The organism is Evansella sp. AB-rgal1 (assembly GCF_041820985.1).
Classification (GTDB): Bacteria; Bacillota; Bacilli; order Bacillales; family Salisediminibacteriaceae; genus Evansella.
The window spans coordinates 1-57,671 of sequence record NZ_JBGUAU010000007.1; the positions used below are offsets into that span (position 1 = coordinate 1).

At 35.6% G+C, this 57,671-nt stretch carries 47 protein-coding genes and 1 pseudogene (1 of these 48 running past the window's edge); 10 read left to right on the forward strand and 38 right to left on the reverse strand.

The features are described from left to right. Positions 1-409: 409 nt before the first annotated feature. The 3 genes from ACERII_RS07140 to ACERII_RS07150 all read right to left on the reverse strand — a co-directional run bounded on the left by ACERII_RS07140 (position 410) and on the right by ACERII_RS07150 (position 4,379). Positions 410-1,183 carry a ZIP family metal transporter gene (locus ACERII_RS07140; RefSeq protein WP_373641141.1) on the reverse strand — a complete coding sequence of 258 codons (774 nt, stop codon included), beginning with the start codon at positions 1,181-1,183 and terminating at the stop codon, positions 410-412. Positions 1,184-1,542: 359 nt separating this feature from the next. Beyond that, the gene (locus tag ACERII_RS07145) at positions 1,543-2,274 is read right to left on the reverse strand and encodes a thioredoxin domain-containing protein (protein WP_373641143.1); all 732 of its coding nucleotides are present in this window, start codon (positions 2,272-2,274) and stop codon (positions 1,543-1,545) included. A 158-nt stretch (positions 2,275-2,432) separates the two neighbouring features. Further along, a complete protein-coding gene (locus ACERII_RS07150; protein WP_373641144.1) occupies positions 2,433-4,379 on the reverse strand; it encodes an oxidoreductase in 1,947 nt (648 codons plus the stop codon). Between the two features lie 197 nt (positions 4,380-4,576). Between ACERII_RS07150 and ACERII_RS07155 the strand changes: the two genes are divergently transcribed. Beyond that, complete coding sequence (locus tag ACERII_RS07155) at positions 4,577-6,079, forward strand: PucR family transcriptional regulator (protein ID WP_373641145.1); 1,503 nt, start codon at positions 4,577-4,579, stop codon at positions 6,077-6,079. Positions 6,080-6,153: 74 nt separating this feature from the next. Here the strand turns inward: ACERII_RS07155 and tkt are convergent, their stop codons facing one another. The 4 genes from tkt to xylA form a co-directional block, all read right to left on the reverse strand. Further along, positions 6,154-8,172 (reverse strand): transketolase, encoded by a 2,019-nt coding sequence (gene tkt, locus ACERII_RS07160; RefSeq protein ID WP_373641147.1) that lies wholly within the window; start codon positions 8,170-8,172, stop codon positions 6,154-6,156. A gap of 87 nt (positions 8,173-8,259) precedes the next feature. Continuing rightward, positions 8,260-8,904 (reverse strand): fructose-6-phosphate aldolase, encoded by a 645-nt coding sequence (gene fsa, locus ACERII_RS07165; RefSeq protein ID WP_373641148.1) that lies wholly within the window; start codon positions 8,902-8,904, stop codon positions 8,260-8,262. A gap of 492 nt (positions 8,905-9,396) precedes the next feature. After that, positions 9,397-10,899, reverse strand: coding sequence for a xylulokinase (gene xylB, locus ACERII_RS07170; RefSeq protein WP_373641150.1), 1,503 nt, complete (start codon positions 10,897-10,899; stop codon positions 9,397-9,399). An 86-nt stretch (positions 10,900-10,985) separates the two neighbouring features. Further along, the gene (xylA, locus tag ACERII_RS07175; RefSeq protein WP_373641151.1) at positions 10,986-12,311 is read right to left on the reverse strand and encodes a xylose isomerase; all 1,326 of its coding nucleotides are present in this window, start codon (positions 12,309-12,311) and stop codon (positions 10,986-10,988) included. A gap of 613 nt (positions 12,312-12,924) precedes the next feature. Here xylA and ACERII_RS07180 point away from each other — a divergent pair. Continuing rightward, on the forward strand, positions 12,925-14,100 hold the full coding sequence (locus ACERII_RS07180) for an ROK family transcriptional regulator (protein ID WP_373641152.1): 1,176 nt from the start codon (positions 12,925-12,927) through the stop codon (positions 14,098-14,100). Between the two features lie 111 nt (positions 14,101-14,211). On the opposite strand, the gene ACERII_RS07185 is transcribed toward ACERII_RS07180, so the two are convergent. From ACERII_RS07185 to ACERII_RS07250, 14 genes are all read right to left on the reverse strand, one after another. Beyond that, the gene (locus ACERII_RS07185) at positions 14,212-15,780 is read right to left on the reverse strand and encodes a glycoside hydrolase family 43 protein (RefSeq protein ID WP_373641154.1); all 1,569 of its coding nucleotides are present in this window, start codon (positions 15,778-15,780) and stop codon (positions 14,212-14,214) included. A 115-nt stretch (positions 15,781-15,895) separates the two neighbouring features. Further along, complete coding sequence (locus tag ACERII_RS07190) at positions 15,896-17,275, reverse strand: MATE family efflux transporter (protein WP_373641155.1); 1,380 nt, start codon at positions 17,273-17,275, stop codon at positions 15,896-15,898. 68 nt (positions 17,276-17,343) lie between these two features. Then, a complete protein-coding gene (locus ACERII_RS07195; RefSeq protein ID WP_373641157.1) occupies positions 17,344-18,192 on the reverse strand; it encodes an SDR family oxidoreductase in 849 nt (282 codons plus the stop codon). Beyond that, positions 18,189-19,268, reverse strand: coding sequence for a mannonate dehydratase (uxuA, locus tag ACERII_RS07200; RefSeq protein WP_373641159.1), 1,080 nt, complete (start codon positions 19,266-19,268; stop codon positions 18,189-18,191). The genes ACERII_RS07195 and uxuA overlap by 4 nt, the downstream gene beginning before the upstream one ends. Positions 19,269-19,450: 182 nt before the next feature. Beyond that, positions 19,451-21,499 (reverse strand): alpha-glucuronidase family glycosyl hydrolase, encoded by a 2,049-nt coding sequence (locus ACERII_RS07205; protein ID WP_373641160.1) that lies wholly within the window; start codon positions 21,497-21,499, stop codon positions 19,451-19,453. Positions 21,500-21,573: 74 nt separating this feature from the next. After that, positions 21,574-22,581: an endo-1,4-beta-xylanase gene (locus ACERII_RS07210; protein WP_373641162.1), complete on the reverse strand. Its 1,008-nt coding sequence runs from the start codon at positions 22,579-22,581 to the stop codon at positions 21,574-21,576. A 16-nt stretch (positions 22,582-22,597) separates the two neighbouring features. Then, a complete protein-coding gene (locus ACERII_RS07215) occupies positions 22,598-24,712 on the reverse strand; it encodes a glycoside hydrolase family 52 protein (RefSeq protein WP_373641163.1) in 2,115 nt (704 codons plus the stop codon). Between the two features lie 122 nt (positions 24,713-24,834). Then, positions 24,835-25,764, reverse strand: coding sequence for a carbohydrate ABC transporter permease (locus ACERII_RS07220; protein WP_373641165.1), 930 nt, complete (start codon positions 25,762-25,764; stop codon positions 24,835-24,837). A gap of 12 nt (positions 25,765-25,776) precedes the next feature. Next, complete coding sequence (locus ACERII_RS07225; protein ID WP_373641422.1) at positions 25,777-26,730, reverse strand: ABC transporter permease; 954 nt, start codon at positions 26,728-26,730, stop codon at positions 25,777-25,779. 120 nt (positions 26,731-26,850) lie between these two features. Beyond that, a complete protein-coding gene (locus ACERII_RS07230; RefSeq protein ID WP_373641166.1) occupies positions 26,851-28,518 on the reverse strand; it encodes an ABC transporter substrate-binding protein in 1,668 nt (555 codons plus the stop codon). Positions 28,519-28,739: 221 nt separating this feature from the next. Next, the gene (locus ACERII_RS07235) at positions 28,740-30,494 is read right to left on the reverse strand and encodes a sensor histidine kinase (protein WP_373641167.1); all 1,755 of its coding nucleotides are present in this window, start codon (positions 30,492-30,494) and stop codon (positions 28,740-28,742) included. Positions 30,495-30,621: 127 nt separating this feature from the next. Then, complete coding sequence (locus ACERII_RS07240; protein WP_373641169.1) at positions 30,622-32,184, reverse strand: response regulator; 1,563 nt, start codon at positions 32,182-32,184, stop codon at positions 30,622-30,624. A 257-nt stretch (positions 32,185-32,441) separates the two neighbouring features. Further along, positions 32,442-33,074, reverse strand: a complete 633-nt coding sequence (locus ACERII_RS07245; protein ID WP_373641170.1) for a YesL family protein — start codon at positions 33,072-33,074, stop codon at positions 32,442-32,444. A gap of 38 nt (positions 33,075-33,112) precedes the next feature. Further along, complete coding sequence (locus ACERII_RS07250; RefSeq protein WP_373641172.1) at positions 33,113-33,670, reverse strand: hypothetical protein; 558 nt, start codon at positions 33,668-33,670, stop codon at positions 33,113-33,115. Between the two features lie 286 nt (positions 33,671-33,956). Between ACERII_RS07250 and ACERII_RS07255 the strand changes: the two genes are divergently transcribed. Together ACERII_RS07255 and ACERII_RS07260 are read left to right on the forward strand one after the other, a co-directional pair. Beyond that, positions 33,957-35,477 (forward strand): GH39 family glycosyl hydrolase, encoded by a 1,521-nt coding sequence (locus ACERII_RS07255; protein ID WP_373641173.1) that lies wholly within the window; start codon positions 33,957-33,959, stop codon positions 35,475-35,477. 427 nt (positions 35,478-35,904) lie between these two features. Then, the gene (locus ACERII_RS07260; protein WP_373641174.1) at positions 35,905-37,050 is read left to right on the forward strand and encodes a family 8 glycosyl hydrolase; all 1,146 of its coding nucleotides are present in this window, start codon (positions 35,905-35,907) and stop codon (positions 37,048-37,050) included. Positions 37,051-37,099: 49 nt separating this feature from the next. Here ACERII_RS07260 and ACERII_RS07265 read toward each other — a convergent pair whose 3' ends face one another. The 3 genes from ACERII_RS07265 to ACERII_RS07275 form a co-directional block, all read right to left on the reverse strand. Beyond that, positions 37,100-37,513 (reverse strand): SecDF P1 head subdomain-containing protein, encoded by a 414-nt coding sequence (locus ACERII_RS07265; protein ID WP_373641176.1) that lies wholly within the window; start codon positions 37,511-37,513, stop codon positions 37,100-37,102. Between the two features lie 291 nt (positions 37,514-37,804). Continuing rightward, positions 37,805-38,056, reverse strand: coding sequence for a hypothetical protein (locus ACERII_RS07270; RefSeq protein WP_373641177.1), 252 nt, complete (start codon positions 38,054-38,056; stop codon positions 37,805-37,807). Positions 38,057-38,258: 202 nt separating this feature from the next. Continuing rightward, the gene (locus ACERII_RS07275) at positions 38,259-40,550 is read right to left on the reverse strand and encodes an ATP-dependent DNA helicase (RefSeq protein WP_373641179.1); all 2,292 of its coding nucleotides are present in this window, start codon (positions 40,548-40,550) and stop codon (positions 38,259-38,261) included. 226 nt (positions 40,551-40,776) lie between these two features. Between ACERII_RS07275 and ACERII_RS07280 the strand changes: the two genes are divergently transcribed. Then, positions 40,777-41,997, forward strand: coding sequence for a hemolysin family protein (locus ACERII_RS07280; RefSeq protein ID WP_373641423.1), 1,221 nt, complete (start codon positions 40,777-40,779; stop codon positions 41,995-41,997). A gap of 197 nt (positions 41,998-42,194) precedes the next feature. Here the strand turns inward: ACERII_RS07280 and ACERII_RS07285 are convergent, their stop codons facing one another. The 3 genes from ACERII_RS07285 to ACERII_RS07295 form a co-directional block, all read right to left on the reverse strand. Beyond that, positions 42,195-42,998: an HAD family hydrolase gene (locus ACERII_RS07285; protein WP_373641180.1), complete on the reverse strand. Its 804-nt coding sequence runs from the start codon at positions 42,996-42,998 to the stop codon at positions 42,195-42,197. Between the two features lie 128 nt (positions 42,999-43,126). Continuing rightward, entirely contained in the window at positions 43,127-44,326 is a 1,200-nt protein-coding gene (locus tag ACERII_RS07290) for a site-2 protease family protein (RefSeq protein WP_373641181.1), read from the reverse strand. Positions 44,327-44,328: 2 nt separating this feature from the next. Beyond that, a complete protein-coding gene (locus tag ACERII_RS07295) occupies positions 44,329-44,988 on the reverse strand; it encodes an HAD-IA family hydrolase (protein ID WP_373641183.1) in 660 nt (219 codons plus the stop codon). 411 nt (positions 44,989-45,399) lie between these two features. On the opposite strand from ACERII_RS07295, the pseudogene ACERII_RS07300 reads away from it, so the two are divergent. The 3 genes and pseudogenes from ACERII_RS07300 to ACERII_RS07310 form a co-directional block, all read left to right on the forward strand. After that, positions 45,400-45,644, forward strand: a pseudogene (locus ACERII_RS07300) (IS200/IS605 family element RNA-guided endonuclease TnpB); the annotation flags it as partial. 108 nt (positions 45,645-45,752) lie between these two features. Continuing rightward, positions 45,753-46,787 carry a YecA family protein gene (locus ACERII_RS07305; protein ID WP_373641185.1) on the forward strand — a complete coding sequence of 345 codons (1,035 nt, stop codon included), beginning with the start codon at positions 45,753-45,755 and terminating at the stop codon, positions 46,785-46,787. A gap of 70 nt (positions 46,788-46,857) precedes the next feature. Continuing rightward, positions 46,858-47,730, forward strand: a complete 873-nt coding sequence (locus ACERII_RS07310) for a DUF6671 family protein (protein ID WP_373641187.1) — start codon at positions 46,858-46,860, stop codon at positions 47,728-47,730. A gap of 43 nt (positions 47,731-47,773) precedes the next feature. On the opposite strand, the gene ACERII_RS07315 is transcribed toward ACERII_RS07310, so the two are convergent. Further along, on the reverse strand, positions 47,774-48,274 hold the full coding sequence (locus ACERII_RS07315; RefSeq protein ID WP_373641189.1) for a GNAT family N-acetyltransferase: 501 nt from the start codon (positions 48,272-48,274) through the stop codon (positions 47,774-47,776). 1 nt (position 48,275) lies between these two features. Beyond that, on the reverse strand, positions 48,276-49,328 hold the full coding sequence (locus tag ACERII_RS07320; RefSeq protein ID WP_373641191.1) for a glutathione S-transferase family protein: 1,053 nt from the start codon (positions 49,326-49,328) through the stop codon (positions 48,276-48,278). A 204-nt stretch (positions 49,329-49,532) separates the two neighbouring features. Between ACERII_RS07320 and ACERII_RS07325 the strand changes: the two genes are divergently transcribed. Next, positions 49,533-49,988, forward strand: coding sequence for a DinB family protein (locus ACERII_RS07325; RefSeq protein WP_373641193.1), 456 nt, complete (start codon positions 49,533-49,535; stop codon positions 49,986-49,988). Positions 49,989-50,110: 122 nt separating this feature from the next. On the opposite strand, the gene ACERII_RS07330 is transcribed toward ACERII_RS07325, so the two are convergent. From ACERII_RS07330 to ACERII_RS07350, 5 genes are all read right to left on the reverse strand, one after another. Beyond that, positions 50,111-50,710, reverse strand: a complete 600-nt coding sequence (locus ACERII_RS07330; RefSeq protein ID WP_373641194.1) for a response regulator — start codon at positions 50,708-50,710, stop codon at positions 50,111-50,113. Next, positions 50,707-51,840, reverse strand: a complete 1,134-nt coding sequence (locus ACERII_RS07335; protein ID WP_373641196.1) for a histidine kinase — start codon at positions 51,838-51,840, stop codon at positions 50,707-50,709. The genes ACERII_RS07330 and ACERII_RS07335 overlap by 4 nt, the downstream gene beginning before the upstream one ends. A gap of 72 nt (positions 51,841-51,912) precedes the next feature. Continuing rightward, positions 51,913-52,047, reverse strand: a complete 135-nt coding sequence (locus tag ACERII_RS07340) for a hypothetical protein (RefSeq protein WP_373641197.1) — start codon at positions 52,045-52,047, stop codon at positions 51,913-51,915. A 127-nt stretch (positions 52,048-52,174) separates the two neighbouring features. Further along, a complete protein-coding gene (gene desA, locus ACERII_RS07345) occupies positions 52,175-53,224 on the reverse strand; it encodes a Delta(5) desaturase DesA (protein ID WP_373641198.1) in 1,050 nt (349 codons plus the stop codon). Between the two features lie 199 nt (positions 53,225-53,423). After that, positions 53,424-54,248 carry a S1 family peptidase gene (locus ACERII_RS07350; RefSeq protein ID WP_373641200.1) on the reverse strand — a complete coding sequence of 275 codons (825 nt, stop codon included), beginning with the start codon at positions 54,246-54,248 and terminating at the stop codon, positions 53,424-53,426. 199 nt (positions 54,249-54,447) lie between these two features. Between ACERII_RS07350 and ACERII_RS07355 the strand changes: the two genes are divergently transcribed. Continuing rightward, positions 54,448-54,903 carry a hypothetical protein gene (locus tag ACERII_RS07355; RefSeq protein ID WP_373641202.1) on the forward strand — a complete coding sequence of 152 codons (456 nt, stop codon included), beginning with the start codon at positions 54,448-54,450 and terminating at the stop codon, positions 54,901-54,903. A 196-nt stretch (positions 54,904-55,099) separates the two neighbouring features. On the opposite strand, the gene ACERII_RS07360 is transcribed toward ACERII_RS07355, so the two are convergent. From ACERII_RS07360 to ACERII_RS07375, 4 genes are all read right to left on the reverse strand, one after another. Then, positions 55,100-55,876 carry a hypothetical protein gene (locus ACERII_RS07360; protein WP_373641203.1) on the reverse strand — a complete coding sequence of 259 codons (777 nt, stop codon included), beginning with the start codon at positions 55,874-55,876 and terminating at the stop codon, positions 55,100-55,102. Between the two features lie 205 nt (positions 55,877-56,081). Next, positions 56,082-56,552: a putative signal transducing protein gene (locus tag ACERII_RS07365; RefSeq protein WP_373641205.1), complete on the reverse strand. Its 471-nt coding sequence runs from the start codon at positions 56,550-56,552 to the stop codon at positions 56,082-56,084. A gap of 105 nt (positions 56,553-56,657) precedes the next feature. Then, positions 56,658-57,161, reverse strand: a complete 504-nt coding sequence (locus tag ACERII_RS07370) for an LURP-one-related family protein (RefSeq protein WP_373641207.1) — start codon at positions 57,159-57,161, stop codon at positions 56,658-56,660. A 107-nt stretch (positions 57,162-57,268) separates the two neighbouring features. After that, positions 57,269-57,671, reverse strand: partial view of a DUF4179 domain-containing protein gene (locus tag ACERII_RS07375; RefSeq protein ID WP_373641209.1) — the final stretch only. It continues 881 nt past the right edge of the window; only the last 403 of its 1,284 coding nucleotides appear in the window; its start codon lies beyond the right edge, outside the window — the gene reads right to left on this strand; its stop codon occupies positions 57,269-57,271.

The window sequence follows — 57,671 nt, forward strand, 5'->3', positions numbered from 1 at the left end:
ATATTCATTGACGGGATATAAGAATATATCCCACTTCGTCTTTGGCTTTTTGTTTAGTTTTCAAAGGTCAGTATTTACACCGTTGTTTTCACAGCGACTTTTCTATTATACCAATATAATATTTAGGTGTCAACAACTTTAGTGTCGCATTTTCCCATAAGTTTTTCGTCGTCTTCCTCATTATATTACGAAACCTTATTCCGTGCACTTTTTATTTGTTTAACGAATATTAAATACTTTATCGCTCTTCAACGGTAAGAATAATACTAACATATACAAACTTTCATTTCAATATATTAAGAAGTGGTTAATTTTGGTAGATACTGATTCCTACAGAAATACTAAATAGATTCTACGCAATGCAATACAATACAAAAGATCACATCTTGTTTTCTAACCAACTAATAATTTATAAATAATGTAACCACAAAGATATAAAGACGCCTATAGAAGTAATGAAGCCGACAATTGGGCCACCCTCCTTAAACGCTTCAGGCATCATAGTCGATGCAATCATTGCAATGATTGCACCCCCAGCAAAGCAACTAACAATTGCTTTTATACTATCAGACGCATTATCCAGCAAAGTAGCCCCTGCTAAAGAACTGAGAGCAGAAAAAAATACAACTAATACCCACATGAATATAATTTTCTTTTTAGTAAAGCCACTTTTCAACAACCCCGCAGTACTAGAAAGTCCTTCTGGGATATTACTAATAAATATAGAAACAACAAGAGCCATACTAACGGCTTGTCCACCAATGAGACTCATTCCAATCATCGCAGATTCAGGTAATGTATCCATCACAGAACCAATGAATATTCCCATTCCAGAAGTTGCAGATCCTTTAGAGCTCCCACCTGATGAGTTGAATAAAGAAGCATTGTTTTCATCTACTCGATCAGAATGCTTTCGTTTTTGTCCACCTTTATGAGAGATGTAATAATCTAATATAGTAAAAATCAATGCTCCACCTAAAAATCCAATTGCCACTTCTTTTATACTACTGATTTCTAAAGATTCTTCTAATAATTCATATGTAGTTGCACCAATTAAAGCCCCAGTTCCTAAGGCCATAATAGATCCAATAATTTTTTTCGGGATAGTAAACTTTAAAACAACAAGTGCTCCTAATAACGTGGCTGATGCTGCAATCGTTCCCCATAGTATGGCGTTCCACATATAGTCATAGCCCCCTAAACATTGTACTCCATGTTCTAATCTCTTCAATTACTATTAAAATATACGAGATATCACTAAAGCATAGTTTTTTTATGGTTAAACTAATTCTTTAGCAGAATACTTTAAAAGAAATTCTTTATTGTAGATACAGAGGAGATATAACACGGAATTTACTTTGTTCAAGATATATATAGAAGAAACTCAACTAAAAATTCCATATTGAGATGTTCAATGTACCTCTTACACAAGAGAGATACGAGATTAAACTCTTTCCTTTAGCAATTACACATAAAAATAGTAAAAAGGTGACTCATGTTAGGAATTGAAGAATCCTTTTGAGTCACCTTTCATTAATTCAGTTAACAATCACCCGCATCTCTTTCACAAACTTCTCCTGATGCTGCCGAGTTCATATTTCTCGTACTTTTTATTAAGTTAGAAATTTCTTCGTAATCCATCCTATCATTTACTTTTCTCCCATTCACATATACGGTAGGAACTACCTCCACTTCCAACCCCCTTGTAACTTGCCGTGTTCTTCGAATAACATCATAATCTAATTCTACTTCTTCCCAACCTTCAAGACCAAATGCTTCATCAAGATCTCGTATATATTCGTCCGTACCCCAGTGTTCTAGTTCATGATCGGTGAATATTCGTTCTAGTAAATCAAAATATAGTTCTGGATATACCTCTTCCACCTTTTGCGTAAATTCTGTTAAAGCTAATGTTTTTTTACTTAAATAAACTTGTGGAAAAGAATAAAATTTAGCCTCACCATTATCTATGAATTCCTCTTTTAATGGAATAAAAATATCCTCTATCCATTCTTTACAAAAAGGACACATATAATCTAAAACTAGAATTACCTCATTTGGTGCATCTTCGTTCCCTAAAAAGACTCTTCCTTCTATAAATTCAGATGTGTCAAATATATTCGAGCGTTCACTTTCATTCTCACTTTCATTTAATACAGTCTTGTTTGATTCCTTCCCTAAACTATCATAAGAAGTAAGAAGAAACAGACCCGACATTACTATTAATGCAGTGATACAAAAGATTCTTAACGAAACTATCAATTTCCCCTTCATATTCAACACTCCAGTCTCCACTTCATTCTTATATCTATATTATAAGAATACAAAATAATAGAAGAAATGACTTACACGAATGTTACAATCTAGTGTCGGAAAACAAAGAGAGTGTAGATAAAGGAATAATCCTTATCAAACACTCTCCTATCTATATGTTATTCAATTGTACTTCCAGCAAAGAACCCTGATCGAACTGCATTTCCCACTTTCCCTATACTTACACCATCTCCAACATGTCGTGTTTTTGTATGGAATTTTTCACTTATTGCATTACCCACTTTTGAATTTTGCCGCATTCCAAAAGCAGTAATGATAGTATCAGCTTCTAAAAACAATGTTTCATTTTCTTTATTTTTGACATGTAGTCCATTATTTTCAAAAGACAAGACTTCATGACCAGTTAATTGTCTTACATTATATTTTTCTAACAACGGCATTAACGATGCTGCATTGATGAAAAATACATCAGGAGCCATTTTATCTTGCATTTCCACGATCGTAACTTTTTTCCCTTCCATTGCTAATTCTAATGCAAGGTCACAACCAGTTAAGCCCCCGCCAGTAATAACAATGTTTTCACCTACCACAAGATCTCTTTGCAAATGAGCCTCGATAGCTCCAATCACATTAGGACTATCAATTCCTGGAATATTCGGTACAACTGGAACAGCACCAGATCCTACAATAATTTGATCTGCTTCTTCTAAGACAGGATTATCCACTTCTAACTTTGTATTCATATGCACGGTAACACCCAATTTTTCTAGTTGGATTGCATACCAAGAAATTAATTCACGTAATTTATTTTTAAATGGAGGTGTCGCAGCACTTGCAAGCTGACCTCCTAGGATGTTTTCCTTTTCAAAAAGTGTAACAATATGCCCTTTTAATGCAGCAACTCTCGCAGCTTCCAATCCTGCTGGACCGCCACCAACAACGACTACTTGTTTCGGAGAGCCTGTTTTTTCTATAGCAAATCTCTTTTCATTACAAGCTTGTATGTTAACAGAGCAGCTTAGTTTCGTTAAGCGACCTGCAATTCTGCCAATACAATCTTCATTACAACGAATACATGGTCGTATATCTTCACGTCGATTTTGTAATAACTTATTTGGTAATTCAGGATCCGCAATTAACGGTCTTCCGAACATTGCGAAGTCTGCATTCCCTGATTGAATTAATTCGACAGCAGTCTCTGGTGTATGATTACCTGAATTAAGAATAGGGATAGTCACCGCTTCTCTCGCCGGTCCACAGACGTACGCCATACAGGCATCGCCTAAATAGGAAGGAGGAAAAATATAATCAATTGTCTCATAAGAACCCGAATCAATATCCACTGCATCTACACCAGCTTTTTCTAAAACCTTAAGAAGTTCCATGCTCTCTTCTATTGTTCTTCCTCCATTAAATCGATGATCAACAGATATTCTAAACAAGATTGGCATGTCCAGGCCAACAGCACCTCGAATGGATTTAACTATATCCACAGCAAATTTCATTCGCTTTTCAGGTGTACCACCATATTCATCCTCTCGCTTATTCCAAATCGGTGACATAAACTGATCAATAAGATATCCTGCATGTCCATGAATTTCTATTCCATCTATCCCGGCTGCTTTTACACGACGAGCTGAATCTGCAAATTGCTTTAATATTGCTTCTATTTCTTCCACTGTTAATGGATGACATAATATATCAGGGTTAAATGTTGAAGGTATAGCTGACGCGGATACAGGTGGGTCTCCATACATATTTGGGAAGGCGTTTCGTCCTGTACCACAACTCAATTGAGCGATGATTTTAGCACCATATCGTTGTACCGCTTCACTTACTTCCGTTAGTCTTGGAATAACATAATCGTTCTCCAATACCCCTTCTTGTGATCCTTGTGCTAATTCATGAGTCAAAAACTGACAACCCATAATAATCATCCCAACTCCACCACGGGCACGAGTCTCGTAATATGTAATTTCATCCTCAGAAACTCTACCATCTTTGTCCGCAGAATTCGTACCCATTGGTGATAAAACAATTCGATTTTTCACTTCCATTTTTCCAATTTTGAACGGTGTAAACAACTTCTCATAAGTTTGTGACATATTGATCAATCTCCTCTCAGATTTGTACACCCTTGGCACATGTTACGAAGGGTGTTGAATACCTAGAGTATATGTGTTTGTTCAGTTATTCACAATGTTAAAGGTGTACATGTACTCACTTCACCGTTGTTCAAATTGCACAAGTGAGTTACACTAGTTGTGATATATCAATATTTTCTCTACCATGGAGGACTATCATGAAAATATTACAGCTTTATGAACATTTGGAACACTTTCATGTATCGAAAGAACTCTCGCATCCAGCACGAGAAATTTCAAATATAGAAATACTAACCGCTAATAGAGATACATACGATATAAACACAATCTACATATGGAACTCAAATGTTGAGCTTGTTCATGCTGCACATAGTAATTTCGTAGTTGAGGAAAGTGAGGTCACAGTGAACCACGATAACAGTAACTTCCTTTTTGTACAAAAAGAAAAACTGGATGATATTGGCCTTTTCATCATAGAAGTTATAAATCAGGAGAAGGTCGTCAAAAAAGCAGAAGCACGTTTGTTTTATGAAATGCTAAAGGGGGAGGAATTAACAATTTCCTCCCTTCTTCAAACTGCATCCGAACTACTCGGCAATCCCGTCACACTCACCGGATCCACGTTTCGTCTAATCGAAATGTATCCTAATCAGATATTACATGACCCAGTATGGGATGCACTTCATAGCCAAGGTTTTTTAGAACAAGATTATATTATGTTATTCGAAGCAGACACAACAAGAAGGAAGACGTTAGAGAGTAATAAACCGATATTACTAAATTGGAGTTGGGCAGAAAAACACCCAAGGATATCTGGTATCGTGATTGATGGGAAACGCGTATATGGTTACTTAGGAGTTATGGAATATTACCGTAAGTTTACTAGTGCAGATTATGAAATTACACATCTACTCTGCAAAGTGTTCCGAACTCTTTTAAAACGAAAGTCAACACCAAGTAACGATACCATGATACTACAACAAACTTTTCTAGCAAACCTTCTAGATGGAGGTGTTTCCTCAGTAGAATCATTAGAATTAGCTCGTCAAAGTTCAGACATACACTTTGAAGCTCCATTTTGTATTTTTGTTATTCCTCTAACTATGGATAATAGTCAAAATATGATACTAAATCAAATGTATGATCAACTCTATTTAAAAATTGGGAATATGTACACAATCAATCATAGTAGTAATCTTGTTTTATTTCTTTTTGGAAAAAACATAGCTAGATCTATTAACTTAGTTTCTGATCTCCTAACCAATAGCAAGATAATTTTCAGCATTAGTGAGCAGTACGACAAATTAATACAGACTCAGATTTACTATCGGCGAGGGATAGCAGCATATGAACTTGGATTGAAATCCACTCCAGATAAAGCTATTTTTCACTACTCCAATTATGTTTATAAGCACGTCATAGATTCAGCGGTTTCAAAGGAAGGGGAAGAAATTTTTCTACTAGCCGGGGTACAAGAATTGATAAAGTATGATGAAATGAATCATACTCAGTATGCAAGAACACTCCAAGCTTATTTACATCAGTACAAAAACGCTACAGAAACAGCAAAATTACTAGATGTTCATCGGAATACCCTAAATTACCGCCTTAAAAAATGCGAAGAAATTGCGGATATAAATTATGATGATAATAATCTTTGTAGGCATATTCAAATCTCGTTAGATGTGTTGCTTAAATAAATTATTTAGTTAATGGTGAGCCACCACAAGCAAGAAGAGGGCTAACAACAAAGCGTCAGCCCTCACTCCATTCTCTATTTCACTTTTGCAGCTAGTAAACTTTGTACATTCCCTACTACATTTTCAACTGTAAATCCATATTCTGCTACTACTTTGTCTCCTGTACCAGACGCACCAAATGTAGAGATACCGATTACTTTTCCACAATCACCTACATATTTTTCCCATCCAAGTGGATATGCCATTTCAATTCCCACTCGAGTTTTCACAGAAGAAGGTAATACAAACTCCTTGTATTCATCTGATTGCTGTTCGAACAATTCCCAGCTCGGCATACTAACCACACGAACTGCTACACCTTGCTTCGTTAACTCTTCTTTTGCAGCAACTGCTAGACTCACTTCAGAACCAGTCGCAAGTAAGATAACTTCTGCTTCTCCTTCAGAATCAGAAAGCACATAAGCACCTTTTCTCACACCTTCTCTTGCAAGCTCAGCTGAACCCTCTAGTACCGGAAGACCCTGACGAGTAAGTACCATTGCTACCGGAGCCTCTGTTTGTTCAAACGCAAATCGATAAGCTTCCGACGTTTCATTTCCATCTGCAGGACGAATTACTGTTAATCCTGGAATAACACGTAATGATGGAAGCTGCTCCACTGGCTCATGTGTAGGTCCATCTTCACCAACAGCAATACTATCATGTGTTAGAACGTATACTACTGGTTGTTTCATCATTGCGGCCATACGAATCGACGGACGAAGATAGTCCGAGAATACGAAGAACGTTCCTCCATACGGACGTACTCCTCCGTGAAGGGATAATCCGTTTAACGCAGCACCCATTGCATGTTCACGTACACCGAACCAAACGTTTCTACCAGCATAGTTTTCTCTATTAAAAATTGGTAGCCCTTTTAAAGTTGTATTATTAGAACCAGCTAAGTCAGCAGATCCACCAAAGATAGTTGGTACATTTTGTGCAATTGCATTTAAAGCATTTCCTGATGATTGGCGTGTAGCCATTTTCGCAGAACCTACTTCATAAACAGGAAGGTCCTTATCCCAGCCTTCAGGTAACTTATTGTTAATTGCTTGTTCAAACTGCTGTGCCAATTCAGGAAATACTGCTTTATATTCAACAAATTTAGTTGTCCACACATCTTCTGCTTGTTGTCCTTTTTCTTTCACTCCACCAAAATGAGTTTTCACTTCTGCTGGAATAGTGAATGGCTCATGATCCCATCCGTATGCTTCCTTCGTTAACGCAACCTCATCTGATCCAAGCGGAGAACCATGTGAAGCAGATTTGCCGGATTTATTTGGACTACCAAATCCAATAACAGTACGAACTTCAATTAATGTAGGATGATCAGTTACTGATTTCGCCTCTTCAATTGCTTTTCCAATTGCGTCAATATCCGTACCATCTTCTACTTTAATATAATGCCATTTGTATGCTTTAAAGCGTTCTTCTACACTCTCTGTAAATGACATATGCAAATCGCCATCTAGAGAGATATCATTTGAATCATAAAGGACAACTAGTTTTCCAAGACCCATATGTCCTGCCATGGAAGCAGCCTCAGAAGCGATTCCTTCCATTAAATCTCCATCACCACAAATCGTATACGTAAAATGGTTTACGATATCCAAATTGTCACGATTGTAAGTAGCAGCTAAATGAGCTTCCGCCATCGCCATACCAACTGCAGTGGAAATCCCTTGTCCAAGCGGCCCAGTTGTAGCTTCTACACCTACTGTATGACCAAACTCAGGATGTCCTGGTGTTTGGCTTCCCCATTGTCTAAAGTTCTTTAATTCTTCTAATGGTAAATCATAACCTGTTAAGTGCAATAAACTATATAATAATGCTGAACCATGTCCTGCAGATAATACAAAACGATCACGGTCAAAGAAATTAGGATTTGCTGGATTATGTTTCATACGGTTCGCCCATAACTCATAAGCCATTGGTGCAGCACCCATCGGCATACCCGGGTGACCTGAATTTGCTTTCTCTACCATATCTATTGATAATGTACGAATACTATTAATAGCTAATTGTTCTATTGTTGTGCCTACTTTACTCATTCTATTATTTCCTCCTCAAAGGCTATTAATCTATTATTAAAAAAGAGATCGCCGCAACGCAATTCGCGACGACCCTATACATACTTATTATTTCGGTACACTTTCCCAATCAGCTAAAAATTGCTCAATACCTTTATCTGTTAACGGATGCTTCCATAACTTCGGTAGAAGTGATCCTGGAATTGTTGCTATATCAGCGCCAGCGATTGCTGTTTTTTCCACATGTTCGATGTTACGAATACTTGCAGCAATGATCTCCGTTTCAAACCCGTAGTTTGTAAGTATTGTTTTTAAATCTCTTACTAATGCCATACCTTCTGTTCCAATATCGTCCAGTCTTCCCACAAATGGGCTAATGTAGGTTGCACCTGCTTTTGCAGCCATTAATCCTTGTGCTGCTGAGAAAACAAGCGTTACATTTGTTTTGATTCCTTGCTGAGTTAAACGATATGTTGCTTCTAAACCAGCTTCTGTCATTGGAAGTTTGATTACTACGTTAGGTGCCCAAGCTGCTAATACGGATGCTTCTTGTACCATTTCTTCTACCGTTAATCCAATAACCTCAGCACTAACTGGTCCATCTACAACTTCACAAATTTCTTTGATGATTTCTTCGAATGGACGTCCTTCTTTTGCGATTAAGGTTGGGTTCGTAGTTACTCCGTCGACTAATCCTAATTTTGCTACTCGTTTGATTTCTTCAAGGTTTCCTGTATCTAAGAAAAATTTCATGTTTATTTTTTCTCCTCTCCAATTTAGTCAAACTTATCTAGTATGACCAACTTTGTTGGTTTATATTCCATTCGCTACAGTCCACTCCTTTCCGTGGGGAGTTGCCGAGCCACCTCACGACTCCGTCGCTACGGTGTCTCGCCTTTACTCTACTTCCCACAGGAGTTCGTGGACTTGCACTCATTCCATAGAAGAATGAATGGTACTAAAATACTTCATAACGTATTTTCATTCTCCATGGTGCAAATTTCTAACTTGCATGGAAGTCTACCCTGAAAATACGCGTATCAGAATAATATGGAATATTAACTTTTTTGGTTGTATTCCATTCGCTTCAGTCCTCGCCTTTGCTCTTCTTCCCACTAGAGTTCGTGGACTTGCGTTCATTACATAGAAAGAGAAAAGTACTAACTATACTCATAACGTATTTTCCCCCATGGTGAAAATTTCCACTTTCATGGTGGTCTACCTTGCAATGTCTCTATTTTATGTTTAGTTTTTACGGAAGCTTTTTAAACCTTCGTTAAGCTCTTTTGTTTGTACGTAAACTTGTTTATATAAATTGAATAGTTCTTTGTATTTCTCTACGTTTTCTGGAATTGGTTCGTAGGATACATCTTCTGCAGTAAATACTTCTGCACATTCTTGTAATGAGTTGAACCAGCCAGATCCGTATGCAGCTAACATTGCAGCTCCTACAGCTGGACCTTGTTCACTAGATAGCTTTACAATTCTTGCATTGAAAACGTCTGCTTGAATTTGTAGCCAAGTTTCATTTTTTGCTCCACCACCGATAGAAATAATCGTATCGATCGTTTTTCCACTTTCTCTAAAAATCTCGATGGACTCATTTAATGAGAATGTGATTCCTTCAATAACCGCACGAGCAAAGTCAATACGTTTGTGTGATGCATCCATACCTACAAAGCTTGCGCGAATCGTTGCATCAGCATAAGGTGTTCTTTCCCCAACTAAGTAAGGAGTGAACAAAAGTCCATTTGCTCCTACAGGTACTTCTTCAAGACCTTCTAACAACGTTTCAAACGCCTCTTCCTTCGCAAATGTATCTTTAAACCAGCTTAAGCTGTATCCAGCAGCTAATGTAACACCCATTGTATAAAACGCATCTTCTTGACCGTGGTTAAAGTAGTGGACTTTCCCATCAAAATCACGATCTTTTGTTGCTTCATAAGAAAGAACTACACCAGATGTACCAATACTACATAACGTTTTTCCATCTATTAAGATTGCGGAACCAATTGCTCCACACGCGTTATCTGCTCCACCTGCGAAAACTTTAGTTGTTGAAGCTAGTCCTGTTTCTGCTGCAAAACTATCTGTAATTGTACCTACTAGGTCATGAGACTCTAATAATGGCGGACAAAGTTTTACGTCTACATCTAGAAGTTCGCAAAGCTCTTCGCTCCATGTTTTTTCCGCTACATTTAAAAGAAGTGTACCCGCTGCATCGGAATATTCCATATGAATTTGCTCTGTCATCTTTAAACGAAGGTAGTCTTTTGGAAGCATGAAAACAGATGCTTTTTCTAAAATTTCAGGCTCATATTGCTTCACCCAAAGAATTTTCGGTAACGTAAATCCTTCTAATGCAGGGTTTTTCGTTATGTCTAAAAGCTTTTTCTCTCCAACAACATCGTAAATTTGATGACATTGCTCTGTTGTTCTTGTATCGTTCCAAAGTATTGCATTACGTAATACTCCGTTGTTTTCATCTAATAAAACGAGGCCGTGCATTTGACCTGAAAAGCTGATGCCTTCAATGTCAGACACGTCACCATCAAATTGTGCAACTAAATCTTTTAATGCAGCTGTTGTTTTATCTACCCATTCATTTGGGTCTTGTTCACTATAACCTGATTTTTCTTGAATAAGGGGATATGATTTTGAAACTTCGTTACAAACTTTCCCTTCTTGGTTCATTAGCAGAACTTTGACTGCACTGGTACCTAAATCTACACCAACAACGTATTTCATCTATTTTTCACCCTTTCTCACATCAATTTTATAAAATATGCTGGAAAACGTGTGTAATCCAGCATAATTTGATCTATTTACTTCGATTACCCTTGAGTAGCTTCAAGAAGGTATTTGTTTAAGATTGCTTTCAAGTTTTCTTGACGTCCTGATTTGTTGTTTTTGATTGCCCCTAGCTCTAATGCATGCGCAGAAAGCTTATGGAAATCTGTGTTTCCTGCAACGATGTCTTTCCCAATTCCTTCCGTGTAACTCTTATAACGATCAGCAACAAAATCTTCAAGTACTCTATCTTCAAGTAGACGTTGAGCAACTTTTGTTCCAATTGCAAATGCATCCATACCAGCAATGTGTGCGTGGAATAGGTCATCTGTATCGAATGATCCACGACGTACTTTTGCGTCGAAGTTTAATCCACCAGTTCCAAGACCTTTGTTTTTGATGATCTCATACATAGCTAACGTTGTAGAATATAGGTCAGTTGGGAATTCATCCGTATCCCATCCTAATAATGTGTCACCTTGGTTTGCATCAACGGAACCTAACATTCCGTTAATACGAGCTAAGTGCAACTCATGCTCAAATGTGTGACCTGCTAAAGTAGCATGGTTAGCTTCAATGTTAAATTTAAATACATCTTGTAATCCATACTGATGTAAGAAAGCTAACCCAGTAGCTACATCAAAGTCATATTGGTGTTTTGTTGGCTCTTTTGGTTTTGGTTCAATTAAGAATTGAGCGTCAAAACCGATTTCTCTCGCATAATCTTTCGCCATATGGAAGAAACGCGCTAAGTTATCAAGTTCAAGCTTCATGTCTGTGTTAAGTAATGTTTCGTACCCTTCACGTCCACCCCAGAATACGTAGTTTTCAGAACCAAGTTCTTTACCAATTTCTAAACCTTTTTTTACTTTTGCAGCTGCATAAGCAAATACATCTGCATTAGGAGCAGTTGCTGCACCAAATACCCATCGTGGGTGTGTGAACATGTTAGCCGTATTCCATAGAAGTTTCGTTTTGCTTGTTTTCATGTACTCTTTAATCATCGCTACGATCTCATCTAAGTTCTTAAATGTTTCATTTAAGTCGTCACCTTCTGGAGCAACGTCAAAGTCATGGAAACAGAAGAATGGAACATCTAATTTTTCAAAAAACTCAAAAGACGCTTCTACACGCGCTTTTGCTAAATCCATTCCTGATAAGTTGTTATACGGACGAACTGCAGTTCCAGCACCAAATGGGTCTGCACCTTCTCCAGTAAATGTGTGCCAGTAAGAAACAGCAAAACGCATAAACTCTTCCATTGATTGTCCATTAATTTGCTCTTCTGGGTTATAGTATTTAAATGCAAATGGGTTTGTTGAGTTTGCACCTTCAAATTTTACTTTGTTAATGTTGTTGAAATAACTCATGTTCATACCTCCGAAATTTTTATTTTTATTACTCCCGATAATGGTTGTATTTTTACAATCCATTATGTAGAGTCTCCAAAAAATTGTTACCGATTACATTAAGTTTCTGTTTTTAAAGTTAACTGAGCAACTTTACATTCATTGTAACTGATAAAGGTTTGTTTGTCTATCGAATAAACAAAGTTTTATAAAAAATTAATCGATACATAAGGCAACTACATTATCACTTAAAAAACTATATTTCTAACTTTAAAATACTCATATCTTTTTTCAAAACAACTTAGTTCATCCGTTGAACAAACATATATTTATATTTCTTTGTAAGTATGTTATAACTAATGATGAGCAATATTATAAGAAAAGCGCAATGCGCGACAATGCCACCTAAAAGCAGCCCACGTCCTGTACGCAACGGTATAAAGTCGACACCTTGTCTCCCGACGAAATGCAAATGTTCTGGAAGATTGAAAAGCGTAATCCGCTTTCCATATACGAAAAAAATGTTCTTTCAGTTGAAAAAAGGGCTTTTTACTTTTAATCGAATGAAATAAAATAAACGAATATATAATGCAGAATATCTTTCAAGTATTTTAAATTTTGAGGAGAATAAACTATGAGCTGGAACCAGCAAATCGTCAAAGTTAATAATAAATCATTAGTTTTACAAACAATAATGGATCAAGGACCCTTATCACGTGCTGATATCTCTCAAAAACTCGGATTAACAAAAGGTACTGTTTCATCCTTAGTAAATGAAATAATTGCAGAGAAATTATGTTACGAAACTGGCCCAGGAGAATCTAGTGGTGGAAGACGCCCCGTTATGCTCTCTTTTAATAATTCAGCTGGCTATTCTATTGGGATTGATCTAGGTGTCAACTATATTTTAGGTGTACTAACTGATCTTGAAGGGACAATTGTAAATGAAAAAAAAGTTGCATCCCATGAACTTTCTTACGACCAGACATTAAGTTACATGAAGAATATCATTTACTATTTACTATCCAATGCCCCAGAAAGTCATTATGGTGTTGTAGGCATCGGAATCGGAGTACCTGGGATTGTTAATAAAGAAGGCGATATTCTCTTAGCTCCTAACTTAGGATGGAAACACATTAATCTCAAAGGGGATATAGAAAATGAGTTTCATCTTCCAATTATTATTGAGAACGAGGCTAATGCTGGTGCTTACGGGGAAAAATGCTTTGGGGCAGGTCGTGAATTCCAGGATATTATCTATATAAGTGCAGGTATCGGTATAGGAGTAGGGTTTATTTTAAATAACGAGCTTTACCGAGGTACTAATGGCTTTTCTGGTGAATTAGGTCATATGATCATTGAAATAGACGGAAAAGAGTGTAAATGTGGAAGTAAAGGTTGTTGGGAATTATACGCTTCAGAAAAAGCATTACTAAAGGAGTGCATGGACAGCCTTCCAGAAAACGTTGAACAAGAATATAACTTAGAGTTTTTACTTGAACAAATAAAAGAAAACGAAAATATTCAACTACTTATGAAAAAGACAGGATATTTCTTAGGGTTAGGTATTAATAATATTATTAATACGTTTAATCCACAACAAATTATTATCGGTAATAGATTAGCAATGGCAAAAGATTGGATGGAGGATCCAATGAAAGAAGTGATAAATAACTATACATTAAAACAACATCAAATGGACTTACAAATTACGTTTGCAGAGTTGTCCATTTATTCCTCTGCCTTAGGAGTCGCTTCCTATGCAGCTGAGAATTTTCTAAAAACAGGTGTTCTTCCTCCAGCGAATTAAAACAAGAATGATCCAAAAAGGTCTGATACCTTTTCGGATCATTCTTATGTTCTCCAGAAAGTTCACCTTTACGTTTTCTAGATTCCCGTGGGGAGGTTTGTAACTTTCTCGTTACTCTGATTCCTCGTAACGAAAGTAATCGAAATCCGCATGTTTCCTTTGACCACTTAAATCTTGTGCACAAATACCAACGAAGGTGCCTGTAAAACGAATATACTCTGCATCCTCGTCTGATAAATGACTGATATCTATTTCACTTCCTATTTCCATCCAATTCGTACCATCCAAGGAATAAGAAAGTTGTAGCCATTGTCGATCAATAATAGCCCTTAAATAACAAATACTATTGTCAGGTAACGGGATGTCTTCGTCTAATAATTCATCATAATATCCATATTTTGAAGTAATAATCCCTATACAATTACCTTTTTCTTCATGATACGTAACTCTCAAATAAACATAATCTTCTGTATCATAATAGACAATTAAACCTGCCATTTGCTGAAAGTTTTCAGGACTATAATCAATGGAAGTTTCTACTTCAACATGGAAGCATTCTAACCGCCTTGCTACTAAACTCTGATAATGAGTAGAGCTCATAGACTCCTGCCCTTTTATACGAAGATAGCCAGGCCGTTCTGTTAGAGAAACCCATTCTTCCTGAAAAGGTCTTCGTAACGAATTCCAGTGCTTATTAAATGTTTGTGTATTAAAATGATCCACATTTGTAGTTGGTGGAAATGAAACCTGTTTCATATTTGGTGCGGGGACAGATACTCTTGGTTCAGTTCCACCTTCTATCCTTAACCAACCATCTTCTGTCCAATAACACTTTTGAATCGCAGTTTCTCGTCCTAAAATACACTTATCCTCTTTAACTGGACGAGCACATAAGTGAGCAATATACCATTCCCCAGTCTGTGTTTCTACTAAACTGCCATGTCCTGCCTTTTGCAAAACATTTCCCGGCCTTGAGATTAGTATAGGATTACTAGGGTCTACCTCATAAGGACCATCAATAGACTTGGAACGAGCAACGGTTATGGCATGATCGTAACCAGTGCCCCCTTCCGCTGTCATTAAATAATAATACCCGTTTTTCTTATATAAATGAGGTGCTTCTGTTAATCCCAAATGTGTACCTTTAAAGATATTTTTAATGGGCCCAACTAATCTTTTTTCTTCCATAGAAAACTGCTGTAGGGCAATCCCAGCAAAGGAATTGTTCCCAATACGATGATCCCAAATCATGTTCACAAGCCACTTCGTTCCGTCATCTTCGTGAAAAAGGGATGGGTCAAAACCACTACTATTCAAATAAATTGGTTCAGACCACGGGCCTTCTATACACTGTGCTACAACAACATAATTATGTGTATCTTTAAAAGCCCCTTTTCTACTTTTTACATCCGTAAACACTAAATAGTATAATCCATTATCATACGTAAGGCATGGCGCCCACACGCCACCTGAATTCATGTTTCCTATCATATTAAGCTGAGATTGACGGGTTAAAGGATATGTAAGTAGTTCCCAATGCACCAAATCATTTGAATGATGTATTTGAACTCCTGGAAACCACTCAAATGTGGAAGTTGCAATATAATAGTCTTCTCCCACCCTCAATATGGAAGGATCAGGATGATACCCAGGTAATACAGGATTTCGAATGCTTTTCATAGAAACACCCCTTCTATAAATGTCTTGACAATGGAACTCAGCAAAACAAAGTTATTCCCTTACCTTCGTAGACCTCCATGCAAGCGAAAATTTGCAGAAAAGCCGTTGAAATTATTTAACTAGTTTCTTGCACAACTTCTGATCGTTCTTGCCGCACAAGCGACTTCCGTTGCCAAACTTTGCTTCGCCAACGAAAATGCATTAATATCGCTCTTACCCATTCGTCGATAATTAACGCAGTCCATATACCAAATAAACCATACCCTAAGTGAACCCCTAAATAATATGCAAGAGGAACGCTAATTCCCCACATAGATAGAATCCCCATCATAACAGGAAATTTCGCATCACCGGAAGCTCTTAATGCACTAATAATAACAAGATTTGAAGTTCTTCCTGGTTCTAAAATAAGACCGAAGATTAATAAAGTCGCCCCAACTGTGATAATATCTATTTCACTTGTAAAAAACGTAATCAAATATTCTCCTGAAAAAGCTAATATGACCGCAACACTCATCGCGACACCCAACGCCCATTTTAACCCACGATACATGTTTCGATATGCTTCTTCTAGTCTACCTGCTCCAACAAGTTGCCCTATATAAATCTGCATTCCTTTGGACATTGCCATTGAAAAAATAACCATCAGCATCATGAGATTTTGAGTATATACTTTTGTTGCTAATGCACTAGCTCCTAAAAGGGTAATAAATACAGTAATTACAATTTGACTGGTATTATAAGAAAGGTGTTCACCCGCAGATGGTATACCAATCTTCATTATTTTCTTTACATAGTCCATCTGAAGGTACAAGTAATCCTTTACCTTAATGCGTACTTCCACTCGTCGATATAAAATAAAGAACATAGCAACCATCGCCAACGCCCTTGCTACCGCAGTAGAAATAGCAACACCTGTAACACCTAGTTGAGGTACACCGAGAGCACCAAATATAAATAAATAGTTTCCAAGAATATTAATAACATTCATACCTATAGCAACATACATAACATCCTTCGTATACCCCTTTGCTTCCATTACGGAAAACAATGTGAGTACCATTGATTGTGTAAATAAAGTTCCACCTACAATGATCATATATATGTCTGCATACGCATAAAGCTCCGGAGACAAATTAAAAATGGATAAAAATTGATGTCGAAATAGCACGACGATAACGCTTACAATAAATCCAAATAGTAGATTGATTACTAGTGCATTGGCAATCGTCTTTGACACATCTTTTCCTTTTCCCGCTCCGGTAAACTGAGCAACAACTACCCCAGACCCCATCGCAGTAAAATTAAATAAGACGAAAGTAAACATCATGATTTGATTAACCACACCAATAGCCGCTACCGCTTCGTCCGATACAAAGCTCAACATAAATACATCAGTAAACTTCATGAAAGCCTGTAAAAATACTTCAATAAAGATAGGCCATGTTATAGCAAATAACGAAAGTTTGCTAATAGAGTGATTATTGATCGACATGTCCTCCACCCATCATTTTTCTAGAATTTATATGAAAGAGAGGCTTACAATCGCAAGCCCCATATTGATTAAACACCTGAATATGCCATAAATCCGCCATCTACTGGTACTGAGATACCAGTAACAAACCCAGATAAATTCTCATCAGCTAACCATAGTAATGTTCCTAAAAGATCATCAGTTGATCCGAATCGCTTCATCGGAGTATGTCCAATTACTTTTTCTGCTCTAGGTGTTAGTGATCCATCTTCATTTGTAAGTAACCTTCTATTTTGTTCTGTTAAGAAAAATCCTGGTGCAATTGCGTTTACTCGAATCCCTACCGGTGCCATGTGTACTGCCAACCATTGTGTGAAGTTATCAATTCCTGCTTTCGCTGCTCCGTACGCAGGTACTTTTGTCATCGGGCTCGGAGCTGCCATAGAAGAAATATTAATGACAATCGCTCCTTCACGATTCATCATCTTTCTTGTAAAAATTTGACTAGGAATCACTGTTCCAATAATATTTAGATTAAAAACATGATTGAATCCTTCGAAAGTTAAATCGAAAAATGATTTCACCTCAGGATCGTCAATATCTTCTACATTCATTGTCTCGTTTGTTGTAGATCCATCAGGATGGTTCCCCCCTGCACCATTAATTAAAATATCGCAAGGACCAAATTCAGCAGAAACAACTTCTTCCGCCTTTTTTACACTTTCTACATTTACAACATCACAAGCTACTGCAATGGCTTGGCCACCCGCATCTCTAATTTCTTGAGCTACGACCTCGCCTTTTTCCGAGGTTCTGTTGAGGATGGCCACTTTTACTCCGTGTCTAGCTAATTCTTTCCCCATGGCACTACATAACACACCACCGCCACCAGTGATAACTGCGACTTTTCCTTTTAGATTTTCATTTAACGTGATCATGCTTTATTCCCACTTTCTTTTAATCTCGTTAATGTATCCCAAATACCCCACATGTACATTATTCCTAATCCTCTGTCATATAAGCCATATCCCGGGCGGCATTTCTCATCCCAAATGTGTCTTCCGTGATCAGGTCTCGCATACCCTGTGAATCCCATATCATGATACGCTTTCACGATTTCATAAATGTCCACTGTACCATCTTCACTTCGGTGAGAAGTTTCAATAAAGTCGCCATTCTCGTAAACCTTTACGTTACGAATATGTGCAAATGGAATTCTATCTGCAAACTCTCTAACCATTGCTGCAACATTGTTCTCAGGGTTTGCTCCTAGAGAACCACTGCATAATGTTACACCATTATAAGGGCTATCGACGAGCTTTAATAGCCTTCTTACATTATCTTGGCTTGTAATAATTCTCGGTAATCCAAAAATGGACCATGGTGGATCATCCGGATGAATAGCCATTTTAATATCATGCTTTGCTGCTACTGGAATGATTTCTTCTAAAAAGTACTTCAAGTTATCCCATAGATCTTCTTCTGATACATCTTTATATGCGTTAAAAAGATCAGTTAATTTTTCTAGTCTTTCTGGCTCCCAACCTGGCATTGTAAAATCAGGGTTCGTCGAGATAGATTTAACAAGTTCCATAGGATCCATATCATCTACAATTGCTTTTTCGTAAAATAAAGCAGTAGAACCATCTTCTAACTCTTTAAAAAGATTTGTTCTTGTCCAATCAAAAACTGGCATAAAATTATAGCAAATTACTTTCACTCCAACTTCACCGAGTTTTTCAATAGTACGTTTATAATTCTCTATATACTCATCTCTTGTTGGGAGTCCTAGCTTAATATCTTCATGAATATTTACACTTTCTACTACATCAATGTTTAGAGCATGTTTTTCAGCTTGTGTTTTTACTTCTAGGATTTTCTCCATCGGCCATTCTTCACCAGCAGCCATGTCATGCAGTGACCAAACAATTCCTTCTACACCAGGTATGTGCTTAATATGGTTCAAGCTAACTGTATCATTGCCCTCACCAAACCATCTAAAAGTCATTTTCAATGCTATTCACCTCAAATTAAGTATGTTTTATTACATCCAATTAATAGACACCCAAATGAAAAACAATTTTAGAAATAGAAAAACTTGGCAAATCACCAAGTTTTTCTGAGTTTGGCAAAAGCCTGTTTACTTTTTATTTGTTTATCAGATGATGTTTACACTAATGAATGTTCCCATTCATTTTAATATATCTTTCTATTATGGTCATCAGGAATTCCAGATTTCCGATAATAATACGTATTTATAATGTCTCTCCACTCTTTTGAGTGCTCGGCTTGATGCTCAAGTCGTTCTAAAATGCCCTTGAATCTACCTTCATCAATCTTCCCTTCGAGTGCTAACCATTGTTGTTTTAACCCTTCCGCTTGATCTGCACCTTCAAAGTGAGTATCGTAAATATGTTGAATCACTGTTTTTCCGGATTTCAATACATGTGTATACGGTACGTGATGGAAGAATAATAATAACTCGTCTGGACACGTTTCTAAAGACTCATACATTTCAGTATTTTCCTTGAAGTATTGCCCAGTATATCCTGTACCAGTGGCAATCGTTCTATCTACACCCATTCCTTTGCAATCGGAAAAATGGTAGGTTCCCCATACAGAGTACTCATATCCATCTACATTTGGTCCGTAATGATGTTCCGGATTTATCATCCAACCGACACCTAATGGAGAGGTATAGTTTTCATAAATTCCCCAAGAATGGAGTAGCATGTCTGTTACTTCATTTACAACCTCTGGATCTATTCCAAAAGTCAATTTTACCCACTCATCTGTAATTTCATCTGAAGATAAGTCTGGATTCCATGTTAACCGACCATATCCGTATAAATTTGCTTGTGCTAATGTATGACCAGTCCAATTTTCATCATTTCCAATATTCGATACTGCTGTTATTCCACAGTGCGTATATGAGAAATGACTTCCATCCACAATAGATTTTACAGGAGTTCCTTCTCCATTTGCATACGTATCAAAATCTAATATTTCTTTCCACTGTGGAATTAAATAACATACATGACGTTGTTGCCCTGTATATTCTTGAGCCACTTGGAATTCAAGTACTTGATTCGTCTTTGGCATTGACCCAAATAATGGAGAGACTCCTTCACGAACTTGGAAGTCCATAGGACCATTCTTAATTTGAAGAACAACATTTTCATGGAACTGACCATCTAATGGTTTAAAGTGATCATATGCCGCGCGTGCTCTATCAGTAGAGCGATCACGCCAATCCTGCATGCAGTTATAAACGAAACATCTCCAAAGTACAATTCCACCAAACGGCTTCACAGCTTCTGCAAGCATGTTTGCTCCATCCGCATGTGTTCGATTGTAAGTAAATGGACCTGGACGGTGCTCTGAATCTGCTTTTACTAAAACTCCACCGAAATCAGGTATATAGCTATATATTTCCTTCGCTTTTTCTTTCCACCACTCACGAACATCCTCATCTAGAGGATCTGCTGTATTGAGTCCACCTAGTTGAATTGGACTAGCATAATTTATACTCAAAAACGTTTTTATACCATACGCACGGAAAATATCCGCCACTTTCACTACATCTGGAAGAAATTCAGGAGTAATAAGCTTCGACTCTACTTCATGAACATTTACATTGTTAAAGGCAATTGCATTTAGTCCTGCAGAAGAAAGCATTCTCGCATAATCTCTTATTCTATCCCAGTCTCTAACGAAGTGATTATCTTCAAAGAAGATAGATTTTCCAGCATACCCTCGTTCCACGCTGCCATCCATATTATCCCATTCATTTATCATTCGTAATTGATTTTTAGGATTTTCAATCACATCTATATTATTCAAACTTTGTTGAGTTTGGATTAGTCTAAGTAAATGGAAAGCTCCATATAAAACACCTTTATCTGTTTTCCCATATATAAGTATGCTTTTTTTATCGTTAATCGTTTTTAACAAGTAACCTTCCTCATGTAACTGTTCCTTTACATCTCCAATATAATCTTGAACGAATTCATCTTTCGACTCTGTTGCCAAAATGATAGACGAATCACCTTCTATTACAGTGGAAAGTTCAAGTGTAATGCCAAACATAGAAGAGATACCCTTCTGTAATTCTTGTTTTGCGGAATGTATCAGTAACGTTTCTTCAGCTAATACAATTTGCTTTAGAAACGGAGTGTAGTCTGCTAGTAATGTAGAATCTGTTATTCTACTATATTGTAGCCAAGCTTCATAACCATTCGCCATTGTAAATCCTCCAATCCAAAGAAAAGCGTAAGGCGCCAAATGAAAATTTAGGCGCCAACGGCTTATTTTTTATACTACTTAAAGTCTACAATTTTCCAAAAAGAATCTTTCGCATGTTGGTTAGCATCAAATACAAACGGCCAATTCTTTCTACCTCTTACAGGAAAGTCATTTAGCCAAGTATAACTATCACTCACACCCCAAAATGTAACACTCGTTATTACTTCTTTATATTCTCTAAATATCTTAAAAAACTCTTCGTAACGTTGAGCTTGTAGCTCTGCTATTTGCGCGGTTGGTTTTACAAGATCTGTTCGCTTATCTTCCCAAGAAAATGCAGAAACATCCATTTCCGTAATTTGAATTTGCATCCCTAGTGATGCGTATCGTTCAATCGCTTCACGTATGTTATCTAAGCTTGGTTCAGCGATATTCCAATGAGCTTGAAGACCAACACCGTGAATTGGCACGCCTTTTTCTACTAGAGATTTCACTAAACGATAGATTTTTTCACGCTTACCAGGAAATGATTCATTATAATCGTTATAGAACAATGCTGCACTTGGATCAACCTTGTGAGCGTATTCAAATGCCTTGTCAATAAAGTCTTCACCAACTAATTCTAACCATTTTGATTGTCTTAAAAATACTTTTTCCTCATCTGCAATTGCTTCATTTACTACATCCCAGCTATAAATCTGACCTTTATAACGTCCAGCAACTGTAGAGATATGATTTTCCATTCTAGCTAAGATTTTTTCTCGACTAGCGACTGAACCATCACTATTGGCGAACATCCACTCTGGAGTTTGATTGTGCCACACAAGTGTATGCCCTCGGAATCTCATATTATTTTGTTTTGCAAAACCGATCATCTTATCTGCCACATCGAAAGTGAAAACACCTTCCTTTGGCTGTAGATTTTCGGGCTTCATTTCGTTTTCAGCAGTTAAGCTATTGAAGTGTTTCTTTAATAAGTTCTTCTCAGTATCTATTGTTCTAGCATTTATTGCTGCACCAATTGGAAAATAATCTTTATATACCGATTGGAGAGATGGAATATCTTTTATATTCTGTTCCATTTTTTTGAACCTCCAATTACTTTTGTTCCACTAACCAAAGAATACTTGTTACCCCTCGTGGATAATATTTACTTCCGCTGATTTCACCCGAGATTATTTGGTCACTCCAACTCCACACAGATAAGGTAGGATGTGTTAACCATTCAACATGTGCTGCATCTGCTTTTGCACCTTTTTCATCCCAAGGTAAATCTAGAATATGTCTAGCGATAAATTGAGATAGATAGATTTTACTAAGCCATGAATTATTACTAGTAGATGAAATTTTCCACCCACCATTAGGGAATAAGCAAGTACCTTCCTCTAATACAACTTCTAGGTGTTTCTCTAACACTTGTATATATTCTCCGAATCTACCGTTTCTATCTAATGCGTCTTCACAGTTGGTGAAACAGGGGAATACTAACCCTTCTATAGCAGGGATAATTTTTGAATCATTACCTTCCCCAATTACTGCTGGAATATAGCCATCTTCTGTCACATTACTCACGATGGTATTAACAGCTTTTTCTGCTTGTTCACCAGCTACTTTAGAAAGATCATTTAATCCTTGCTCTGCAAAGATTTTTTCTAGTGCTACATATGCTGCCCAACATTTACCAGCTAAGTAAATATTATTGCGGGCTTGACCTAATGAAACATCTAAACTATCATACGTTGTTATTTCTGCTCCACCCATTGTACGAGTACTATCAAGACTCATTATTCCATTTCGCTTTTCAGGGTCTGGGTTATCACGGTTTAACATACTATCTAAGCAGCGTTCAAAAACAGGTAAATTCTCCTTCAGCCATTTTTGATCACCAGTCTGCTCAACATAGACAGAAGCACATAATAGCCAGTTTACTAATTGCTCTTGTGTCATATGGGAGAAACAACCGTCAATGCCATAAAGCTCATAAGACGAAAAGTTCTGTCTTGAGAATGTATTTGCTACACCCATATCATGTGTAAAACTTATTCCACCAGGATACTCTGTATCTTCTCCTGGGAAACGAACATGGTCTTCATAACTATATCTATCTACAAAGAGGTCTAACTCATTTTTTACAGTCCAAGGGTTCATCTTCAGTTCAAAGAATAATTGATCCACAGTAAGATCAAACGTATTCATCATTCGGTATTCCCCTTCATTAACAATCCATAGAGGTTTCCCTTCCGATTCTAGAAACTGTGTGCATCCATAATAACTTCGAATAGCATGAGCCATCATAAATTTTTGATCATTGGAGAGACTGCTATCTTCTACTAATTTATTCGACTCAAGAGCCCTTTCAACTAATAGATCAAAATTATCGGCTGTATATTCAGCTACAGCTTCCATATTCTTAAAGTATTTTGTATACCAATAGGATGTTTCAAGACCAGCTGTTGCAACTCCACCACGATAGAAGGAAATGATAAATTGGTATGTTCTTTTTTCACCAGCCGGAGTATCCATGATAAGTGCTCCAACTTTTCCAAGTCCGAATGTCCAATTCTCCTCTAAGTTATTTACTAGTACGTCTTCCAAGCTAAAGTGTAATGCTGATTTTACATTTTCCGTTTTTGAAACAATGGAAGTTAACGTTCCTTGACCTACGCCAGGATACTTTAACGTGTCGTCCATTCTACGCATCGAAGTATATGGATCCGTTCCCTCGTAACCAAAAAATGCTCGTCTTGTTTCTGTTCCTTTTCTGTTATCAACTGTCAATTCTGCAATAACAGCAGGAACAGTTGCTAGTTTTAATTCCTCATCTGAAGCTATCTCAGGATCAGGAACTGAATGAGCAGGGGAATAAATAGTAAATGAAAGGTTCCCTGCTTTCCACGTATCTGTTCCAACATGGAAATCTCGTGATATTTTCTCTTTTTCAAACGGGAAAAAGATTTGGGGCTTATTTGGGTTCGGATCTGGATTTTCGATATCATAACGACTTGCTTCACTTTCAGCATCTACATGAAAAGGGAGAGTTTCAAACTTTCCCTTCTCATTCGATTCTAACCCTATAAATATATTTTGCTTAGGAGAGCGCCCTAGCTCTAGGTCTAAACCTCCACCATTTCCAGGAAATCCCAGAGTAAAGCTAGAGAACGCCCCAATCGGTGAATGATGTGCATTGAAAAATATATTTTTTGGTGTAGCCATGCAATAATACAGTCCCTTCGTATCTTTGGAATAAATAAACTATTGTACGATACAAATTTAATGTGATATACTTTGCAGGTGTAAATCTATAGTTTGTTAGGTTGATGACTAATCGATCGGTATTATCCTTTTACCCCACCTAGTGTTAAACCTTTTACAAAGTATTTTTGTAAGAATGGATATACACAGATAATCGGTACACTTACGATGATCGTCATAGCTGCACGAACTGCTTGTGGTGTAACTGTTTCAATTGCTCCACTTTGGGAAGCTGCTAAAGCACTTGCTGCAGACCCACCAGATACTGCTGCATTCGAGTTTTGTAAGATTTTCATTAATTCGTACTGTAGTGTACTTAGTTCAGGTCTTGATGAGTTATAAAGGAATACGTCAAACCATTGATTCCATTGACCTACAGCTACGAAAAGGGATACTGTAGCGATTACAGGTAAACATAAAGGTAAAGCTATTTTGAAAAACTGAGTAAATTCTCCTGCACCGTCAATTCTTGCAGATTCAAAGATTGTTTCTGGTAAACCTTCAATAAAGGAACGAACTACGATTAAGTTAAATACTCCAATTAAACCTGGAATAATGTAAATCCAGAATGTACCGATTAAAGAAAGCTCTCTCATTAATAAGTACGTTGGGATTAAACCACCGTTTAAATACATAGTTAATACGAATGCAATTGTTACAAATTTCTTTAATACAAAGTCTTTACGGCTGATCGTATAAGCAACCATTGCCGTACAGAATACAGAAACTGCTGTACCGATAACCGTTCTTAATACAGAAATCATACCAGCGTGTAACAATTGTGATTCACCAAAAACGTGTTGATAGTTATAAAATGTAAACTCTCTAGGAAATAGATAGATTCCACCACGCACTGTATCAGTAGCTTCGTTAAAGGATACTGCCAATGTGTTCACCATCGGATATAACATGACAATACATAGGAAAATCATAAAAATAACATTTAGTGTATCGAAAATGAGGTCATCAACACCTCTACGTTTTCCTGCTAATTTGGATAAAAAACTGTTCATGATGCCCCTCCTCTAGAATAGTCTCGCTTCACCCATTCTCTTAGCAATATGGTTTGCTGAGAAAAGGAAGATAAAGCTCACTACTGTTTTGAATATTCCTGCCGCTGTCGCTAAGGAGAAATTCCCCATATTAATACCATATCGTAAAACGAATATATCTAAGTTTTCCGCAAAGTCCATGTTCATTGGATTCATTAATAGGTATTGCGCTTCAAATCCAGACTCAAGAATATAACCTAAGTTCATAATTAATAGAATAATAATTACTGGTTTCATTCCTGGTAATGTAATATACCAGATACGTTGTAAACGTGAAGCTCCATCAATTTCTGCTGCTTCGTATTGCTCTGTATCTATCATCGTGATAGCAGCCAAGTAAATAATTGTATTCCATCCAACGTTTTTCCAAACATCAGCTGCACCGATAATTCCCCAGAAATACTCTCCTACACCTAACCACATAATATTGTTTTTAATAATTCCTAGGTTGTTTAAGATGATATTGATAATTCCACTTTCTACAGATAATACTGCTGATACAAGTCCTGCAGCAACTACCCAAGATAAGAAGTGAGGCATGTAACTGATCGTTTGAACAACCCGCTTAAATGCTAGATTACGTAATTCATTTAATAGAATAGCTAACCCTATAGCAGTTACAAAGCCTAAAACTAGGTTTATTAAACTCATAGCTAGTGTATTTCGTAATACTTCGAAAAACCTTGGATCTGTAAATAAGAAGATAAAGTGCTTGAATCCAGCCCATTCTTGTTCTAATAGAGGACGTGCGGGTCTAAAATCTTGGAATGCCATTGCCCAACCAGCTAATGGTACATATCTGAAAATAAATAACCAAATTAAAAATGGAACACTCATTAAAAGTAATGCTTTTTGTTCGCCGCATTTTTTAATAAAATACTTTATTCCTTTAGGTCTTTTCGTAGCACCTTGAGGACTTGGCATCATTGGTGTTGGTGTTTGTTGTAATGACACTTTGGTCTCCCTCCCTATTGTAAACCTAATAAGTGAAAAGGGGAGCTTTGACAACTCCCATATTCGGTTGTCCAAGCCCCTTTCCCTAAAAAATTACCATTCGCCTCTTACACGTGCTTGCACTACATCTGTAAAGAAGTTTTCATAAGCTTCAACATCAAGTTTTCTGTAAGCTTCTACAAAGTCATTCCACTCTTTTTCGAAATTAGCTGGTTCAGCTAATACGATACGAGCATAGTGTCTTCTTGTTAACTCATTAGCTCGTTCTTCAAAAATTGCATGAGGTGAACCTTGCTCAATGTTCGCACTCCATGCAGGATACCAAGGACGCTCTTGTGGATCAGCGAATAATTCTGCAAATGTGCTAATTCCGTATGCATCTAAATACTCTCTATCTGCGTCTCTGTATGTTGCAAGTGCAACTTCTGGTTGTCTACGTGGCTCTACTGCGTTTCCATTTTCAAATGAACCGTTAAGACGTGGCCAGTTCCACTCGAATGTTGTCATACCAAACTCTTCTCTAAATTGTTGATTTTGAACCAATTCAATTTGCTCTTCTGTTTGGAAGTAACGACCATCTTCGTCAACAGTATAGTGTTCGCCTTCTAGACCCCACATGATCTTCTTTTGTTGCTCTTCTTGAATAATGTGATCGAAGAACTGGATGATACGCTCAGGGTTTTCTGCATTAACTGTGATACCTACTCCACGATTACTTGTGAATGAAGGTGGATCTAAATATTGATCTTGCTCAACACCATCAAATACGATTGGTAAAGCCATGAATTCACGATCAGGGTTACCAGCATCTCTTAAGGCATTACGTGCATTACCAAACTGCCAACCGTAGTCAAAGAATCCAAGAACACGGCCTGAAGATAATTTTGCTAAATACTCATCATAGTTCATAACAAACATTTCTTGGTCTAATAAACCATCTGCATTTAAGTCATTTAGTGATTTTAACCATTCTTTTGTATATTCTGAATCTGCATAAACAGTAGCTTCATGTGTTTCCATATCGATCATTACGCCACCATCGTTAGGATAACCCGCTAAGTGGTTTGGCGCGTTAGAGAATGCAAAGAATCTCCAGTCATACGTTAAACCTGTGAAAGGAATTGTTCTCATTCCATCAATTTCAGGATTTTCTGCTGCATAACGTGTAATGATTTCTAAATACTCATCTAGAGTGTTGATTTCTGGGAAACCATACTCTTTTAAGATTCCACGTTGAATCCAAAATGCACCTTGGTCAATATTTGGATTGGGTTGGAACTCATTAACTGTTGCACCAAAAGGAATGTAATAAATATTACCATCATCTTGAGTGAACATGTGTAGATATTCATCATATGCCGCTAATATATTTTGTCCATGCTCTTCAAGTAAGTCATTTAAAGGAATCAATGCTTTTGCATCTAGTAGTGTGTCAATTGTATCGTCTGGAACGATAACGTCTGGATAATCACCGCTTGCTACCATTACACCAATTCTTTGGTTAATGTCACCAACTAGATGCTCCATTCTAAAGTTAACTCCAGTTGCTTCTTCAAACATTGCTCCTAACGTTGTTTCGTTCGTATTAACATCTCTTCCTGCTGTAGCAGCATTAAAGAAGTGATAAGTTACAACTTCAGGTGTTTCACCTGAATCATTTGTGTTGGATGAATTATTTCCTGTAGATGAGTCATTATTTGAACAAGCCGCAAGGACTAAACTCAACGACAACCCTAGTAAAACGATACTCCTTTTAAACATTTGACTACCCCTTTCAAATCGTTGTTTTTTTATTTTTTTGCAATCACTTATGAAAGCACTTTCATTATATCGCGAAGAAAGCGTCATCATTACCCACTAAACTATAGCTTTCACTTTGAAAAATAAAGATATGCAATCAATAAATTCATTACAGTTCGACATAATGCTTTTTTAATCAACAAAAATAGAGAGTATCCCAAAGGATTACTCTCTATTTTTCATCAATTCTTATAATTTTTCCCTGATGGGAGCTTTATTTGGACTATCGTTCCTTCTCCCGGGGAACTATCAATAGTAAATTGAAAGTCCTCTTTAAAATATAGTTTTAATCGATAATACACATTCTTAATTCCTACACTTTCTCCCATACTCTCTTCTTTAAGAAGGCTCTCCATTAATCTTTCTCTCTTTTCTTTAGACATACCTGCACCATTATCACGAATAGTATATACGACATGATCATTTTCTAAATGTATCTTTAAATGTATCTTTCCATTCTCTTTAACTGGTTCAATTCCGTGTATACTCGCGTTTTCAACAAACGGTAAAAATGCCATATTTGGTATGATAAAATTATTTACATTAGTATCTACTTCAAGCTCATATTCTAATTTATCTCCGAAACGATACTTTTGAATTTCAAGGAAACATATAATTAAATTCATTTCTTCTTGGACTGTAACCCACTCTTTGCCCCACGTTAAGGAGTTCCTGAATATCTTGGCCATATTTTGAATAATTTTCGCAGTTTCTTTCTCCCCTTTTATTACACTTCGCATCCTGATAGTTTCTAAGGCGTTAAATAAAAAATGGGGATTTATTTGACTTTGTAATGCACTTAACTGAGCTTGTTTTTCTTTTAATTCTAGGTCTTTTTTTTCAATATTAGCTATATACACTTCATTAATTAGTTTATTAATAGTTCGAGACATCTTATTAAACTCCGAAGTTAGTTCTCCAATTTCATCTTTATCTCCACTAGAAGGAATCGTTTCAAAATTTTGCTTTTTCATTTTTCTCATATGTTTCAGTACCCTTAAGATACGAGTATGGATGGATCTTGAAATTAAAATAATTATAATTGTTGGAAGTAAAAAATTGATGCTAGCTAAGACAATGATAAATTTCCCCGACTGGTATAATTCTTCTAGTATTTCTCTTTCGGAAATAGTTCCCACTATCTTCCAACCATCAAAATATGTTTTCGGCAGAAGTCGATCCTCTAAAACAATTGTGTCTTCTTTGAATTCTAAAGATTGGTAACTAATATTATTTCTTCGCCAATCAATAGAAGAATCTGTGGAGTACTCTATGTTTCCTTCCGCATTTAATAAATACACATTTCCTTGAAAAGTGACATTATTAAAGCTTTGTCTTATATTATGGGGATTTATATCTATTTTAATAATTTTTCTAGTTTCATTTTTACTTCTAAAAAAATCTAATTCGCGAATTAAACTAAACATTTCACTTTCTACGTGTGGATTTGTTCTTAATACAATTGGGTTGTTAGTGTTAGACAGCATCTGATACCATTCGGTTTCTTCCGTTTCTTCCGTAATTCTTTGTACCCCGCCAGCATATAAGATATTTGGATTTGTTGTATAAAACGAAATGGACATAATGGAATAAAATAACGGACTAAAACGATTCAACTCTCTGAGATAGTAATCATATGCTTCTATATAATCTATTGGAGTTTCGTAATCCGTTTCAAAAAACTCATATAGTCTGTAATCTGTATAGAATCCAGTAGATATTCCTATCGCTTGTTCTATCACCGAAACAAAGTCATTTGTTATTTGATCTAGTACTAACTCCACATCCTCCATTTTTTGATTTTTAATATCTGTGGAAGTTACGTGATAAAAAACAATATTAGTAAAAACAATAGGTAGGAACACACATAGAATATACAAAATTAACAGCTTATTCCTTAACTTTATATTGTTAAATTTCAAATTAGAAGGTAGCATGTGAATTATCCTTCTCTGTTTATTTTTAGAAAAGTAAATGCTTGTACTTATTGGCTACTTAGGATGTGTACTTAAGTGACCTGTAACTTATAGTGATATTCGTAACAGTGACTAGTATCCGAGAACATCATTTTTTTAATAGTTTGTTCCTATATTCTGTTGGGGTCATTTTATTTATTTTTTCAAATTGGGTAACAAAGTAATCTGTACTTCCAAATCCTACTTTTTCGGCCACTTCATAAACGCGCATGTCTGTTTGTCGTAGGAGTTTCTTCGCTTCATCTACCCTTAAATTTAATAAATACTCTTTAAAGTAAATATCAAAGGTCCTTTTAAATAACTGGCCCATATATACAGGATTCATATAGAATTTGGTCGCAATACTCTTTAAGCTAATGTTCATATGGAAATTATTGTCTACATACGTTTTTACCTTGTGAATATCACCTTTCATATTCTCTTTGCGTAATTCTTGAATCACAACAGAACCTTCCAAAACAAAATTACTAAATAATCTCTTTAGATCATGATAAGTTAAATTATGCTTTTCCCAATTTGTCATTGGTACTAAGGAGGTGATTTTCTTTTCATCACCATCCATACTGTTAATTATTTGAATGATCCTAAATACACAACGATTAATGGAAGTTTTTATTGCTGATGGAGAAAAGTTCTTCAATTGAAACTCATGAAAAATATGATCAATTTCTTCTTCTATTTCATTAACTTTGTTTTCTTCTACTTTTTCTAAAAGAGATAAGTAAATTTTATTATCCAACTCATTATAGGTTACTTCCAAATCTTTTACCTGTTCATAAAGTATTACCTTTTTATCACGTATTATATATTTATAATTTCGAATATTGCTCGCAGTATCGAAAGAGCTTTTTAGTAATAATAAGTTATCTACTCTATCACCAACAAATATAGTAATAGGTTTATTTACACTTTGAGCTATTTCTCTATTCAATTTATTTAAAAGGGTCTCGATTTCTCCGTTATATTTTCTTATCTGGTCAGAAGAAAGTAACAAGCCTACAGCATTATCATGGTGAATATACAACGCTAATTGATTTGACTCATTTCCTAATCTCGTCATAGCATCTTTAATTACATCATCCTCTATAGAAATTCTTTCATTTGGTGATAAATTATTAATTTCTATGATCACATAATAAAAGTGGTCACTTTTATCGATATGTAAAGATTTAGCCCAATCTGCAACGTCCTTTTCCGTTAATCCACCCTCTAGCAATTGAACAAAATTGCTCTCAGATATTTGTTTTTGTCTACTGGCTTTAATAACCACTTGTTTTTCGAGCTCCTCAGCAAGCTTCTTTAATGTGGTTTCTAATTCTTCTTCATCAACAGGTTTCAATACAAAATCAAACACTCCATACCTAACAGCCTTTTGAGCATAAGAGAAATCGTTATAACCACTAATGATCACAAACTTAGGTTTCACTTCTAAGGTTTGATTTACATTTTGTATTAATTCTAGTCCATCAACAACAGGCATTCGAATATCTGTGATGACTACATCAGGATGTAGTGATTCTATTATTTCAAAAGCATCTTCCCCATTCGCAGCTTCCGAAATAACCTCGAATCCACACTTTTCCCATTCAATCAAACTCCTTAAACCTTGACGAGCAAACATTTCATCATCAACCAAAAGAACTTTGAACATACGATCACTCCTCTTTAGAGGTATTAATATAAATATATCATTACAACATCATACGGATTAGAAAGCAATCCCATCATATTGAAAGGGACTCAAAAAATTGAGTCCCTTGAAATCATAGTAACATATGAATAAGAGATCGTCACTTTCCGACAAATACGGAAACAAGGTCTCTGTTTTTATTAAGATATTTATAGAGTTCCCTATCAGTACTGGTTTGTATACTTTACATTTATTTTTTTCTCACATTATTTTGATCATTACGTCTCCTTCAGTTTTTGTTGCTTCCTATCAATTCTATTGAATGACATATGTCCACACCACATAATAACAAACCCAATTAGACTTGGTCCAAAAAACGGAATTAGTCCAGGTACATTATGAAATAGATTGAAAAGTAAGAAGAAAGAAATAAATAAAGTAATAACTGATAAAGGATTTACTAATGCAACGATAAGAGCTGTTTTTATATACTGAAATAGCTTCAGTTCAAGGTGAACATAGGCTGGAATAACAAATAATAACGTTATACTATAAACAAACAGTGCTACATACCATCCAAGCGCTACTACAGTATGAGTTAACCCAGTAACAGTACCTAAATACATGTAGTTGAAATACAAGATGTATGCACCTACTGCAAACACAACTCCTAGGGCATTAATTTTTAAGAATTCATTTTTATAAGTTATAACGAATGTTTTAAAGATAGGAACATCTTCACTCTGTAACCATTTCCTCATAATTGTGAGCATTGCTACAGTAGCTGGTAAAAAACCAAACAGAACTAGTCCGACCAATGTAAAACCGAGCCAAAGTAAGTTTACGTATGCCAATTTCCATATCCATTCACATGTTCGATAAAATCCGGAAGACATCCAACCTACTTGCATAGTATCACCCTTTTCCCTGCGAGATATAGAATAAAAATCTAAAGTAATTCCTCAAGTATTTTCACTGCTAGTTCTTTTTGATTACTTGTTTTCGTTACTACACCAATTAATGGTGTTGGTAACTGAATCCCTATGTCCTGAATTATTTTAGAGTCATTATCAAAAGGTATAGCATACAAATGTGGTTCACCAGTATCCTCATCATTCATTATAAACTGTTCAAATGTTGAATCTGATAATAAAGTTCTAAACGAATCTAAAGGATGTAACCCATAAGGATCTAGTAAAATATTTTTTAATGAATCATCCACAATAAAAATATCGACTTCTTTTAAAACTATTTCGATGGTCAACTTATCATGGGAAATTGGAAATAATTGAACACTAATTTCTAGATCTTCCTTATCATATCCAAGCTCTGAAACAATAGAAGAAATATAAGGATCGAAATTTTCTTGAGTCCTCAGTGGAACATCAGAGATAAACATTATTCTTAACGTATTGTCATTTTTCAATTCATTTGAATCACATGCAGCTAGATATATCGTTGTCAGCATTACTATTAGTAGTATTAGAAAAAAACGGTTTTTTATCATGTTATGGTGACCTCTTTTCCTTCGACTTAATACCAACTGGCACACTTTTTTGAAAGCGCTTAATTTTATTGATATAGAAATAATAACGCCTCTTAATAGTACAGGAAACAATTATTAAAAAACAGGGAGTAAACTTTAGATACTCCTTAAATAATCTTAGAAGTTTCAATTCTTCAACTTAGGAATATTATGAATACCTTTACTTTTTTATGGACAATCTATATTTTCAATCATTTCTGTCTATTTCAGAGTTTGATATACTGTCAGCATGAAATGGGGGATACTCATGAAAAAAATAATCGTAACGAAACAAACGGAAGTACCCTTCAATAAAAACTGGAAGCATTGTATTGGTACAGGTAGGCTTGGTTTAGCTCTACAAAAGGAATATATAGATCATTTAAAAGTGATACAAGAATCCATTAGTTTTGATTATATTAGAGGGCACGGTTTACTCCACGACGATATAGGAATTTATAGAGAACTTACGTTAGAAGATGGAACAAAGCGACCATTTTACAATTTCACGTATATCGATAGGATTTTTGATACGTTTCTGGAATTAGGTATTCGTCCATTTATCGAGTTTGGTTTTATGCCGAAACTTTTAGCTTCAGATAACCAAACCATCTTTGCTTGGCAAGGAAATGTTACTCCACCTAATGATTACGATAAATGGTATGACCTTATTCAAGCTATTGTTTCTCATTTTATAGATCGTTATGGATTAGAAGAAGTATTAAAATGGCCATTTGAGGTTTGGAACGAACCAAATTTAACAAATTTTTGGAAAGACGCTGACAAGAAAGAATATTTTAAGCTATACAAAATAACTGCAATTGCGGTAAAAGACGTTCATCCAGAGTTGCAAGTTGGTGGACCAGCTATCTGCGGTGGGTCAGACGAATGGATAACTGACTTTTTAGCTTTTTGTAAAAATGAAAGCGCTCCCGTTGATTTTGTATCTCGTCACGCTTATTCTACAGCGAAACCTCATAAGGTGACACCTGAGTATTATTATCAAGAATTGTTTGATAACAACTTTATGTTAGAGGAATTTAAGACAGTACGAGCAATGATTAAAGCATCACCATTTCCAGACTTACCTTTTCACATAACGGAATATAACACTTCTTACAGTCCTATTAATCCAGTTCACGATACAACACTAAATGCTGCTTATTTAGCAAGAATTCTTAGTGAAGCTGGCGATTATGTAGATTCCTTCTCCTATTGGACATTCAGTGATGTTTTTGAAGAAGCAGACGTTCCCAAATCACAGTTTCACGGGGGATTTGGTCTTATTGCGTTAAACGGTATTCCGAAACCAACGTTTCATTTATTCTCGTTTTTCAACCAATTAGGTGATGAAATGCTTTATCGAGATGAAAACATCTTGATAACAAGAAAAATAGATGGATCCATTGCCTTAGTTGCTTGGAATTTAGTAATGGAAAAGGGAGATCATTTCACATCTCAATTACAATTGGAGCTTCCTCCTTGTTTTCAACAAGTTTTTATAAAACATCAGTCCATTAGCGAAGAGTATGCAAACCCATGGAAAGTATGGAAACAAATGGGGAGGCCAAGATTTCCAAGTAAAAAACAGGTTGAAACACTTAAGAATGTAGCAAACCCACATATCCATACAGAAAGAAAAGAATGCAAGGATAAACTAACATTAAACTTTACACTTTCAAAAAATGAGGTTCGTTTAATTGAAATATCACCCATTCATGAGGAAACGCAAACCTATATAGATTTAGACGACAGTTTAATACCTTCCTACTCAAAAGAGTGGAGTTAATATAATTTACGAAGGACTTTATTAATCACCCTTAAAACAGCACGACAGCAAAAACGCGTATACATTTTCAAAGATCCAAACAAAAACATTAGTTATACTAGATAGTTTGGTTACGTCTGGTATGAATATTTCAGGGTAGACTTCCATGAAAGTGAACATTTTCACCATGGCGGATGAAAATACGTTATGAGTATAGTTAGTACTCTTCACTTTATATGGAATGAGCGTAAGTCCACGAACTCCAGTGGGAAGTAGAGTAGAGGCGAGACACCGTAGCGACGTAGTCGTGGAGGGGGCTCGGCAACTCCCCACAGGAATGGAGTGGACAAAAGCGAATGGAATACCAACCATCAAAGTTAGTATCACTAGATAATTTGATACACGTATTTTCAGGGTAGACAATAAATTAAAAACTAGGAGGAAGATTATGCTTAAAACAAATGAAGGAGCTTTTTTTACTGGTACGTATCGTAATCTATTTAAGGAATATGGTTATTCTAACGAAGAAATCAATACAAGAGTTGAAGACACTTGGAACGAATTATTTGGTGAAAATGAAGAAACTAAAATTTATTTCGAAGTTGGCAATGACCTTGGATATATGATGGATACTGGAAATACAGATGTTCGGACAGAAGGCATGTCCTACGGTATGATGATGGCAGTTCAGCTAGATAAAAAGGATGTGTTTGACCGTCTTTGGAATTGGACAATGAAATATATGTATATGACAGAAGGAGAAAATACTGGTTATTTCGCATGGTCATGTGCAACAGATGGTACTAAAAATTCATATGGACCAGCACCAGACGGAGAAGAGTATTTTGCATTAGCACTGTTGTTTGCATCTCACCGTTGGGGAGATAGTGTTGAAGAACCTTTTAACTATAGTACACAAGCAAAGGAATTATTAAAAATAGTCATCCATAAAGGAGAAGATGGTGTTGGGTACCCTATGTGGAACCCAGAAAATAAGCTTATTAAGTTTATACCTAATTGTGAGTATTCTGATCCATCCTACCATTTACCTCATTTTTATGAGTTGTTTAGTTTGTGGTCTTATCCAGAGGATCAAGCATTTTGGAAGGAAGCTGCCGCTGCAAGTAGAGAGTACTTGAAAATTGCTTGTCACCCTGAAACTGGTTTAGCACCAGAATATGCTCATTATGATGGCACACCTAATGATGAGAGAGGTTTCGGGCACTTTTTTAGTGACTCTTATCGTGTTGCTGCTAATATTGGTCTTGATTATGAGTGGTTCCGAGGAAATGAATGGGAAATTGAAAATGCAAATAAGATACAAGCTTTCTTTGCTGACAAGGATCCTGAAGATTACCGTAGATATACGATTGCTGGTGAACCATTTGAAGAAAAATCACTTCATCCAGTTGGATTACTAGCTACTAATGCAATGGCCTCTCTTGCTGCAAATGGCCCATTCTCAGAATCTACCGTAATTCAATTTTGGAATACTCCAGTACGTACAGGTGTAAGACGTTATTACGATAACTGCCTCTACCTATTTGCTTTGTTGGCACTAAGTGGTAAGTTCAAGATATGGATGCCTAAATAAATAAGAAAGGGTTTCAAAAGTTCCTAGGAACTTTTGAAACCCTTTCTTATTATAAACTATTAATATACTCTACTATTTCCTTTGCTAATTCCTCGGAAAATCCTCCAGAAATGATGATACTTCCTGTAGTAATAACATCGCTTACTACTGGAGATGCGAGTAATTCATCACCGTAATAAATATGAATGGTTTTATGTTTATTTGCACTTGTTATTTCTTCTAGTTTTGACCCATCCTTAAACTCTACTTCAATTGCAAGCGTTCTAATCCCTTGTTCGAATGTCGTTTTTGCTGATTCTGGAACGAAATCTGTTTCTGTGGCAAGTGTATTTCCATCAGCGTCCTTTAAAACTATTTCTTTGTTTCCACCACCAGGGTCGTTTGTACTGACATCATTGTGAGAACATGCTAGTAATACGAAAGGTAATATCATGATAATGATGTAAAAACTAAGTTTCTTCATTTTATCTCTCCCCTTCTCGCTTGCTTGTAAGCGCTTTAATTACGTTGGTTAAATTTTACTTCTGCCCGAATGAAAAGTCACTATAAATACTTTATATGTTACTGTGTGAATTAAAGATATTATTCTCTGTTGATTTTACGTTCATGACACATCAATGAATACCGTGCCTTTCAGAAAGGTTTTTGCTCCTAAAGGTTATGAATAGACAAAATCACCCCAAGCATAATGTCATTCCCTCAAAGTTTAATCAATTGTTTATCCTATAGAAAAAGCTAGGGGAGACCCTAGCTTTTAGAATATCAGTGGTTGTATATACCACATAAAAATGGTTACTAATAATATCGCACAAATAAGTAACGTTATATTGGCTTGTGACTTCTTTTTTGCAATCGACAGTGATCTGTATCGGAACAGCATAACACCTAAAATAGTTACTCCTAAAAGGAAGTGAATAATAGAACGCTCCTCTTCAAAGAAGAAAAGTCGTAATACAAATATCCAAAAAATAAGAAAAATTATCATCGTTACTCTATTTTGATACATGTTATCGATTCCTTTCATAAAAGCATTACAGGTTTTATTGTATCTAATATCTTGTTTTACCAATACCTATAAATTATATGCTTTCATTTAATATATTTACATGATTGGCCCCGATACCATTTCCATTGACAGTCACCTTCTATGACTGAAGGATTTATCAGTAAGTAGCATCTTATAGAACGCTCTTCCTAAATGAATGGTTTTAATTAATAATATTAAACTGCTTCCATTCGTTAGGTAGTAAACGCTGGTACTTCTCCGTTAAAAAGCGGTCATCTATAAGCAGTAACCTTCCCTTATCCGTTTCTGTACGAATGAGTCGACCAGCAGCTTGAAGTACCTTGCTTATACCTGGGTACACATATGCATAATCAAACCCGTTTTTCCCCAATGATCGGAAGTACTCCTTCAACATATCTTGTTCTGAATTCAGTTGTGGAAGACCTACACCAACGATTATGACACCAGTTAATCTATCTCCCTTTAAATCGATACCTTCAGAAAAGATTCCTCCTAAAACAGCAAAACCAATCAATGCTTTCTTATTATCCTCTTGAAAGAGGTGTAAAAATTCCTCTCTATTTTCCTCATCCATTATATTCTCTTGAATGATTGATTTTACACTTGGGTACTTTATAGTAAATTTATCATAAACTGCGTTCATATATTGATAAGAAGGGAAGAATATTAGAAAATTCCCTTTTGCTCTTGATAGATCTTCATAAATCAAATCAATTATTTTCTCAAAAGTGGCATCCCGGTCTTTATAACGTGTTGACAAGTTTGCGATAGAGAGATCCACATTATTTGGATCAAACGGGGAAGACAATGCCAATGTATAGTCCTCACTACTCCCTCCTAGCATTTCTAAATAATAGTTTCCAGGGATAAGTGTAGCAGAGAAAAAAAGAGTACCACGGTAATTCTTAGTATTCTCCTTAAGCAACTTCCCAGGATGAAGACAAACCAGCTTTATTTTTACATCATTTTGGTTTTGTTCCATATAAGTAATAAAGCTATCGTCGTATATATTTGCAATCTTCAAATACATATTTGCTTCAAAATAAACGTCTAGTAGCTCTTGAAAACCTTTCTCTTGTTGATTACGGGGAATCCATTCATCACAAATATCAACAAATCCCTGTAATAACTCTGATAACTCGCCAATCATCTCTTTTCTAGTTGTATACTGCTCTATAATTTCTTCCTTTTTTAGCTTTAATAACAATTCATTTATTTGACTAGCGGAAGAAGAAATTTCTTTTACTGTCGTGGAAAACAATCGTTTCATATTCAAGAAGCTAGACTTATGAATGGAAGCAGAATACATGGAACGTGCTCGTTCCACTAAATTATGTGCCTCGTCCACTAGCAACACATAAGAATTTTTATTATCCATCGATAACCTTTTTAAGGCTACTCGTGGATCAAAAACGTAATTATAATCACATATAATACTGTCGGATAGTAATGCGATATCCAATGAAAATTCAAATGGGCAAACGGTATGCTTCTTTGCATACCTTTCAATTGTCACTCTATTGAACGAATCTTCCTTCTCCAATATATCTAAAATAGCTCCATTAATTCGATCATAATATCCATTGGCAAACTCACAATAATCCTTTTGGCATATTGTTTCATCTTTAAAACACACTTTATCCTTTGCTGTGATAGTGCATACCTTCATTCGCAGTCCTTTTTCTCTTAATAGAGAGAATGTCTCTTCTGCAACAGTTCGAGTAATGGTCTTCGCCGTAACGTAAATAAGCTTTCGAACAATCCCCTCTCCCATTGCTTTCACACTTGGAAAAATTGTAGATATTGTTTTTCCAATTCCGGTAGGTGCTTTCACAAACAGTTTTTTATCTTCTACAATCGTTTTATACGTAGCCACCGCTAAGTCGCGCTGTCCTTTACGATATCTTGAGAAAGGAAATGCTAGTTGCTTTATGGATTCTATTTTCTTTTTTTCAAAATCGAGTCGAAGGGAAGCATATTTACTATACTCATCAATTAATTCATAGGTGAATTTTTCTAATTCAGAAAAAGTGTACGTTCTTTTAGAAGCCTTCATTTTCTCACTATGAACATCTGCATATGTTACCTGAACATGAATTTCTGGCAGTTCTTCCTTCCTAGCATACATATACCCATAAAGCTTCGCTTGACCCCAGTGGTACTTATTCGCCTCCTCATCAATATGATCCACACCTGTTTGTGAAGACTTTATTTCATCAATTGTTACCCCATCATCAAAAAGAATCCCATCACAGCGCCCTTCTAAAACATACTCGATATCTTCGTACTCCACCGAACATGTTAAGTGTACTTCCTTTAAATCCCCTTCTTTATATAGTTTTTGTAATCGTTGATGTGTCTTCACTCCGTCAATTAATACGCTATTTCTTCTAGGTAAAGCAGTATCGATACTACCACTGCTGTATACGTATTCTACTAAAGATCGAACCGACACATGAATGTCACTAGTCATTTTCTCACCTATTCATTAGATAATAGCTTCATTTTAGCACATATGTTCTATATTAAGTATAAAAATGCTATACGTTGATTGTTATTTGCCTTTTTTGTCTACACTAACAATATCTTTACTTTTAGGCTCTGTTAAAAAATCAACACTGTCCTATAACATAGCCTACTTAATATAGGAGCGAATTGATGTGACAGATATAGATATACCAGTAAATCTTGTATTAATCATGTTTATATTGCTTTTCTTATCTGCATTTTTCTCATCAGCTGAAACAGCGTATTCCAGTGTCAATAAGTTACGTTTAAAAAGCTACGCAGAAGAGGACAGAAAAGGTGGTAAAAAAGCTTATTTTATTACCGAAAACTTTGATCATGCCCTTTCCACAATATTAATAGGAAATAACTTAGTAAACATTGCTGCAGCTACTATTTCCGCACAAATTGCTACTGTTCTCTTTGAAAACGGTGGGCTAGTTATTAGTACTGTTGTAATGACAATCTTGGTACTTGTTTTTGGAGAAGTTTTACCGAAATCCATTGCGAAAGAGAATGCAGAGCAATTCTCTTTACGAATTTCCTCCATTTTGCTTTTGCTGATGCGAATTTTAAAGCCATTAACATGGTTACTAGTCCGGCTGAAAGAAGCAGTCTCCCGTTTTGTAACGAAGGCAGAAGCAAGTCCGTCTGTTACAGAAGAAGAGTTAAAGGAAATGTTTTCCATCAGTCAAGAAGAGGGAGTCATTGAAGATCACGAGAAAGTTCTTTTGCATAATACATTGGAATTTAACGATATAAAAGTGGTAGAAATATTAACACCACGAACAGAAGTGATTGCTATTAATGTAGATAGCTCTATTGAAGAAATAACCACAACACTTTTAAGCGAAAGATATTCAAGACTCCCAGTGTTCGAGGGAACGGTCGATAATATTATCGGGGTTCTATCTGAGCGAGACTTTCTATCACAACTTGTAAAAGGCAAAGATATAAAGGTACGTGAGTTAATCAGGAAACCAATATTCGTTATTGAAACATTAGGAATTTCTACGTTACTTCCTATGTTACAAAAGAACAGGGTCCACATGGCAATTGTTATTGATGAGTTCGGTGGTACGTCGGGTATCGTAACATTGGAAGATATATTAGAAGAACTCGTCGGTGAGATTTGGGATGAGCATGATGAAAAAATTAAAGAAGTTACGAAAATTGGAGCCAATGAATTCGAATTTTTTGGAGACTTCCCTCTAGATAACTTCGCTAGGGTAGTTAATGTAGAATTACCTGATAGCACGAACCATACCCTTGGCGGTTGGATAGTAGAAGCATTTCAGCATGTTCCCGTAGTAGACGAGGAGATTACATATGAACACGTAAGGATTATCGTAACGGAAGCTCAAGAAAGAAGAATTATGAAGGTAAAGGTTGTTTTGAATGAGGAAAATCGATGAGTGTATAAGTTAATTGAAATGTGATTATTTTTTCCGTTTATCTACCCTGAAAATACGTGTATCAGCACTATATTGTATTACTATCTTTGTTTGTAATTATTCCTTTCGCTCCAGTGCACACCTTTCCTGTGGGGAGTTGGCGAGCCACCCTCACGATTACGTCGCTAAGGTGGCTCGCCTCTACTCATATTCTGTCTTTACTTTTTTTCATTAAGTTCATCAAGAAGCTCAAACAGTTCTTCTAAATGTTTAATCTCATATGTTGGTACTACTGTTTCGTCCCTAACTTTATCATGTCGATTAATCCAAACGGATGGAATTCCCACTCGTGATGCTCCAAGAATATCGGTCATCAGATTGTCTCCAACCATAATAACTTCCTCTTTGTTGTATCCATTTTCCCCAAGTGATAGTGCATGTTCAAACATCGTAGGATCCGGCTTTCCTTTGCCAAAAGCACCAGAGATAAGAATATGATCGAAGTATGGAACTAACTCTGGGGTGATTGTTAATTTTGTATTTTGTAAGTCAGGTGAACCATTTGTTAACAACAGTAGTTCATAGTTTTCTTTTAGCTTATCTAACACTTGAAATGTTTCTTCATATACAAAAGGATTCTTCTTACGTTCTAATGGAAAACGTTCACCAAGCTCTTCCCCAAAAGTAGGGTCATCTATTCCAAACGCTAGCAGACCTTTTGTCCATGCTTCCTTCCGATATGTCGGAACAATTTCCTTCATCTTTCGGAAATTATCTTCATCATCCAAAAAGTTACCCCATAAGCCTTCAAATGGATTTATTCCAATAAGCTTAGTAAATTCATACGTTTCATAAGATGCATACAATTCAGCCGCAGCTTTCCTTACAGCCACTTCTAATTCATCTACATCTACGCCATATTTTTCTTGGGCTACCAGACAAGTTGCTCGAAAAGCTTCTTTTACACTTTTTTGATCCCATAACAATGTATCATCTAAATCAAAAAATACTGCTTTTATCATCAAAAAAACACACCTTCCTCATAAATCGAAAACTATTTTCAGAAAAATTTTACACTTTACCCTATTACAGTACTATCATTTCTTAAGCAAGTAAATAGAAAATATAGTAATGTACTACTGAATTGTATTTAGCTAGCAGACTCTTTGTTTTCCTCTATTTCATTTAGCAATATTTCATCTGTATAATACCCTTCAAAATTTTTCCATAAACCATGGGCAGGTGATGCATTGATATTTTCTCTCTTACTTAAAAATTCACTATTATCTTCCAAACCAAATACGTGATCTCCTTGTTTCACCAAATAATTCCTCATTGGCGTCATGAGAGTTAACTCATTCTTTACTTCATGGAAAAGATCCTTTGCAGTCTCTCTAGTTTCTTTGTTTCGGTAGATAAAACGTAACATATGGAAATATGAAGGCAATGTTAATTCTGAATTTCTTATTTTTTTTCGGCGACTATCATTTGCTAGAAGGAAATGAGTATACTCAGCTACAATTGGTGGAAGATACTGTATTCTACCAGTCAGATATTCTGTAACAAAGCTATCCACAATACCAACAGTAAATAGTTGATCATTCTCATCCTTTAATCTATTAGAAAGCTCGTCTAACAGCAGTTCTTGCAAGTATGTATTCCCATTACGCACTCTTTCTGAATCAGATGCGAATATAGCGTATTGGTATAGTGTCATTGCCATAAAAAATCGATCATTCTTTGAAAGCTTATATGCTGGAAAGTCTCCAAAGGCAATTTCTGTTTTCATAAAGCTTGTTCCAATAGTGAATAGCGAAAAGACCGTTAGTAATAGTACAAAAATAAACAGTCCAGATTGTATATACATGTTAGACAAACTTACCATAAAAGCAATAGAAATAATGGATAATAAGATCCAAGAGATTGCTGTCGTTAGCGGACCAGCCAAAATTGCTTTTGCATACGCTTTTTGAAGCCTTAAAAAATGAGCCTCATCCTTTACAGATTCTAGGTCAGGTACAGCGATCCCCCCAATAGACGCTACATTGCTACTGTTAATTTTCCATTTCCATTTTCCTTGTTCTTTTATAAATACAAACATCAATACAATAACTGCTCTAACATTTATTCCATTTCTCTTAAAGCTGACTGCATGTCCTAGCTCATGTATCCCAATAACGAAAACATAAGTAAAAATAGAAATGAAAATGATCCCATAAAAAGGGAGTGCTGTATATTGAGGTGGAATTGATATTTCATTATATCCAATGACAATAGAGAATCCAATTATTGCTCCAATAAGCATGCTTATTACAGTACTAAGATGTTTTTTCATTATCTTCTTTGACATTTTCAATTCTCCTTTTTCAAACATTTACTATCTCTGTACTCTTCTTGTATAACCTTTAGTAGTTCATGCGGTGTATACACCATATAATCAGGTTTCTCTTTCTTTACTGTTTGATATGTGTCATATCCCCAACCAACCCATATCATTTTCACACCTGATTTTTTACAAGCAATAACGTCTCTTTGTTCATCACCTACATAAATTACCTCGGATTCATGTAAACTATTTTTCTTCAAAAATCGTTTAATCAATTTATCCTTACAAAAAATCTTACTGGAACATAAAACATTGGAGATTTTTACATCATGTTTCTTTAAAAAATAAGTAATATTCTCTTCTGCATTTGAAGATATTATCGCAGTCTTAACCCCATTCCTTTCTATCTCATCTAAAATATTCTTAATTCCTTGGAATAGCGATATGTTTTGAATTGATTCACGATATAACTGATACATATGAGGTACAACAAAAGGGATTTTATAAATTGGAAATTGCATATATTTTATGCGTTCTTTCATAGACATTTTCTTTAACAACTCTATATCACGTGTCTTAATCATTCTATACTTGCGCTTTTCTGCTAAGGTATTCCACGAAGATATGAATACATCTTTAGAATCTACAAGAGTACCATCAAAATCAAAGATTACATATTTGATCATTCATCTATCTCCCTTTCATTCTTCTATTCCCCTATTAATCTTCGTATCTATTTCGACGGAAAGTTATATATTTGCCTTGAAATGTTAATAAATAATAAATACCGGTAAAAAATTCTAAAAACAAAATACGTTTTTATCTTAACATACTCATATTTATTACACACTTTCTACACTCTTCTTAAATTACAGTAAAGTCCACAGCCACTCTCTTCTATACTCCTATTTTGAAATTCAGAGAAGAAATTAAGAAATTTTGTATAATTTTAGAGATTTACGTCAACCTTTATCTAAAATAGGCAAGAAATCTCCTTCTTCAAGCGTGAGAAGGGCATAGCCCAAAGGTAAGTGGGAGATGAATTGCCGTCGGACATGGGAATAGCTTTTCTCATCTCCGTTGCCAGGATTTGGAATGTTCGTTATGCCAAAAGTGGAGAAGTAGTTGGTCGGATCATAAATGCAATGATTCCACGAAACCCTTCTGGTAAATACTTCATTTCCTTTTTAACGGAAACAGAAATACACCAATACGAAAAGACAAATACCGCAATTGGTATCGATGTGGGGGTAAAGATTTTGCCACATTATCAGACGGTACGAGCTTTCAAAACCCAAAGTTTTTCCTTACATTAGAGGAGAAATTCAAGTACTACAAAAGAAACATACACTAAAGGGTTGAAAAATAATTACTTACTGTTATCATAGAAAATGTCGTTTTAAAAAGGGAGAAAAATTGCCCGGTATTTTAAAAATGAGGTGTAAACAGCATGTCTAAACTAGGAAGAAATGAACCTTGCCCTTGTGGTAGTGGACAAAAATACAAAAAATGTTGTATAAAAAAACAAGTTCAACCAGCTACTTTGGATTCATCTGCTCAACAACAGCTTCAACAGTTCTTACCGAAACTGTTGGACTTTAGTAAAACATTTGATCGTGAACTGCAGCCATTATATGATCGTTATACTGCTACATATAGAAATTTGCATGAATCAGATGCTAGAGCTTTCTCACAAATATTGTTCCATTGGCTTATCTTTAATGCAAACATTTTTGAAGATGATCGAACGGTAGTTCAACGTTTTATCGAACAAGAACGCTCTCATTATGCCGACAATGTTATAGAAATAATTGAACGTTGGGGGCAAGTAGCACCTACCTTATACCTAGTAGAAAAACAAGGTGAGACTGCCTCACTAAAAGATTGCTTCAATAATTTCATTGTCGTTCCTGAACAAACAGATGCACTGAACAAGCTCGATGCAGGTGATTTCTTATTTGGATATGTATACCCTACTGCAACTGGAGTCGTTTTAGGTACGGATTCGTTATTAATTCCTGAAAAATACGTATCTCTATGTTTACATGAATATGGAGAGCTTTATCGTAATTATAAAGAGGGAGAAGAAACAGAGCAATCTTTTGTTACAAGAAACTTCCCTACCATCATAGGCATACTAGTGTATATATTAGAGCAAAAGGATAATACCATTCATAAGACCAATAAGAGTGCGAAGAATGTGTATGAGGTATTTTATAAGAATTCTTCATTAGAAGATTATCCATCCAATACAATTCTCACTGCTAAGAATAATTGGTTAACCTATTATGAAAAAACAGAGCCTAAAATTCAAAAACCAGAGGTATTTGCAGCAGTATTAGAATATTGGGTTTCCAAACAAGAAAATCAATGGACGAACATATCACAAAAAAGTTTAGGGGAAAAGTACGGTGTATCACCTGCAACAATTTCCTCTCGCTATAAGGAACTAGAAGGTGAGTTTAACACATCAAGAAAGGTATAATAAATAGAGGATACTATGATTTTCTAACATAGATCCTCTATTTTATTTTCTTTCTAAAGGAGATTAAATAATGTCCATGTTTGCTAATCGAAAAGCTGTTATTGCCACAATGCATAAAAAAGAAAAAGTTATCGCCCCGCTACTAGAAAAAGACTTAGGCTTACAGATTGTTGTGCCTACTAATTTTAATTCAGATAAATATGGAACTTTTACTACTGAAATAGAGAGGGCTGGTGATCAGCTTCAAGCAGCGAGAAAAAAAGCAGAAAATGCAATGGAGTTGACTGGTGTAACAATCGGAATTGCTAGTGAAGGTTCCTTTGGTCCTCATCCTTATTTTCCAGGTATAGCGATTAATCGAGAGCTACTATTATTTATCGATAAAGAAGAAGACATAGAAATCATAGGCTATGTAGCAAATACAGAAACTAATTTTTCCCAAAAAGAAGTTTCATCTTTTGAGGAAGCTTATGAGTTTGCGAAATCTGTTGGATTCCCAAAACACGGACTAATTGCTAAAAAAAATGCTCAATCAACAAACACAAAAGAAATCTTTAAAGGAATTGTAAGTGTAGAGGAATTAAAAACTGCTTTTGAGGAATTAACTGCTAGAAAAATTAGTATTTTTTCAAAGAAACATAGCCATGTATGGATGGAAACCGATATGCGAGCAATGTATAATCCAATGCGAATGAAAAATATAGAATTAGCTACATTAGATTTAGTCAATAAAATTCACTCACAGTGCCCAAAATGTTCTTTTCCAGGTTACGAAGTGGTAGAACGATTAAATGGTTTAAAGTGTAAAGCTTGCGGGTTTCCTACGGATCTTATTCGATGTCATGTGTATCGTTGTAAAAAATGTAACCATCAAGAAAAGGAAATGTTCCCAAATGGAGAAGAATATGCAGACCCATCGAAATGTTATATTTGTAATCCATAATGTAGTTTTAAAAAAGTGCCTTTAGTTTTAAGGCACTTTTATTTTAAATAAATCTTCGGAACGCCTTTACTACAATGCCATCGTTTGCTGGTTCAAAATCGTATTTTGGAATTCGTTCAAAACCCATGCGTTCATATAAATGCATAGCACTTTTCATAAAGTCTGCAGTATGAAGGCCAATTGCTTTGTATCCTTTTGCACTCGAGCGCCGAATACATTCTTCTACTAATGCAGTAGCTACTCCCTTTCCACGTGCATTCCCACTTACAGAAAGCATACGAATTTCTGGATATTCTAACTCATCCACATACCCTTCATATGCATCACTGTTTGGTGGGAATACTGCGACACTCCCAACGATTTCCCCATTTATTTCCGCAATAATGAGGTCTACATCAGGATGAACATCTCCTTCCGATGTAATTGCATTTTTTAAAGCCTCCCAATGATCTAATGGTATGGAATCTTTGTGGTCGCTGTATGCTTTTACTCTCATGTCACGAATAATTGGAAGTTCCTCTTTTTTTGCATTTCGTAGTTGCATTTTATTTACTCCTAACCAGAAACTTCTCTTTTGAATTACTTAATTTCTCCCGATGATGTGGTGTACGAAATACAGATACATCTGGGCCCTTAGGAAGAATCTTTTCCTCTGTGTTATCAGGGTTTATGGTAATGGATAAATGATAATGTTGTTTTATTGCATGAAAGTCCGTCGTATCTCCAAAACCTGGTGTTTCGTATAAGTCTCGTAAATATCCCCAAAGGTTTGGCATTTCTCGAATGAGATTTCGATTTGTGTTAAATCCATTATAATATGCAACATCAAAACGAATCATTGTTGCATATAAACGAACATCAGAATCTGTTATATAATCGCCAAACAAAAATCTTTTTGAAGATAAACGTTGTTCTAGGTCATCTAGTCTTGAAAACAAAGTATCATACGCCTCTTCATAAGACTCTTGTGATTGAGCAAAACCACATTTATATACACCGTTATTTACATCATGAAAAATGATATCGTTTAAAGAATCAATTTCCTCCTGTAAATTAATTGGATATAAGTCTGGTGCATTTTCTTTATGGAATGGGAACCAGACTGTCTCAAAATAATTAGTTAGCTTAAAATAATCGTTGTTTACAGCCTTCTTTTCTTTCATATCCACAATAACTGGAACTGTCGGTCGCCCCGAATACTCAGGGTCTGATTTCAAGTATATTTCACTTATATATTGAATCCCTAATAGTGGATCCACATTGTCTTTATCTAAAGAAAACTCCCAATCTACTCTGCCAATCTTCGGACGAAGAGGACTTGCTGTACCTAGACTAATTACTTTTTCTAAGCCAAGCACCTTTCTAACGATGACAGATCGATGTGCCCAAGGACAAGCTGGTGACCATAATAAGCGGTAACGTCCAGCTTCAACAGGTAGTTCATCTTTTTTTTCACCAAATGGTGTAGTAAATCTATTAGTCTGCCGTTTAAAGGAACCGTCTACCGAAATTTCCTCTGGTTTCTTTCTTAATTCTTTATCCGTTTCATATTCACTCCCATTAAAAGAACAGCTTACGGGTTGTTCTTTATGAACCATAATGAGTCCATCTCCTCTCTCTACACTTTCGATTATCTGAATATTAGTACTTTTCACCAGTCTAAGTCAAGACAAATCACTTACAATATAAAAGTGATTAAACTTATTGAAAGTAACTATAAATAAGTACTTAACGTATCCCAATTACATGATAGAAGTGATAAAATAATATATGAATTGTATTTAACAGGAGGAGGAGAAAAAATGAGTAAAAGTGAAAATTTCATTCCTTATTTTTTGTCTCATCGAAACGTTACTATCGCATTAGCAGAAAAAGTAGAGAAAGCAAACTATGATTTTAAGCCAACAGAAACATCCATGTCAGCTGAAAAACTTGTTCTACATATGGTAACTAGCTTTTATCAATTCACAGCTGCAGCTACAAAACAGCAACCGAAACAATTACATGAGGAAGGTTCTCCGTTTGAATTAGGGGAAGTAACGAAGCTTTATACAGATGAGACACTGGTACTTCTAAAAAACATGGTTGATGAGGATTTTAAAGAAATTATTGACTTAACTGCCTTTCTTGGTACAAAACTTCCTGCAGAGCAAGTGCTACGTATTGCATTAGACCATGAGATTAACCATAAAGGTAATTTATTCGTTTACGTACGTATGATGGGTCATACGGATTTACCAATGTTTGTTCAAAAATAAGAAGACATGGCTTCTGGAGCTAGACATAGATTATGGAACAAATATCACCATTATCCTTTAATATAACCAAAACAAAAAAAGAAACGGGTGTCATTGCTTCCTTTGACATCCTTTTCTTCTTATTACTTATGCCACCCTTTTTCCTTAAATCTGGTAATTGCTTCTATACGATTACTTACTTCTAATTTATCAAGGATGGTAGATATATAGTTTCTCACCGTACCGTTTGTTAATGTAAGATGCTCCGCTATGTCTTTTGTGCTCTTTCCCTCGGCCATTAACGTAAGTACATCGCTCTCTCGTTCCGTTAAGGGGTTTTCGGCACTATAAAAATTATCAACTAACTCTGGAGCATAAATACGGCGACCTTCCATAACTTTCCGAATTGCACTAGCAAGTTCTTCGCTTGGGCTATCTTTTAGCATATATCCGTTAACCCCAGCTTTAACTGCACGTTGAAAGTATCCAGAACGAGCAAATGTAGTAAGAATAATAACTTTACAGTCGAATCCCTTTAATTCTTCTGCAGCATCCAGACCTGTTTTCCCTGGCATTTCAATATCCATTATGCAAATATCCGGTTGATGTTGCTTCACCAAAGAAACTGCATCTTCTCCATTACTTGCACTCCCAACAACCATCATATCATCTTCTAGATCAAGTAAAGCAGCAAGTGCTCCTAAGAGCATTTTCTGATCTTCAGCTATCACTATTCGAATCATCCGTCTACCTCCTTTTCGGGCAGTTTAAAACTACTAGGTACTTCTATTATCACGATTGTTCCTTCGTGAGATATGATCTCTAGATTTCCATTTACAAACTCTAGGCGCTCTCGCATTCCTTGTAAACCACTGCCACGTTGCCTGCTAGATGTATTCTTTATCCCTACACCGTTATCCTCTACTTTTACAGTCAGTACTGTTTCTCTAGGCTCGACCGTGATACTACAGGAGGATGCATTACTATGCTTCACCACGTTTGTAACAGCCTCTTTTAAACACATACTAACAACATTTTCCGCAATTAATGATGTGTTTAGTAATTCAATATTACCTGTTAAATGAAATTGAATTTGTGCAGCTTCTAACAGTTGTCTAACATGTACTATTTCATCTACTAGTCTTGTTCCTCGCATCTCCATAACCATTTCTCGTACTTCCATTAACGCAATTCTTGCTGTTTTTTGAACATCCTTAATTTCTGCTCGAGCTTTTTCAGGATCATTTGTAATTAATCGACTTGCAAGATCACTTTTTAAACCGATTAAAGAAAGCTTTTGACCAAGGGTATCATGTAAATCCCTTGATATTCTTTGTCTTTCCTCCAGTTTTACAAGCTCTGATATTCGTTTATTTGCATCCTCCAATTGCCCCTGAAGCTTTTCTTCTTTGTTTTTGTTATACGTACTTACAGGAAGAAGAATTACTGCTAATATACTTAGGAAAACAAATGGTAGTTGTATTAGAAATAGGCTGTGAGCGATAAAACCATAATAGCTGGTTGCAAACGTACTAATAAGTAAAATCGTATAAAATGTAATGAAAGGGCCTCGTTTTTTTACATTTCCAATAAAGAATGCAAGAAATAGAAAGAAATAAATATATCCAAATAGTAGACTCATTGCTGTAGCTATAGCTATTTGAACGCTGGCTCCTATGTAAACGAGCCATCCTTTTGAAGTAAAGGACAGCACGTAGCAAATAAAATAAGCTAGAATCATGATAACCCCTATTACTACTTGGGGTGTTGTTGAGTCTTGTAAAATAAAATAGAAGGGGAGAATGTAGAAGACTATCCATACAAATGGGCTTAGTCCTGTACTTGTTCGAAATCTTTGATACCAATTCTTCACGTTCTCCCTCTTTTCCTTTACAATGTCTAAAAGTCTACCCTGAAAATACGCGTATCAGACTAATATGGAATACTAACTTTGTTGGCTTTTATTCCATTCGCTACTGCCCACTCCCTTTCCTGTGGGGAGCTGCCGAGCCACCTTCGCGACTTCGTCTGCTACGGTGTCTCGCCTCTGCTCTGCTTCCCACTGGAGTTCCGTGGGCATTCGCTCATTCCATATACAGTTGTTGATACTAAAGCAACTAATAACGTATTTTCATTCTCCATGGTGCTAATTTTCACTTGCATGGAATCTGTAACAAAAAATCTCATTTACTCTATTTTACCATATACTAGTTTGCTTTTTGTACAAGTTCTATTTTTTGATTGTTTTCTATTTTTGCCTGTTGTTTATATTTCTTTACCTCTTTAAAGCTAATAAACAACTTTTCTTTTTCGTCCCATAGACGGAAATTTAATGATTTAAAGCTTGTTGCTATTGTAATTGTCGTTGCTTTTTGTAATGGTGGTGTAGCATTATGAGCTTTTTCTAAATTATAATTTGGCACTCTTGGACTTAAGTGATGCACATGATGGAAACCAATATTTCCTGTAATCCATTGTAACACCTTTGGTAATTTATAGTATGAGCTACCATCTACTGCTGCTTTCACATAACTCCACTCGTCTTCATGCTCAAAATACGTTTCTTCAAATTGATGTTGAACATAAAAGAGCCAAATACCTAATAATCCAGAAATGAGTAAAATCGGAAGTTGAATCATAACAAATGCCTGCCATCCAATAACTAAACATAAAACAGTATATAATACAACAATAGATACGTTAGTTATATGCGTGTTCATTCGTTCTTTTCTCTTTGCCCCTTTAACATTAAAGCGATATTGGATTAGAAAAACTGCAATAGGTCCAATAACTAACATAACAAATGGATTACGATATACACGATAGGCAATTTTACGCCAAATAGATGAGTCAAGATATTCATCTACTGTTAGTAACCACATATCTCCCGTTCCACGTTTGTCTAAGTTACTACTTGTTGCATGATGAATAGAATGACTATTTTTCCACTGCTGATATGGAACAAGTGTCATAACCCCTGTAATTGTTCCTAATATATCATTTGCTTTTCTACTCTTGAAGAAGGATTGGTGACAACAATCGTGAAAAATGATAAATGTTCGTACTAAGAAACCTCCTGTAACAACTAAGATAGGAAGCGTAAGGAAATACGAAACGGAAAGACTTAAATAAGCGATATACCATAATAGTAATAATGGAACAATGGTATTCATGATTTGTTTTACACTTTTTTTGGTATCAGTCTCCTCAAAAGGAGCAACTTCTTTTTTCAATTTAGCTATATTGGATGTAGACATATTTTCCTCCTCCATATATCGCATTTTCGCTGCGATATAACAAGTGTTTTCTTAGTTTTTAGTATATAGATGATGACAATGTTATTTAAGTCATAAACGTCAGATATTATATATGACATATGTCATATTACGTTATTTTATTTTTTCAAATAAAAAAAAAAATGGAGCAACCAACGTTACTCCACCCCCCTATGTCACACTATTGAAATTCGATATATTCTTTAAAATAATCTACAGGTACAGCAAGTCCTACCCTAAGTCTTGAACCTTCATAATCTACTGTAGAGGTAGCGAAGACAACACCTACTACATTTCCATCTTCATTAATAACGGGACTCCCACTATTTCCTTTATATATTGGAGCGTCGATCATGAGCATAGGTACATCTCGAGCTGGTGTTAATCCTAAAATATTCCCTTTATTTGCAATGAAGTTAAAAAATAATGGATTGCCAATTACGTAGATAGGTAAGTCAGGCTCCCAGTCATCATCAAATTCAAGAACTGGATACACATTTTCTTTCGTGTCAATTTGTAAGATTGCAATATCAATTTCGGGATCACTTTCAATAATGTCAGCAGTATAGCTATCCCCTTCTTGAAAGGTCACTGTCGGTCTTAAACCACTATCAACGACATGGTGATTCGTAATAATATGTCCCTCTTCTGAAATATAAAACCCTGTACCTTTACTATTGCCTGATCTAACAACAACCACTGATTCTTTATATAGTTGAACATCTTCATTTTGTGATAGTTCTCGAGATATCGCTAAAAATTCAATAGATGCAAAATTAAACAATCTTGGCCAAAGTGCCAACACATTACTTAACATAGCGATAATGATTACTGAAGCAATCGTTACCTTAAGCCACTTTTTATTTGTTGGTGGATCAGGTTCAATATCATCATCAGGAGGATTAAAGAATTCTTCCCTTGTATAATATTTTTCTCCATCGAAATAAAGCTCTTCTTGCTTCTCTTTTTGATCTATTTTATTATTGTCATTTTGCTGATCACTCATGGAACAACGTCCTCCTACTTACCCGCTTCGAAACTAAGTGTAACACGTTTTCAATAATAAATGCTCTACTACTGTATTAATTCTATTATCACCTTGGTTATCCTCTATCTTCCTATCTCAATCGAAATAAATTGTTATATATACTTTATAAAGATCATATTTTTTATCAAAGAAAACTAAGGAAAAGGTGGAAATACTTATGGGGATGGTAGAAGAACTCTATGCCAAAAGATTAATATTTGATGATTTTTTTAAAGAAGTTCATATTGTATTAGAGTCCAAAAATTTCTATGATTATCCTACCACTAAATATGACAAGTATTTCTTTACTGTCACCTGTGAAATTGATTTTTTTGAGGAAGAAATTCAAGGAAAAGTAACTCATTATTCAGGAGAGATTCATAAAACAATTGTTCGTTTATTTCACCCAGATATTCCTCCACAGCTTGTTGAACAGAAAGAAACTATCCCTCTTTTTAAAGTAGATGTTATGGAGTATTTATTTGATGATAATTGGCATGTTGAGTTTCGTGATTTTTTGTTAGATTCTTTATACAAAGAAGTGAGAACAATAATGGTAAAGAACATAAATGGGGAGTGGGTTGACTATCCAATTGGAATAAGAAAGTTGGAAATTTTATATAAAAATAATTAATACTATTGCCTCTGTGAAAATTCGTGTTCTCGATTAGCGATTAACTTATATGGTATTACTAATTTAGTTGATAATTTCCCTTTCGCTTCTGTCCACTCCTTTCCGAGGGAGTTACCGCCCCACCTTAACAACATCGTCAACGTCACTGAAAAAGTTAGAGTATACTTTTTCAGTGACTTGCCATCTTTTATTTCCCCTAATCAACAACTAAACCACTATGCCATCCTCCATCGAAATGTCCTTCTTTCCATATAAGATCCCCCTCAGCATTGAAACCCTCTACTTTTATAGAATCCATAGAAAGTGACACACTATCTTCTTCTTTATTAAATATTGCTATCCACAAGCGTAGGTTGTCTTTCACTTTTACTATTCTTGCAGACTGCTTTAATTCTCCTTGTGTTACAGTAACGGTTTCAATGTCATTATTTGTTACAGTCCCCGCAAATTCATTGAGATCATAACCGAAAGCAACATTCATACCTGATGGAGGTGTAAGTTCAGTTAAATGAAATTGAATTCCATATCTATCTCCTCTTGTAAACACTAGTAAATTATAAAGTGTTGGTGAGTTTTCAGACTTATCTTCAAAAAAAATGACATATTCATGTTCTAGTGTTTGTGAGAAAATAACGTTCGTATCATCATGTAAATACTCACTAAGGAGACTTATATCTATGATTCGCTTGCTTATATTAAAAATATCTTGTAATAAAAGTTCTTCCTCAATACTCTGGGCATCTCTGTATTTCAGGTTAAGGTTCTCTAAGTTTAAGGTGTTTAGCTCAGACTCTAACTCTAAAATATACTCTTTAAGATTTGATATTTCCTTTTCTAATACCCTCATTTCTTGTATTCTTCCCTCGACATCTTCGTTTTTCCTATCCACTTTTTCAGATGGTTCTTTAAAGAGAAAACTTATAGTAATAACAATTATTCCAATAAGACCTAAGCTAACATATGATTTATTCATTATTATTTCTCTCCTATTCTGTTTACTCATATGTAGTTCATTAGAAATAATAAGATCTTCCATACTTTCATAGCTATCCGAAACAAAAAAAGTAACCTCTCCTCTTTTCGCGGAAACGATTACTCTTATAAAAAATATGTTCTATAACATGTCTATATTCTTAAGAAAATTCACAATTTATGAAAACATAGCTTAAATGATAACCTCAAAGATTTATACCATATACTGCATTCATAACAATAAAGATGATGATACACAAAATAATGAAACCTTTTCGTAGAGAGTTTTGCTTCCCATTTCCTTTAGGTGTGTCCTCTTCAGTCACTAACTCTTCCTCGCTTTTTATAGGTAGAATTAATTCCTTGGCCTGATAATATTGTTCTTTATCAACAAGCAAGTCAATCCCAAAGCTTGTGTCTCCCATGTAAACCATTAAGTAGTCACCAGCCTCACGGTAGCTTTTTACAGTGGAAATTCCGTTTGAATCTAATAACCCTTTTAGCATATTTGCTTCAATTTCACTTGTAGCAGTAGTAAGATATGTTGTTTCCACAAATTCGTATCTTTTCACTTCTGTATCTTCGGGAGGAATTCCACCTTCTAAATCGACTTCACAATCCTTACATGTCTGGACTTTATCAACGTATTCCGTATAACAATTCGGACACCAAGCCATTTTCATTCCTCCTTATCAGATAACACTTCCTTTTATATAGAGTAATCATACAGAAATCATCTATGCACTTTCAAGGCTTTCCTGAAATACCTCTACATTCTACCGCTACCTAGCTGCACTATTATTATTGCGTTTCGTGATCATGTTAACTCCCATGACTATGGCAATTGCCTCTTCATTACTAATCTTATCAGAGTTGTTTACTAACTGGTAGACAGGGGATTCGAAAAAGCCACTTAATCTTCGGAACTCAACAACTTTTTCATCAGCTTCATTTGTTACTTCATATTCCTTTGAAAAAGCTTCCGAGTGAATTTTATACACACCGCGCCCTCTTGCTTCATATTCATACCGCTTTGTAAAAAAGGAAATTCGTTGTCTTAGTTTTCCCAATTCGTTATCGTTCCCATCGGTAATTACCCAACCAAACGTCAGTAATGGAAAATGCCCTTTCACTATGACATTATTTCCTTTATCCAAAACTTCAACCCGGGAAGTAAAAGCGCTCTTTAAATCAAGAGAACCTACCCTCTCTTTGTCTCCATTGTAAATCTCTGTCATTCCAGAAGAAAAAAAGTTGTCTCGAAAATATATTTTTGATTGAGCCATTATACAACACCCCTTTATGAAATATTATTATTAGTTACGAAAACCTGTATTAAATGTTTCATAAATAGGTATTGAGAAGTTAAGTTAGTTGTGAAATCCCCATACTTTTATTTCACAGGTATTGTAATTATTTGATTGTATTCTTTTTCATAATGAACACCACCGATGTACAATGTATTGACCTTTTGATCAGTGGGAAAAACCATCGTCCTAACTCTTAAAGATGTACCATCCTCTAATTCTGTATAAGTATGGTTTTTGGTTGTTTGAAGCGGTGTCTTTTCTTCTCCATCTCCTACAAATACATCATGGAGTAAGAAGGTGTCTTCCGATGCGATCGTTATTTCAACTTGCTCTGGACCAAAATCAACATCCTTTATCCATAGCTCTTCCCCACGTAAATATACGATCTCACTCTCCAATGGAAGGATATTAACTTCCTTATCGACCTGCTTATATCCTACAAATGTGTTCACGTATAATTCCAACGATGTAAACTCATCTGGCAAC

What these genes read in the sequence shown, in the direction of transcription:
- ACERII_RS07140 (WP_373641141.1), bottom strand. Translation starts at nt 1,183, where the DNA reads ATGTGGAACGCCATACTATGGGGAACGATTGCAGCATCAGCCACGTTA.
- ACERII_RS07145 (WP_373641143.1), bottom strand. Translation starts at nt 2,274, where the DNA reads ATGAAGGGGAAATTGATAGTTTCGTTAAGAATCTTTTGTATCACTGCA.
- ACERII_RS07150 (WP_373641144.1), bottom strand. Translation starts at nt 4,379, where the DNA reads ATGTCACAAACTTATGAGAAGTTGTTTACACCGTTCAAAATTGGAAAA.
- ACERII_RS07155 (WP_373641145.1), top strand. Translation starts at nt 4,577, where the DNA reads ATGAAAATATTACAGCTTTATGAACATTTGGAACACTTTCATGTATCG.
- tkt (WP_373641147.1), bottom strand. Translation starts at nt 8,172, where the DNA reads ATGAGTAAAGTAGGCACAACAATAGAACAATTAGCTATTAATAGTATT.
- fsa (WP_373641148.1), bottom strand. Translation starts at nt 8,904, where the DNA reads ATGAAATTTTTCTTAGATACAGGAAACCTTGAAGAAATCAAACGAGTA.
- xylB (WP_373641150.1), bottom strand. Translation starts at nt 10,899, where the DNA reads ATGAAATACGTTGTTGGTGTAGATTTAGGTACCAGTGCAGTCAAAGTT.
- xylA (WP_373641151.1), bottom strand. Translation starts at nt 12,311, where the DNA reads ATGAGTTATTTCAACAACATTAACAAAGTAAAATTTGAAGGTGCAAAC.
- ACERII_RS07180 (WP_373641152.1), top strand. Translation starts at nt 12,925, where the DNA reads ATGAGCTGGAACCAGCAAATCGTCAAAGTTAATAATAAATCATTAGTT.
- ACERII_RS07185 (WP_373641154.1), bottom strand. Translation starts at nt 15,780, where the DNA reads ATGAAAAGCATTCGAAATCCTGTATTACCTGGGTATCATCCTGATCCT.
- ACERII_RS07190 (WP_373641155.1), bottom strand. Translation starts at nt 17,275, where the DNA reads ATGTCGATCAATAATCACTCTATTAGCAAACTTTCGTTATTTGCTATA.
- ACERII_RS07195 (WP_373641157.1), bottom strand. Translation starts at nt 18,192, where the DNA reads ATGATCACGTTAAATGAAAATCTAAAAGGAAAAGTCGCAGTTATCACT.
- ACERII_RS07205 (WP_373641160.1), bottom strand. Translation starts at nt 21,499, where the DNA reads ATGGCGAATGGTTATGAAGCTTGGCTACAATATAGTAGAATAACAGAT.
- ACERII_RS07210 (WP_373641162.1), bottom strand. Translation starts at nt 22,581, where the DNA reads ATGGAACAGAATATAAAAGATATTCCATCTCTCCAATCGGTATATAAA.
- ACERII_RS07215 (WP_373641163.1), bottom strand. Translation starts at nt 24,712, where the DNA reads ATGGCTACACCAAAAAATATATTTTTCAATGCACATCATTCACCGATT.
- ACERII_RS07220 (WP_373641165.1), bottom strand. Translation starts at nt 25,764, where the DNA reads ATGAACAGTTTTTTATCCAAATTAGCAGGAAAACGTAGAGGTGTTGAT.
- ACERII_RS07225 (WP_373641422.1), bottom strand. Translation starts at nt 26,730, where the DNA reads ATGATGCCAAGTCCTCAAGGTGCTACGAAAAGACCTAAAGGAATAAAG.
- ACERII_RS07230 (WP_373641166.1), bottom strand. Translation starts at nt 28,518, where the DNA reads ATGTTTAAAAGGAGTATCGTTTTACTAGGGTTGTCGTTGAGTTTAGTC.
- ACERII_RS07235 (WP_373641167.1), bottom strand. Translation starts at nt 30,494, where the DNA reads ATGCTACCTTCTAATTTGAAATTTAACAATATAAAGTTAAGGAATAAG.
- ACERII_RS07240 (WP_373641169.1), bottom strand. Translation starts at nt 32,184, where the DNA reads ATGTTCAAAGTTCTTTTGGTTGATGATGAAATGTTTGCTCGTCAAGGT.
- ACERII_RS07245 (WP_373641170.1), bottom strand. Translation starts at nt 33,074, where the DNA reads ATGCAAGTAGGTTGGATGTCTTCCGGATTTTATCGAACATGTGAATGG.
- ACERII_RS07250 (WP_373641172.1), bottom strand. Translation starts at nt 33,670, where the DNA reads ATGATAAAAAACCGTTTTTTTCTAATACTACTAATAGTAATGCTGACA.
- ACERII_RS07255 (WP_373641173.1), top strand. Translation starts at nt 33,957, where the DNA reads ATGAAAAAAATAATCGTAACGAAACAAACGGAAGTACCCTTCAATAAA.
- ACERII_RS07260 (WP_373641174.1), top strand. Translation starts at nt 35,905, where the DNA reads ATGCTTAAAACAAATGAAGGAGCTTTTTTTACTGGTACGTATCGTAAT.
- ACERII_RS07265 (WP_373641176.1), bottom strand. Translation starts at nt 37,513, where the DNA reads ATGAAGAAACTTAGTTTTTACATCATTATCATGATATTACCTTTCGTA.
- ACERII_RS07270 (WP_373641177.1), bottom strand. Translation starts at nt 38,056, where the DNA reads ATGTATCAAAATAGAGTAACGATGATAATTTTTCTTATTTTTTGGATA.
- ACERII_RS07275 (WP_373641179.1), bottom strand. Translation starts at nt 40,550, where the DNA reads ATGACTAGTGACATTCATGTGTCGGTTCGATCTTTAGTAGAATACGTA.
- ACERII_RS07280 (WP_373641423.1), top strand. Translation starts at nt 40,777, where the DNA reads ATGTTTATATTGCTTTTCTTATCTGCATTTTTCTCATCAGCTGAAACA.
- ACERII_RS07285 (WP_373641180.1), bottom strand. Translation starts at nt 42,998, where the DNA reads ATGATAAAAGCAGTATTTTTTGATTTAGATGATACATTGTTATGGGAT.
- ACERII_RS07290 (WP_373641181.1), bottom strand. Translation starts at nt 44,326, where the DNA reads ATGTCAAAGAAGATAATGAAAAAACATCTTAGTACTGTAATAAGCATG.
- ACERII_RS07295 (WP_373641183.1), bottom strand. Translation starts at nt 44,988, where the DNA reads ATGATCAAATATGTAATCTTTGATTTTGATGGTACTCTTGTAGATTCT.
- ACERII_RS07305 (WP_373641185.1), top strand. Translation starts at nt 45,753, where the DNA reads ATGTCTAAACTAGGAAGAAATGAACCTTGCCCTTGTGGTAGTGGACAA.
- ACERII_RS07310 (WP_373641187.1), top strand. Translation starts at nt 46,858, where the DNA reads ATGTCCATGTTTGCTAATCGAAAAGCTGTTATTGCCACAATGCATAAA.
- ACERII_RS07315 (WP_373641189.1), bottom strand. Translation starts at nt 48,274, where the DNA reads ATGCAACTACGAAATGCAAAAAAAGAGGAACTTCCAATTATTCGTGAC.
- ACERII_RS07320 (WP_373641191.1), bottom strand. Translation starts at nt 49,328, where the DNA reads ATGGTTCATAAAGAACAACCCGTAAGCTGTTCTTTTAATGGGAGTGAA.
- ACERII_RS07325 (WP_373641193.1), top strand. Translation starts at nt 49,533, where the DNA reads ATGAGTAAAAGTGAAAATTTCATTCCTTATTTTTTGTCTCATCGAAAC.
- ACERII_RS07330 (WP_373641194.1), bottom strand. Translation starts at nt 50,710, where the DNA reads ATGATTCGAATAGTGATAGCTGAAGATCAGAAAATGCTCTTAGGAGCA.
- ACERII_RS07340 (WP_373641197.1), bottom strand. Translation starts at nt 52,047, where the DNA reads ATGCCCACGGAACTCCAGTGGGAAGCAGAGCAGAGGCGAGACACCGTA.
- desA (WP_373641198.1), bottom strand. Translation starts at nt 53,224, where the DNA reads ATGTCTACATCCAATATAGCTAAATTGAAAAAAGAAGTTGCTCCTTTT.
- ACERII_RS07350 (WP_373641200.1), bottom strand. Translation starts at nt 54,248, where the DNA reads ATGAGTGATCAGCAAAATGACAATAATAAAATAGATCAAAAAGAGAAG.
- ACERII_RS07355 (WP_373641202.1), top strand. Translation starts at nt 54,448, where the DNA reads ATGGGGATGGTAGAAGAACTCTATGCCAAAAGATTAATATTTGATGAT.
- ACERII_RS07360 (WP_373641203.1), bottom strand. Translation starts at nt 55,876, where the DNA reads ATGAATAAATCATATGTTAGCTTAGGTCTTATTGGAATAATTGTTATT.
- ACERII_RS07365 (WP_373641205.1), bottom strand. Translation starts at nt 56,552, where the DNA reads ATGGCTTGGTGTCCGAATTGTTATACGGAATACGTTGATAAAGTCCAG.
- ACERII_RS07370 (WP_373641207.1), bottom strand. Translation starts at nt 57,161, where the DNA reads ATGGCTCAATCAAAAATATATTTTCGAGACAACTTTTTTTCTTCTGGA.